Annotated in this window: 51 protein-coding genes (1 of these 51 running past the window's edge); 32 read left to right on the top strand and 19 right to left on the bottom strand. The window is 72.6% G+C overall.

Annotation, left to right across the window (positions count from 1 at the left end; translation table 11 throughout):
• Positions 1-1,499, bottom strand: partial view of an L-glutamate gamma-semialdehyde dehydrogenase gene (pruA, locus tag ACWEF6_RS17550; RefSeq protein ID WP_449683890.1) — the 5' portion only. The gene continues 130 nt to the left of window position 1, outside the view; only the first 1,499 of its 1,629 coding nucleotides appear in the window; its start codon is at positions 1,497-1,499; its stop codon lies beyond the left edge, outside the window.
• A gap of 118 nt (positions 1,500-1,617) precedes the next feature.
• Between pruA and ACWEF6_RS17545 the strand changes: the two genes are divergently transcribed.
• Positions 1,618-3,171, top strand: a complete 1,554-nt coding sequence (locus ACWEF6_RS17545) for a PucR family transcriptional regulator (protein WP_449683889.1) — start codon at positions 1,618-1,620, stop codon at positions 3,169-3,171.
• Between the two features lie 19 nt (positions 3,172-3,190).
• Positions 3,191-3,847 carry a maleylpyruvate isomerase N-terminal domain-containing protein gene (locus ACWEF6_RS17540; protein WP_449683888.1) on the top strand — a complete coding sequence of 219 codons (657 nt, stop codon included), beginning with the start codon at positions 3,191-3,193 and terminating at the stop codon, positions 3,845-3,847.
• 30 nt (positions 3,848-3,877) lie between these two features.
• Here ACWEF6_RS17540 and ACWEF6_RS17535 read toward each other — a convergent pair whose 3' ends face one another.
• From ACWEF6_RS17535 to ACWEF6_RS17525, 3 genes are all read right to left on the bottom strand, one after another.
• Positions 3,878-4,096, bottom strand: a complete 219-nt coding sequence (locus tag ACWEF6_RS17535) for a S1 RNA-binding domain-containing protein (RefSeq protein WP_449683887.1) — start codon at positions 4,094-4,096, stop codon at positions 3,878-3,880.
• A 189-nt stretch (positions 4,097-4,285) separates the two neighbouring features.
• A complete protein-coding gene (locus ACWEF6_RS17530; RefSeq protein ID WP_449683886.1) occupies positions 4,286-5,263 on the bottom strand; it encodes an MsnO8 family LLM class oxidoreductase in 978 nt (325 codons plus the stop codon).
• A gap of 48 nt (positions 5,264-5,311) precedes the next feature.
• On the bottom strand, positions 5,312-5,704 hold the full coding sequence (locus ACWEF6_RS17525; RefSeq protein WP_003068867.1) for a DUF6221 family protein: 393 nt from the start codon (positions 5,702-5,704) through the stop codon (positions 5,312-5,314).
• A gap of 340 nt (positions 5,705-6,044) precedes the next feature.
• Here ACWEF6_RS17525 and ACWEF6_RS17520 point away from each other — a divergent pair, with 340 nt between their 5' ends.
• Entirely contained in the window at positions 6,045-6,668 is a 624-nt protein-coding gene (locus tag ACWEF6_RS17520; RefSeq protein WP_449683885.1) for a hypothetical protein, read from the top strand.
• 3 nt (positions 6,669-6,671) lie between these two features.
• On the opposite strand, the gene ACWEF6_RS17515 is transcribed toward ACWEF6_RS17520, so the two are convergent.
• Complete coding sequence (locus tag ACWEF6_RS17515) at positions 6,672-7,688, bottom strand: DNA polymerase domain-containing protein (RefSeq protein WP_449683884.1); 1,017 nt, start codon at positions 7,686-7,688, stop codon at positions 6,672-6,674.
• A 45-nt stretch (positions 7,689-7,733) separates the two neighbouring features.
• Between ACWEF6_RS17515 and ACWEF6_RS17510 the strand changes: the two genes are divergently transcribed.
• From ACWEF6_RS17510 to ACWEF6_RS17475, 8 genes are all read left to right on the top strand, one after another.
• Positions 7,734-8,396, top strand: a complete 663-nt coding sequence (locus ACWEF6_RS17510; protein WP_449683883.1) for a TVP38/TMEM64 family protein — start codon at positions 7,734-7,736, stop codon at positions 8,394-8,396.
• 118 nt (positions 8,397-8,514) lie between these two features.
• Positions 8,515-10,173 (top strand): protein kinase domain-containing protein, encoded by a 1,659-nt coding sequence (locus tag ACWEF6_RS17505; RefSeq protein ID WP_449683932.1) that lies wholly within the window; start codon positions 8,515-8,517, stop codon positions 10,171-10,173.
• Between the two features lie 53 nt (positions 10,174-10,226).
• Complete coding sequence (locus ACWEF6_RS17500) at positions 10,227-10,532, top strand: hypothetical protein (RefSeq protein ID WP_205661049.1); 306 nt, start codon at positions 10,227-10,229, stop codon at positions 10,530-10,532.
• Between the two features lie 19 nt (positions 10,533-10,551).
• A complete protein-coding gene (msrB, locus tag ACWEF6_RS17495) occupies positions 10,552-10,974 on the top strand; it encodes a peptide-methionine (R)-S-oxide reductase MsrB (RefSeq protein WP_086849491.1) in 423 nt (140 codons plus the stop codon).
• 74 nt (positions 10,975-11,048) lie between these two features.
• Complete coding sequence (locus tag ACWEF6_RS17490) at positions 11,049-11,954, top strand: TIGR04222 domain-containing membrane protein (RefSeq protein WP_449683882.1); 906 nt, start codon at positions 11,049-11,051, stop codon at positions 11,952-11,954.
• 66 nt (positions 11,955-12,020) lie between these two features.
• A complete protein-coding gene (locus tag ACWEF6_RS17485) occupies positions 12,021-12,935 on the top strand; it encodes a TIGR04222 domain-containing membrane protein (protein ID WP_449683881.1) in 915 nt (304 codons plus the stop codon).
• Complete coding sequence (locus tag ACWEF6_RS17480; RefSeq protein WP_449683880.1) at positions 12,928-13,728, top strand: DUF692 domain-containing protein; 801 nt, start codon at positions 12,928-12,930, stop codon at positions 13,726-13,728. Before ACWEF6_RS17485 ends, ACWEF6_RS17480 begins: the two co-directional genes overlap by 8 nt.
• Positions 13,725-14,063, top strand: coding sequence for a hypothetical protein (locus tag ACWEF6_RS17475; protein ID WP_449683879.1), 339 nt, complete (start codon positions 13,725-13,727; stop codon positions 14,061-14,063). The genes ACWEF6_RS17480 and ACWEF6_RS17475 overlap by 4 nt, the downstream gene beginning before the upstream one ends.
• A 298-nt stretch (positions 14,064-14,361) precedes the next feature.
• Here ACWEF6_RS17475 and ACWEF6_RS17470 read toward each other — a convergent pair whose 3' ends face one another.
• The 4 genes from ACWEF6_RS17470 to hemE are packed head-to-tail and all read right to left on the bottom strand — an operon-like array spanning position 14,362 to position 18,927.
• Entirely contained in the window at positions 14,362-15,711 is a 1,350-nt protein-coding gene (locus ACWEF6_RS17470) for a CoA transferase (RefSeq protein ID WP_449683878.1), read from the bottom strand.
• Complete coding sequence (hemQ, locus tag ACWEF6_RS17465; RefSeq protein WP_449683877.1) at positions 15,711-16,403, bottom strand: hydrogen peroxide-dependent heme synthase; 693 nt, start codon at positions 16,401-16,403, stop codon at positions 15,711-15,713. Before hemQ ends, ACWEF6_RS17470 begins: the two co-directional genes overlap by 1 nt.
• A gap of 56 nt (positions 16,404-16,459) precedes the next feature.
• Positions 16,460-17,860, bottom strand: coding sequence for a protoporphyrinogen oxidase (gene hemG, locus ACWEF6_RS17460; RefSeq protein ID WP_449683876.1), 1,401 nt, complete (start codon positions 17,858-17,860; stop codon positions 16,460-16,462).
• Positions 17,857-18,927: a uroporphyrinogen decarboxylase gene (hemE, locus tag ACWEF6_RS17455; RefSeq protein ID WP_449683875.1), complete on the bottom strand. Its 1,071-nt coding sequence runs from the start codon at positions 18,925-18,927 to the stop codon at positions 17,857-17,859. Before hemE ends, hemG begins: the two co-directional genes overlap by 4 nt.
• Before the next feature lie 88 nt (positions 18,928-19,015).
• Between hemE and ACWEF6_RS17450 the strand changes: the two genes are divergently transcribed.
• The 4 genes from ACWEF6_RS17450 (at position 19,016) to ACWEF6_RS17435 (ending at position 23,593) form a co-directional block, all read left to right on the top strand.
• Positions 19,016-19,579 (top strand): DUF3000 domain-containing protein, encoded by a 564-nt coding sequence (locus tag ACWEF6_RS17450; RefSeq protein ID WP_449683874.1) that lies wholly within the window; start codon positions 19,016-19,018, stop codon positions 19,577-19,579.
• A gap of 743 nt (positions 19,580-20,322) precedes the next feature.
• Complete coding sequence (locus tag ACWEF6_RS17445; RefSeq protein WP_033261886.1) at positions 20,323-21,039, top strand: response regulator; 717 nt, start codon at positions 20,323-20,325, stop codon at positions 21,037-21,039.
• A 98-nt stretch (positions 21,040-21,137) separates the two neighbouring features.
• Positions 21,138-22,361, top strand: coding sequence for an HRDC domain-containing protein (locus ACWEF6_RS17440; protein WP_449683931.1), 1,224 nt, complete (start codon positions 21,138-21,140; stop codon positions 22,359-22,361).
• Positions 22,362-22,456: 95 nt separating this feature from the next.
• On the top strand, positions 22,457-23,593 hold the full coding sequence (locus ACWEF6_RS17435) for a toll/interleukin-1 receptor domain-containing protein (RefSeq protein WP_449683873.1): 1,137 nt from the start codon (positions 22,457-22,459) through the stop codon (positions 23,591-23,593).
• On the opposite strand, the gene ACWEF6_RS17430 is transcribed toward ACWEF6_RS17435, so the two are convergent.
• Both ACWEF6_RS17430 and ACWEF6_RS17425 read right to left on the bottom strand, forming a co-directional pair.
• Positions 23,590-24,630, bottom strand: a complete 1,041-nt coding sequence (locus ACWEF6_RS17430) for a tetratricopeptide repeat protein (RefSeq protein WP_449683872.1) — start codon at positions 24,628-24,630, stop codon at positions 23,590-23,592. The genes ACWEF6_RS17435 and ACWEF6_RS17430 overlap by 4 nt on opposite strands.
• Positions 24,627-25,292 carry a TetR/AcrR family transcriptional regulator gene (locus ACWEF6_RS17425; RefSeq protein ID WP_449683871.1) on the bottom strand — a complete coding sequence of 222 codons (666 nt, stop codon included), beginning with the start codon at positions 25,290-25,292 and terminating at the stop codon, positions 24,627-24,629. Before ACWEF6_RS17425 ends, ACWEF6_RS17430 begins: the two co-directional genes overlap by 4 nt.
• A 175-nt stretch (positions 25,293-25,467) precedes the next feature.
• Between ACWEF6_RS17425 and ACWEF6_RS17420 the strand changes: the two genes are divergently transcribed.
• From ACWEF6_RS17420 to ACWEF6_RS17380, 9 genes are all read left to right on the top strand, one after another.
• Complete coding sequence (locus ACWEF6_RS17420) at positions 25,468-26,937, top strand: amino acid permease (RefSeq protein WP_449683870.1); 1,470 nt, start codon at positions 25,468-25,470, stop codon at positions 26,935-26,937.
• A 12-nt stretch (positions 26,938-26,949) separates the two neighbouring features.
• Complete coding sequence (locus ACWEF6_RS17415; protein ID WP_449683869.1) at positions 26,950-27,783, top strand: urea amidolyase associated protein UAAP1; 834 nt, start codon at positions 26,950-26,952, stop codon at positions 27,781-27,783.
• On the top strand, positions 27,780-28,415 hold the full coding sequence (locus tag ACWEF6_RS17410; RefSeq protein WP_310974915.1) for an urea amidolyase associated protein UAAP2: 636 nt from the start codon (positions 27,780-27,782) through the stop codon (positions 28,413-28,415). Before ACWEF6_RS17415 ends, ACWEF6_RS17410 begins: the two co-directional genes overlap by 4 nt.
• Positions 28,412-31,945 carry an urea carboxylase gene (uca, locus tag ACWEF6_RS17405; protein WP_449683868.1) on the top strand — a complete coding sequence of 1,178 codons (3,534 nt, stop codon included), beginning with the start codon at positions 28,412-28,414 and terminating at the stop codon, positions 31,943-31,945. Before ACWEF6_RS17410 ends, uca begins: the two co-directional genes overlap by 4 nt.
• Positions 31,942-33,546 (top strand): allophanate hydrolase, encoded by a 1,605-nt coding sequence (locus ACWEF6_RS17400; protein WP_449683867.1) that lies wholly within the window; start codon positions 31,942-31,944, stop codon positions 33,544-33,546. The genes uca and ACWEF6_RS17400 overlap by 4 nt, the downstream gene beginning before the upstream one ends.
• 31 nt (positions 33,547-33,577) lie before the next feature.
• Positions 33,578-34,828: a hypothetical protein gene (locus ACWEF6_RS17395; RefSeq protein WP_449683866.1), complete on the top strand. Its 1,251-nt coding sequence runs from the start codon at positions 33,578-33,580 to the stop codon at positions 34,826-34,828.
• A 59-nt stretch (positions 34,829-34,887) separates the two neighbouring features.
• Positions 34,888-35,517 (top strand): DUF998 domain-containing protein, encoded by a 630-nt coding sequence (locus ACWEF6_RS17390; RefSeq protein WP_449683865.1) that lies wholly within the window; start codon positions 34,888-34,890, stop codon positions 35,515-35,517.
• 131 nt (positions 35,518-35,648) lie between these two features.
• Positions 35,649-36,839: a thiolase family protein gene (locus tag ACWEF6_RS17385; protein WP_449683930.1), complete on the top strand. Its 1,191-nt coding sequence runs from the start codon at positions 35,649-35,651 to the stop codon at positions 36,837-36,839.
• Positions 36,839-38,950, top strand: coding sequence for a 3-hydroxyacyl-CoA dehydrogenase NAD-binding domain-containing protein (locus ACWEF6_RS17380; protein WP_449683864.1), 2,112 nt, complete (start codon positions 36,839-36,841; stop codon positions 38,948-38,950). Before ACWEF6_RS17385 ends, ACWEF6_RS17380 begins: the two co-directional genes overlap by 1 nt.
• Here the strand turns inward: ACWEF6_RS17380 and ACWEF6_RS17375 are convergent.
• On the bottom strand, positions 38,947-39,375 hold the full coding sequence (locus ACWEF6_RS17375; protein WP_449683863.1) for a hypothetical protein: 429 nt from the start codon (positions 39,373-39,375) through the stop codon (positions 38,947-38,949). The genes ACWEF6_RS17380 and ACWEF6_RS17375 overlap by 4 nt on opposite strands.
• A 69-nt stretch (positions 39,376-39,444) precedes the next feature.
• On the opposite strand from ACWEF6_RS17375, the gene ACWEF6_RS17370 reads away from it, so the two are divergent.
• Together ACWEF6_RS17370 and ACWEF6_RS17365 are read left to right on the top strand one after the other, a co-directional pair.
• A complete protein-coding gene (locus ACWEF6_RS17370) occupies positions 39,445-40,998 on the top strand; it encodes a PHP domain-containing protein (protein WP_449683862.1) in 1,554 nt (517 codons plus the stop codon).
• Positions 40,992-42,071: an alpha/beta hydrolase gene (locus tag ACWEF6_RS17365; RefSeq protein WP_449683861.1), complete on the top strand. Its 1,080-nt coding sequence runs from the start codon at positions 40,992-40,994 to the stop codon at positions 42,069-42,071. The genes ACWEF6_RS17370 and ACWEF6_RS17365 overlap by 7 nt, the downstream gene beginning before the upstream one ends.
• Before the next feature lie 162 nt (positions 42,072-42,233).
• Here the strand turns inward: ACWEF6_RS17365 and ACWEF6_RS17360 are convergent, their stop codons facing one another.
• Genes ACWEF6_RS17360 through ACWEF6_RS17350 form a run of 3 tightly spaced genes read right to left on the bottom strand, consistent with a single transcriptional unit; the run spans position 42,234 to position 45,567 of the window.
• Positions 42,234-43,358 carry a sensor histidine kinase gene (locus ACWEF6_RS17360; protein ID WP_449683860.1) on the bottom strand — a complete coding sequence of 375 codons (1,125 nt, stop codon included), beginning with the start codon at positions 43,356-43,358 and terminating at the stop codon, positions 42,234-42,236.
• Entirely contained in the window at positions 43,355-44,035 is a 681-nt protein-coding gene (locus ACWEF6_RS17355) for a response regulator transcription factor (protein WP_043781112.1), read from the bottom strand. Before ACWEF6_RS17355 ends, ACWEF6_RS17360 begins: the two co-directional genes overlap by 4 nt.
• Before the next feature lie 35 nt (positions 44,036-44,070).
• A complete protein-coding gene (locus ACWEF6_RS17350) occupies positions 44,071-45,567 on the bottom strand; it encodes a PucR family transcriptional regulator (RefSeq protein WP_449683859.1) in 1,497 nt (498 codons plus the stop codon).
• A gap of 97 nt (positions 45,568-45,664) precedes the next feature.
• Between ACWEF6_RS17350 and ACWEF6_RS17345 the strand changes: the two genes are divergently transcribed.
• From ACWEF6_RS17345 to ACWEF6_RS17330, 4 genes are read left to right on the top strand one after another with little or no spacing between them, the layout of a single operon-like run.
• Positions 45,665-47,110 carry a sodium:solute symporter gene (locus ACWEF6_RS17345; RefSeq protein ID WP_449683858.1) on the top strand — a complete coding sequence of 482 codons (1,446 nt, stop codon included), beginning with the start codon at positions 45,665-45,667 and terminating at the stop codon, positions 47,108-47,110.
• A complete protein-coding gene (speB, locus tag ACWEF6_RS17340; protein ID WP_449683857.1) occupies positions 47,103-48,047 on the top strand; it encodes an agmatinase in 945 nt (314 codons plus the stop codon). Before ACWEF6_RS17345 ends, speB begins: the two co-directional genes overlap by 8 nt.
• On the top strand, positions 48,044-49,687 hold the full coding sequence (locus ACWEF6_RS17335) for a thiamine pyrophosphate-binding protein (protein ID WP_449683856.1): 1,644 nt from the start codon (positions 48,044-48,046) through the stop codon (positions 49,685-49,687). Before speB ends, ACWEF6_RS17335 begins: the two co-directional genes overlap by 4 nt.
• Positions 49,684-51,042 carry an aminobutyraldehyde dehydrogenase gene (locus ACWEF6_RS17330; RefSeq protein ID WP_449683855.1) on the top strand — a complete coding sequence of 453 codons (1,359 nt, stop codon included), beginning with the start codon at positions 49,684-49,686 and terminating at the stop codon, positions 51,040-51,042. Before ACWEF6_RS17335 ends, ACWEF6_RS17330 begins: the two co-directional genes overlap by 4 nt.
• A 73-nt stretch (positions 51,043-51,115) precedes the next feature.
• On the opposite strand, the gene dxs is transcribed toward ACWEF6_RS17330, so the two are convergent.
• Positions 51,116-53,023 (bottom strand): 1-deoxy-D-xylulose-5-phosphate synthase, encoded by a 1,908-nt coding sequence (gene dxs, locus ACWEF6_RS17325; protein WP_449683854.1) that lies wholly within the window; start codon positions 53,021-53,023, stop codon positions 51,116-51,118.
• Between the two features lie 175 nt (positions 53,024-53,198).
• On the opposite strand from dxs, the gene ACWEF6_RS17320 reads away from it, so the two are divergent.
• Positions 53,199-54,668 (top strand): aldehyde dehydrogenase family protein, encoded by a 1,470-nt coding sequence (locus ACWEF6_RS17320; RefSeq protein ID WP_449683853.1) that lies wholly within the window; start codon positions 53,199-53,201, stop codon positions 54,666-54,668.
• A gap of 44 nt (positions 54,669-54,712) precedes the next feature.
• The gene (locus ACWEF6_RS17315; RefSeq protein ID WP_449683852.1) at positions 54,713-55,144 is read left to right on the top strand and encodes a hypothetical protein; all 432 of its coding nucleotides are present in this window, start codon (positions 54,713-54,715) and stop codon (positions 55,142-55,144) included.
• 384 nt (positions 55,145-55,528) lie between these two features.
• On the opposite strand, the gene ACWEF6_RS17310 is transcribed toward ACWEF6_RS17315, so the two are convergent.
• From ACWEF6_RS17310 to ACWEF6_RS17300, 3 genes are all read right to left on the bottom strand, one after another.
• Positions 55,529-55,768: a hypothetical protein gene (locus tag ACWEF6_RS17310; RefSeq protein ID WP_449683851.1), complete on the bottom strand. Its 240-nt coding sequence runs from the start codon at positions 55,766-55,768 to the stop codon at positions 55,529-55,531.
• The gene (locus tag ACWEF6_RS17305; protein WP_449683850.1) at positions 55,759-56,097 is read right to left on the bottom strand and encodes a maleylpyruvate isomerase N-terminal domain-containing protein; all 339 of its coding nucleotides are present in this window, start codon (positions 56,095-56,097) and stop codon (positions 55,759-55,761) included. Before ACWEF6_RS17305 ends, ACWEF6_RS17310 begins: the two co-directional genes overlap by 10 nt.
• A gap of 33 nt (positions 56,098-56,130) precedes the next feature.
• The coding region (locus ACWEF6_RS17300) for a class I SAM-dependent RNA methyltransferase (protein ID WP_449683849.1) at positions 56,131-57,113 on the bottom strand (983 nt) is incomplete at its 5' end.

Raw genomic sequence — 57,113 nt, 5'->3', positions numbered from 1 at the left:
CCGAACGGCTGCTGGCCGACGACGGCGCCGGTCGGCTTGTCGTTGACGTAGAAGTTGCCCGCCGAGAACTTCAGCGCCTCGGACGCCTTGGCGACGGCGGTGCGGTCGTTGGCGATCACCGCGCCGGTCAGCGCGTACGCGGCGGAGGAGTCGATCAGCTTCAGGACGTCGTCGAAGCCGCCGTCCTCGTAGACGTGCACCGACAGGATCGGGCCGAAGTACTCGGTCGAGAAGATCTCGTGCTTCGGGTTGTCCGACACGAGGATCGTCGGCTTCACGAAGTAGCCGACGCTGTCGTCGGCCGTGCCGCCGGTGAGGACCTCGACGGAGGCGTCATCCTTCACGCGGTCGAAGAGGTCGGCGTGCTTGGTGAACGCCCGCCGGTCGATGACCGCGCCGCCGAAGTGCGACAGGTCGGTGACGTCGCCGTAGGACAGCGCCTCGGTCTCGGCGACCAGGCCGTCCTTCAGCTCGTTCCAGACGCTGCGCGGGATGTACGCGCGCGAAGCGGCGGAGCACTTCTGGCCCTGGTACTCGAACGCGCCGCGGACCAGGGCGGTGCGCAGGACGTCGACGTCGGCGGAGGCGTGCGCGAGCACGAAGTCCTTGCCGCCGGTCTCGCCGACCAGCCGCGGGTAGCCGCGGTAGCCCGCGATGTTCGCGCCGACCGTGCCCCACAGGTGCTGGAAGGTCGCGGTCGAGCCGGTGAAGTGGATGCCGGCCAGGTCGCGGTGGGTCAGGGCGACCTCGGAGACGGCCTTGCCGTCGCCCGGCAGCAGGTTGATCACGCCCGGCGGCATCCCGGCCTCTTCGAGCAGCCGCATGGTCAGGTGCGCCGCGAACGACTGCGTCGGCGACGGCTTCCACAGCACGGTGTTGCCCATCAGCGCGGGCGCGGTCGGCAGGTTGCCGGCGATCGCGGTGAAGTTGAACGGCGTGATCGCGTAGACGAACCCTTCCAGGGGCCGGTGCTCCATCCGGTTCCACACGCCCGGCGAGCTGATCGGCTGCTCGGCGAGGATGCGGCGGCCGAACTCGACGTTGAAGCGCCAGAAGTCGGCGAGCTCGCAGGCGGAGTCGATCTCGGCCTGGGTCGCGGTCTTGGACTGGCCGAGCATGGTGGCCGCGTTGAGCGTGGCGCGCCACTTGCCGGTGAGCAGGTCGGCGGCGCGCAGCAGGATCGCGGCGCGGTCGTCGTAGGACAGCGCGCGCCACTCCGGCGCGGCCTTCGCCGCGGCGGCGATGGCGTCGGTGGTGTCCTGCTGGGTGGCGCTGTGGATGGTGCCGAGGACGTGCTTGTGGTGGTGCGGCTGGACGACGTCGATCTTCTCGCCGCCACCGGGGCGCTGCTCGCCGCCGATGGTGACGGTCAGGTCGACCGGTTCCGCCTGGCCCAGCCGCTTGAGCGCACCCTCGAGTTCCGCGCGCTCAGCGCTGCCCGGCGCGTAGGTCAGCACCGGCTCGTTCGTCGGGGCGGGGGTCTGGGTCACGGCGTCCACGGCGGCTCCTCTGCTCTGTAGTCCAGATGCCCCGAACGGTAACTCCGGACACGCTCCGGAGGCTTGTTCGATCGGCTAAAATCGCTCGTATGATCTTGGCCGATCGGATAACGCCGCCGTGACATCGCTGCGCCACGTCCTGGCGACGCTCGGCGAGCCGCTCGTCGAGGTCGTCGTGGCGCCGCACGGCCTCGGCGTCGCCGTCACCGACGTCGTGATCCTCGACCCGGAGGACCCGTTGGAGGCCTCCCCCGGCGACCTGGTGCTGGTGATCGGCGCGCGCGGCCGGGCGGCGGCGCCGGCCATCCGCGCGGCCGGGCGCGGCGGCGCGGCCGCGGTGGCGGTCAAGGGCGCGACGGGTGCCGAGGTGGCCGCCGACGCGGGCGTCGCGCTGCTGACGGTCGGGTCGGAAGCACGCTGGGAGCAGGTGGAATCGCTGGCCCGCGGCGTCGTCGAGGCGGCCCGGGCGGGCGGTGAGGCGGCCAGCGGCGAGGTCCTCGGCGACCTGTTCGCCCTGGCCCAGACGATCGCGACGCTCACCGGCGGCCTGGTCAGCATCGAGGACACGGCGAACCGCGTGCTCGCGTATTCGCGGGCGGGCGACGAGGTCGACGAACTGCGGCGGCTGTCGATCCTCGGCCGCGAGGGGCCGGAGCGCTACCTCGCGATGCTCCGCGAATGGGGCGTCTACCAGCGGCTTCGTGCCGGGGAAGGGATCGTCCGGATCGACGAGCGGCCCGAGCTGGGCATCCGCCGCCGCATCGCGGCCGGCATCCACGCGGGCCAGCAGCCGCTGGGCACGATCTGGGTCCAGGAGGGCGCGCAGCCGCTCACCGAGCGGGCCGAGACGGCGCTGCTCGGCGCGAGCCGCACCCTGGCGCCGCAGTTGATCCGGGCGCGCACGCTGCCGAGCCCGGAACTGCGGCTGCGCGAGGACCTCCTGGCGAGCCTGCTGGAAGGCCGGCTGGACGCGGAGTCCGTCGCCGACGACATCGGCGCGGACCCGGCGCGGCCGGCGCAGGTGCTGGCATTTTCCCTGGACCGGTCGGACAACCGGCAGCTGCGGCGGGCCGAGCTGGTCCACCTGATCGCCGTGCACACGGCGGCCTACCGGCGCAGCGCGCTGGTGAGCGTGATCGGCGGCCGCGTCTACGCGCTGCTGCCGGACCTGCCCGAGCACTCGGACGCGGCGGTGCTGGCGCTGGCCCGCGAAATCGCGGCGACGGCCCGCCGTCACCTGGACGTCCCGGTCCGCGCGGCCCTCGGCGGCGTGGTCCCCCGGCTGTCGGAGGCGGCGGCCTCCCGCGGCGACGCCGACCGCGTCCTGGCGGCGATGACACGCGGGCACTGGGCGGCGGACGTGGCGTCGCTGGCCGACGTCCGCGCCGAGGTGCTGCTCTCGGAGGTGCTGGCCTACCTGGGGTCGCAGCCGCGGATCCGCGACCCGCGGCTGACCGCGCTGGTGGAGCACGACACCGAGCACGGCGGCATCCTGGTCCCGGCCGTCCTGGCCTGGCTGAACGCGTTCGGCGACGTCCGCGCGGCGGCCCGGGTGCTCAACATCCACCCGAACACGGTCCGGTACCGCGTCCGGCGCGCGGCGGAGGTGTCCGGAGTGGACTTCGACGACCCGGCCCAGCGCCTGTTAACTCAGCTGCAGCTTCGGTTGTGAAGCTGCTAGCTTCGCGCGCGTGGATCTCTTCTCGCGCACGTGGGCGGCGTTGCGCGCCGCGGTCGCTTCCCTCCCCGCTTCGGCGTTTTCCCAGCCCTCGGGCTGCCGCGGGTGGCTGGTCCGGGACCTGGTCTGCCACCTGGTGATCGACGCGCAGGACGTGCTGATCACCCTCGCCACCCCGGCGTCCTCGGCGTTGACGCACGACGCGATCACGTACTGGGCGGTGTCGTCGTCGCTGCCTTCGGGTGAGGACCCGCTGTCGGCGCTGATCGTCCGCCTGGCGGCGGCGTACGAGGACCCGGAACTGCTGAAGTTCCACCTGGACGACGTGGGCGCGGCGGCGGGCCGCGCGGCGGACCTGGTGGACCCGGGAGAGCGGGTGTCGACCCAGGAGATGGTCCTGACGGCGGGCGATTACCTGTCGGCGTACGTGCTGGAGTGGACGTTGCACCACCTGGACCTGGTGGCGCACGTGCCGTCGGTGCCGGGCCCGCCGGCGGAGGGGCTGGCGCGGACCCGGGTGATGCTGGAGAAGATCGCGGGAGCGGAGTTCCCGGCGTCGTTCTCGGACGAGGACGTCCTGCTGGTCGGGACCGGCCGGCGTGCCGCCACGGACGAAGAGACGGCTTCGCTGGGCGAACTGGCCGCGCGGCTGCCGCTGGTGCTCGGGTGAGGCAGGGCGCCCTGCCTCACCCGGCTCACCTCACGCCCGCACCAGGCTGAACCGGCGCCGCTCGACGTCGATCTGCTCGATGCGGACCGACAGCCGCGTTCCGGCCTGCGGGGCTTCGTTCGTCACCAGCAAGCCGTGGATGCCGTCGGCGACTTCGACGAACGCGCCGAACGGCACCACCCGGGTCACGACGCCGTCGAGGACGCCGCCCTCGGCGTGGGCCGCCACGAACTCCTGCCATGGGGTCATGCGATTTCACCTCCTTCCCGCGCACGTCCCGATCAGGACAGTCGCGCGGAGGCGGCGGGCCGCGGGCCCGCCCGGAGGTCACGGATCAGCCGGGTACCCCGTCTGCTCACGGCTCGAGGCCGACCCGGCAGTCACCCCGGAACCATACCGGAATTCGCCGTCGAAATTCCCTGACCCGATATCCGCGGATCAGGAAATAGGCTCACGCTGCCCCGCCAGTTCGGCGAGCGCGGCGAAAGAATCGAGCCGGGCGGATTGGTCGTGGGCGGCGGTCGTGGCGAGGATTTCGTCGGCGTCGGCGAGCGCGACCAGCCTTCCCAGCCGCTCCTCGACCTCGGCCGGCGTCCCCCAGAGCTGACCGTCCACAGTCTCCTCGAGCCGCTTGCGTTCGCGATCGGTCATCGGCGCCGCGAGGACCTCGCCCGGCGGGTCCAGCGGCGGGAAGACGCCGTGGGAGCGCGAATACACCGTCGCCCAGGCTTCCGAGACGAGCAGCCGGCGCGCGGCCGCCGCCGAGTCCGCCACCGCGATCGCCGTCGACACCACCACGTACGGCTCGCGCGCCCACTCGGACGGCTGAAACCCGTCCCGGTACCGCGTCACGGCTTCGGCGAGGGCCGGTTCGCCGCGCACCGGGGCGATCACCAGCGGCAGCCCGAGCTCCGCGGCGAGGTCCGCGCCCGACCCGGTGGCCAGCAGGAACGGCGGCACGCGCAACCCCTCGGCCGGGTAGGCGTGCACCCCGCGGTGCTCGCCCGCGAAGAACCCGAGCAGCGCACGGACCTGCGCCCCGAAGCCGTCGGCCGCTTCCTTGCCGTGGCCCAGCGCTTCGCGAACGCCGGCGGTGAACCCGACGGACCGGCCGAGTCCCATGTCGATCCGGCCCGGGTGCAGCGCTTCCAGGACGCCGAACTGCTCGGCCACGACCAGCGGCCGGTGGTTCGGCAGCATCACACCCCCGGTCCCGACGCGGATGCGGCTCGTCGCCCCCGCGACGGCGGCGGCCAGCACGGTCGGCGCGGACCCGGCGACGCCCGGCACGCCGTGGTGCTCGGACACCCAGAACCGGTGGTACCCCAGCCGTTCGATGTCGGCGGCGAAGGCGACGGTGTCCCGCAGCGCCTGCGCGGGCCCGCGGTGCCGCCGCACGGGCGAACGGTCGAGCACGGAGATCCTCACGCCGGGTGCAACGCCCGGCGTCCGGCGGGATTCCCGTCAGGGACGCCAGCGCTCGCTGTACTCCGGGTGGTCGGCGTAGGGCAGGGCCAGCAGGCGCAGCGTCAGGCACCAGTTGGAGCCGGCCTCGTCGGCGGGCACGTGGCAGGTCTCACACCAGTATTCGCTGCCGTAGAGCGGAAAACCGGGCACCTTCTCCGACACCGTGGTGCGGTGGGCGAGCAGGATCCGCCGGGTCGCCTCGATCTCGTTGATCATCTGGTTGACCACGTCGAGTTCGAGATCGGTCAGCCCGCGGATCTTCTGCTCCACGGCGACCTTCGTCTCGCCGCGGTTCATCGCCTCGCCGGCCTTGGCCTTGTTGACGGCCTGCATGATCAACGCCTGCCGCGCGCCCACCCGCGCCGCGAGGAAAGCGATCAGGTCGTCCACGAACGGCCTCCTTCCTCGAACCCGCTCCCCGATGGCCCCGGGGAGTCGTCGATTCGGGACCGCACGTTACGCCGTCGGAGACCAAGATCGTGACATCGAGATCGGCCGTGCAACATTTGTGACCCGAAAGGCGACAGCGGGCGCTTGGGTGATCACTGCGCGTTCGGATTCGTTCTTTCGGCGGAACGTAATTGCCCCGCGTGATGCCGTATTCAGTGAGGACTGCCACGGCTGTGGTCGTGGTTACAGCTCGTGCCGGAAAACGGTCTCGTCCGTGTCACTCCGTAACGCCGGGCGCCGCCGCCGCGTCTGTCCCCGCAGCACAGTCACGGAGGTGGTCATGTCCGTTCCGGCTTCACCCGGCCCGCAGGTGCCGTACTTCCCGCCGGTCGCCCCGCGGCCCCCGCGCCGGAAGTGGCCGTGGGTGGTGGGGGTGCTGACCGTGCTGACCGCCCTGGCCGCAGGCATCGTGCTGGCGCTCGCCTACAGCAAGAGCTCCGTCAGCCCGTGCCTGGACCGGTCGCAGCACGCCCCGTGCGCCGGCCCCGGCGGCACGTGGATTTCCGCCGATGGTGCCGCCCGGCCGCGTGATGCCGCCGCGCCCGCCACCACGAGCCCGTCGATCCCCGCGTTCGCCGTTCCGGCGACGACGGAACCCGCTCTGCCCGAACCCACGGCGAAGGACTACTCGGTCGACCTCGCCATCCAGTCCAAGCAGTGTTTCGGCTCGGCGGGGTGCAACGTGGTCGTCGAGCCGAAGCTCAACTTCCTCGGCGCGAGCACCTTGCTTTGGGAGTGCGACCTCACCTACAGCATCTCGGGCGACACGTCCGGCGAACTCATCGAGACCGCCTACGCCGAGGGCGGCAGCTCCTACCGCGTCTCCCGCACCAGCCTGACCACCAAGAACGGCAAGGTCGTCCCGCAGGCGACCGTGACGGCGGTCAGCTGCCGCAAGCCGTAAGAATCAGTCGGGACGGGCCTTGCTCGGCTGGACCCGCTTCGGCTCGCCCGGCATCTTCGGGTAGTCCGGCGGGTACGGCAGGTCGCCCAGCCCGTGGTCACGCAGGTCGCGCTCGTACCACTCCAGCGCCGTCTCCAGCCCGAACGGCGTCTTGTCCATCGCCGCGTGCAGGTCGCCGTGCTCGTCCAGGAACGCCGGGATCGTCAGGACGTCGAAGTCGTCCGCGTCCACCTCGCCCAGCAGGTCCCACGTCACCGGCGTCGACACCGTGGCCCTCGGTGTCCCCCGGACCGACCACGCCGAAGCCACCGTCCGGTCCCTCGCCGCCTGGTTGTAGTCCAGGAACACGCGGCCGCCGCGCTCCTCCTTCCACCAGGAGGTCGTCGCCTTGGCCGGGATCCGGCGCGCCACCTCGCGGCCCAGCGCGATCACCGCGTGGCGGACCGCCACGAAGTCCCACTCCGGCCGGATCCGGACCAGCACGTGCACCCCGCGGCCGCCCGAGGTCTTCGGCCAGCCCGTCAGGCCCGCGTCCGCCAGGACCTCGCGGACCACCATGGCCACCTCGACCGCGTCCGCGAAGCCGGCCCGGTCCGGCGGGTCGACGTCGATGCGGAGCTCGTCCGGGTGGTCGGCGTCGGACCGGCGGACCGGCCACGGGTGGAAGTCGAACGTGCCCAGGTTGGCCGCCCACGCGAAGACCGCCGGCTCGGTCGGGCACACCTCCGCGGCCTTGCGGCCCGACGGGAACGTGATCTCGGCCGTCTCCACCCACGACGGCGCGCCCTTGGGCACGCGCTTGGCGTAGAACCAGTCGCCCTCGACGCCGTCGACGTAGCGCTTCAGCGTCGTCGGGCGCTCGCCGATCGCGCGCAGCAGCGGGGCGCCGACCGTGATGTAGTGCTCGACGACCTGCCGCTTCGTGATGCCGCGCTGGGGGAAGTACACCTTGTCGGGGCTCGAGACGCGGACCGTGCGCCCGCCCACCTCGTACTCGACCGGGTCACCGTTCTTGGGCATGCGGCCACGCTAGCGCCCGCGACCCCGCCCGGTAGGCTCGAACAGGTGTCCGGCCGCACCAAGCTGATCGTCGCGCTCGCCGTGCTCGGCGGGTTCGCGGCGGCCGCGGTGCTGCTGCCGATCCCCGGTCCGGCCGAGCTGCGGGCCTGGGCCGCCACCACCGGCCCCGCCACCCCGCTCGTGCTGCTCGTCGCCTACTCGCTGCTCACCGTGGCGCCCATCCCGCGGACGGTGTTCAACCTCGCCGCCGGCCTGCTCGTCGGCACCGCGGCCGGGATCGCGATCGGCCTGGTCGCCACCACCATCGCGGCCGGCCTCTCCTTCGGGCTGGCCCGGCTGCTCGGCCGCGACCTGGTCACCCGCCACCTGCACCGATCCGCCGTCCGCACGGTCAACGACCGCCTCTCCGGCGGCGGCGTCCTCGCCGTCACGTCGCTGCGGCTGATCCCGGTGGTGCCGTTCGCGCCCTTCAGCTACCTCTGCGGGGTGTCCTCGGTGCGGCTGGTCCCGTACCTGACCGGTACGCTGCTCGGGAGCGTGCCCGGCACGGTCGCCGTGGTGGTCCTCGGCGACGCGCTGACCGGCGACACGCCGCCCGCGCTGCTCGCCTGTTACGGCGTGTTCGCGCTGGCCGGAGCGATCGGCCTGGTCAAGGTGTTCAAGAAGCGGGCACCGGCCGAACCGCAGCCCGCCGGACAGGCTGGCTGACGCGAAGAGCACGCGGCCGACCGCTACACTCGATCGGGTGCGCGAAGCGGTAACGCGCTGAGCAGGGCCACCACCACCGGGAATTTCGTCAGGAGCAGTCGCCATCGACACCGGTCAGCTGATCGCGGGGCACTACCGCCTCGTCGAGCACATTGGTAGCGGTGCCATGGGTGTCGTGTGGCGCGCGACCGACGTGCGCCTCGAACGCACCGTCGCGATCAAGCAGATCCTCCCGCAGCCGGGCGTCTCCGAGACCGAACGCGACAACATGCGTCAGCGCGCGATGCGCGAGGCCAAGAACGCGGCCCGGTTCCAGCACCCGAACGCCATCGTGGTGTTCGACATCGCCGAGCACAACGGCGACCCCTGCCTGGTGATGGAGTACCTCGACGGGCCCAGTCTCTCCACGATCCTGGCCGAGGAGGGCACGCTGCCGCTCGGCCGGGTGGCCCGGATCGGCGAGCAGGTCGCGTCCGCGCTGGTGGCCGCCCACCGCGCCGGGATCGTGCACCGCGACGTCAAGCCGGGCAACATCCTCATCGACCAGACCGGCACCGCGAAGATCACCGACTTCGGCATCTCCCGCGCGGCCGGCGACATGACGCTGACGGCGACCGGCCTGATCGGCGGCACCCCGGCGTACCTGGCGCCCGAGCTGGCCCGCGGCGCCGACCCGGTGCCCAGCTCCGACGTCTTCGCCCTCGGCGCCACCCTCTACCAGGCGATCGAAGGCACCACGCCGTACGGCAACACGACCAACCAGCTCGCGCTGCTCTACGCGGCGGCGAACGGCCAGATCAACCCGCCGGTGCAGGCGGGCGGGGCCACCGCGCTGCTGATGAGCCTGCTGCGCAGCGAGCCGGGCGAGCGGCCGAGCATGGCCGAGGCCCGCGAGCGGCTGGCCGCACTGGCCCGCACCGAGCCCGGCGGCATGACGGCGTCCCCGCCGCTGCTCTCCGGCGGCGCGGGCCGCAAGCCCGCCGCGTCCACCGAAGACGGCGAGCGGCCGCCGTGGCAGCGGACGGCGAACAAGGCGCCCTCGTCCCCGCCGGTCGGCACGCCCGTGCCCGCGAACAAGGCAGCTTCGAACCCGCCGCGCCCGACGGCGGCGTTCATGCCGATGCGCTCCCCGGCCGCCCCGCCGAACACCCCGCCCAGACCGGTGCCCGCGGCCGCGCCGACGGCCAGGGCGCCCCAGTACTCGTCGAACACCCCGAAGCCGGACAACAAGCGCAAGTACGCGCTGTTCGCCGGCGCCGGCGCGGCGGTCGTCGTGATCGCGGTGATCGTGTTCCTGGTCCTGAACTCGGGCAACGGCGGGGGCACGGGCAACAACCAGGCCGGCCAGACGCCGGGCAACCAGCCGACCACGGGCCACAGCTCGTCCAAGACCAACAGCCCGAGCAACTCGAACGCTTCCGCCGAGCTGGGCAAGACCAAGTCCGAAGGCCGGATCACCGCGATCGGGAGCACCGGCCAGCAGCTGGTCAACTTCTTCAACGCCCCGGCCGACAACTGGAACATGCTGACCCCGGCCGCCCAGGAGGTCTACGGCGACCAGCAGCAGTTCCAGCAGTACTGGGCGGAGAACAAGAAGAACGTCGGCTCGTTCAACACCGCCCGCACGGACGAGGGCGTGGCCGACGACGGCTCCGTGCAGATGTACCTCAACATCCTGAACGGCCGGCACAAGTTCCGGATGGTGATCGTCGGCGGGCAGACCCTCATCGACGCGAACACCAAGCTCGACGCGATTTCCGCCAGCCAGAGCTACTGAGACTTAACGCGCGTCCGGTGGGCTGACGAGCCCCGATGGCCTACCGTGGTGGCATGGCCGACGACGGAGCTTCGCTGCCGGGCCAGAATCCTCGCTTCCACGAGGACCTGGTCGGCCTGGACCCGTACGACCCGGAGGCGCGCGCGTTCGCCGAGCACCTCGACCGCATCGAGCGGTGCGGCCCGAACTACACCATCGAAGCCGCTCTCGACGGGGTGGCCGACTTCGCCGACTCCAGCAACCGGCTCGGCGGGCTGCGCTACTGGGTGTCCGCTCTGATCGTGGTGCTCATCGTGCTGGGCGTGATCGTGGCCGCATGGGACATCGTCGTGCACGCCCTCGCCTGGCTCGCGGCGTAACGTGGATCGGGTGAAAGGTATGAAACCCGTTGTCGGCGCGACCCCGCGCGTCGTGAAGTCCGAGCAGGAATGGCGGGCGCAGCTCAGCCCCGACGAGTACGCCGTGCTCCGCCAGGCGGGGACCGAACGGCCGTTCACCGGTGAGTACACCGACACCAAGACCACCGGCGTCTACGAGTGCCGCGCGTGCGGTGCCGAGCTGTTCCGCAGCGACACCAAGTTCGAGAGCCACTGCGGCTGGCCGTCGTTCTTCGACCCGGCGGATTCCGACGCCGTGCTGCTGCGCGAGGACCGCACCATGGGCATGAAGCGGATCGAGGTGCTCTGCGGCTCCTGCCACAGCCACCTCGGGCACGTCTTCGAGGGCGAGGGGTACCCGACCCCCACCGACCAGCGCTACTGCATCAACTCGATTTCGCTGAAGCTGGTCCCCGAGTCCTAAATCTCCCTTAAGCGAGCAACCCGCCGCCCTTCCTCGAACGTAGTCTCCGCACACGGACGAGGGAGGGCGGACTCATGACCGACACCTGGGGTATTCCCGGACCGGTGTTCGCGGGGCTCTACCTGGGCCTGCTGCTGGCGGTGGCGCTGTACGGCGCGGTTCGCGGCAGGCGGATTTCGCAAGGGGACGCCGGCAACGCGCCGGAGCGTCCCGAAGAGTTCGCCCTGCTGGCCGGCGGGCGGGACCGGCTCGGCGAGTTCGTCGTCGCGACGCTGCTGGAGGGGCAGTTCGTCCGCCTCGAAGGCACCGGCAAGCTGCACCGCATCCGCGGCACGGCCTCCGACGACCTCGGCCGCGCCGCCCTGGCGCGGATCGGCAAGACCGGGAACTGGTACGGCCGGGTCCGCGACGAAGTGGCACAGCACGCGTCGGTGGCCGAACTGGAGGAGAAGCTGGCCGCCCGCGGCCTGCTCACCGACGTCCGCGCGGTGCGGGCGGTCTGGGTGATCATGGCGGTGGCCTACGGCGCGCTGGCCGCCCTCGGCGTGCTCCGGCTGATCGCCGGGTCGGCGAGCGGGCACCCCGTCGGCTACCTGGTCCTGCTGCTGGTGCTGAACACCGTCGCGCTCATCGTCACCGCGATCTGCGCCGTCAACCGGCCGCGCGTCAAGATCACCGCCGCCGGCCGCGCCGCCCTGGAGAAGGCGCGCCGCGACGGCACGTTCACCACCGGGGCCGCGGGCACCGTCGCGTCCCAGGGCCTGAGCGCGCACCCCGACAAGGACGTCCGGCTGGCCGTCGGGCGGGCCGTGTCGCAGGCGGCCGCGCAGGTGTACCGCCGTCCGCGCCGGGCCGGCTGGGCGGCGGCCGGCGGGGCGGGCGCCGGCTACTACGGCGGCGGCTCGTGCAGCAGCGGCAGCTCGTGCGGCGGCGGGGGTGGCGGCTGCGGCGGAGGCGGCGGCGGGGGTTGCGGCGGTTGAAACGCCGACGCGAGCGCGTGCGTCTCACAGCTACGGTAACCGCGACGAACTGAGGGGAGACGGGCGATGACCGACCCGTGGGGCATCTCCGGACCGGATTTCGTGGTCCTCTACATCGCACTGCTCGGCGTGGTCCTGCTGATCAGGGTCATCGTGTCCGGCGTCGTGAGCAGCCGGGCGCTGCGGGCGGACGCCGTCGCACCCGGCCCGCCGCCGACCGTCTACCAGCTCGCCTTCCTCGCCGGCGGCCCCGACCGGGCCGTCGACGCGGCGATCGCGGCCCTGGTCGAGCGCGGGCAGCTGCGCGTCAACAGCTACAAGCAGGTCAGCCAGGCCGGGAGGCGGCCGGCCGAGCCGCTGGAGCAGGCGGTCTTCGACGCGGCGCAGCTGAAGACGACGGCGACGCTGCGGGCGTACGGCCGCCAGTCGGCGGCGATGCGGGCCCTGGAAGAGGGCCTCGACCAGCGCGGGCTGCTGGCGTCGGCGGCCGCCAAGCGGCAGGCGCGGACGTTCGGGCTGCTCCTGCAGCTGGCCGTGCTGGCGTTCGGCGTGGCGCGGCTGGTCAACGGCATCGCGCTGGACCGTCCGGTCGGGATCCTGGTGTTCCTGGTGATCGTCGCGGCGGTGCTGGCCGTCGTGGCGGCGGTCCGCCGGTCGAAGACGGGCGCCCGGCAGCCGTCGGCGGCAGGCCACCGTTTGCTCGGCCAGGCCCGGGCCGCGGCGAGCGGACCGGTCCCGGCCGGCATGCTGGCCGGCGGCGTCCTGCTCGGCGGGGCGGCGGCCGCGGTCGCCCTCGGCGGCTGGGCGATGTACCCGGACGAGGAGCTCAGCGCGGCGCTGGCCCCGCCGGTGACGTCCTACGGGGGCGGTGGCTCGTCGGGTTCGTCGTGCAGCAGCGGGTCGTCGTGCTCGAGCTCGTCGTGCAGCAGCGGTTCTTCGTGTGGTTCGTCGTGCGGCGGCGGAGGGGGTTGCGGTGGGTGAGCTGGGCATCGGGATCGGCTGGCGGCACGAGCTCGACCTGTCCATCGCGCGGCTGCCGGGCGTGGACTGGGTCGAGGTCGTCGCCGAGAACCTGCACGCCGACCACCTCCCGGAGACGCTGGTGGCGCTGCGCGAGCGAGGCTTGCCGGTGCTGCCGCACGCGGTCTCGCTGTCCCTCGGCGGGGCCGAGCCCCTGGACACCGGGCGCGTCCAGCACCTCGCCGAGATCGCGCGGGCGCTGGATGCGCCGCTGGTCAGCGACCACGTGTGTTTCGTGCGCGCGGGCGGGCTCGACTCGGGGCACCTGATGCCGCTCCCCCGCACCCGCGAGGCCCTGGAGGTGCTGGTGGCGAACGTGCGGCTGGCCCAGTCCATCGTGGACGTCCCGCTGGCGCTGGAGAACATCGCCGCGGTGCTCGACTGGCCGGACGCCGAGCTGACCGAAGAGCAGTTCCTCACCGAGCTGACCGAGCGCACGGACTGCCGGCTGATCATCGACGTCGCGAACCTGTACGCGAACGCCCGCAACATCGGCACGGACCCGGTGGCATTCCTGGACGGCATCCCCTGGGAGAGGCTGGCGTACGTCCACATGGCGGGCGGCATCGAGCGCGACGGCGTCTACCACGACACGCACGCGCACCCGGTGCTGCCGGAGGTGCTGGCTTTGCTGACGGAACTCCGCCGCCGGACCGACCCGCCGGGCGTGCTTTTGGAGCGCGACGACGACTACCCGACCGACGACGAGCTGGCGGCGGAGCTGGTGGCGTTGCGCACGGCGGTGGCGCGGTGACCCGCGCGGACCTGGCCCGGCGCCAGGCGGAGCTGCTGCAGGCACTGTTGGCCGACGGCCCGCCACCGCCGGGTTTCGACCCGGCCCGGCTGCGGGTGGAGGCCGGGGTGCTGCGGAGGAAACACGGTCGAGTGCTGGCCTACCAGCGGCCCGAGCTGGCGGAGGCCCTCGGCGAGCGGTTCGGCCCGCTGTTCGCGCAGTTCAACACGGCCCGGCCGAAGAAGGCGACCGAGCGCTCAGGGGCGTACGCGGACGAGTTCGTGACGTGGCTGATCGAGGGCGGCCATTTGCCAAAACCGAAGCGGCGCCTGGTGGACCGCCTCCGGCGCCGCTGATCCACAATTCCGCCAGGCCTGCCCCGCCACCCCGAACGGCGCGCGGCCCGCAAAACCCGCACCCCACCCAGACCCGCCCCGCCACCCCGATCCGAAGCCCGAACACGGCCGGTGGTGCCGGGTCAAGGCACGCTTTCCCGCCTTGACGCGGTACCACCGGCCGTAGTCACAATCCGGCTTCGGGGTGGTGGGCACCGCACCAAGACAACGTAAGCCGCACCTTCCGGTCGAAGCCCGGCAGACCGCTTCCACCGCGCAGCAGCAGCCAACACTGCCGGCCCCCAGAGTGGGTGCTGCCTCAGGGCGTCCAGGTCGGTTTGTCGACTCCCGGCAGCCGCGTCCCGAACCCCCAGTGCGGCTGCGCGCCCGGCAGCCCGCCGACCATTCGCACCCGCGTCATCCGCCCGTACCCGCTGTCCACTTCCTCGAGCAGATCGCCGTAATCGACGTCGGCCGAAGCCGAAGCCGGAGCCGAATCCTTGCGGCCCAGGGAATCCAGCCACCGGCCCGTTCCCGCCAACGAGAGCCGGGCCCGCCAGGTCCCGCCCTCGTCGACCTGCCGGCGCAACGCCGTCATCACCGCCGCCGCCGTGAGCCAGCCGGTGGCGTGGTCCAAGGCCTGGACCGGCAGCGGCGACGGAGGATCACCGAACGCCATGCCGCTCGACATCTGGACCAGGCTGTCGAACCCGCGCCGCCGGGCCCACGGGCCTTCCCAGCCGTACGCGCTCAGGTCCGCGATCACCAAGCCCGGCCGCAGCTCGGCCAGCTCCGCAGGCCCGAAGCCGATGCGCTCCAGCGCTCCCGGGCGGAACGACTGCACCAGCACGTCCGCCCGGCTGATCAGCTTCTTCAGCCGCGCGCGGCCGCCCTCGGTGTCCAGGGCGACGAACGCCGAGCGCTTGCCCTGGTTCGTGTCCCGCACCAGCGCCTCGACCCGCGGCAGGTGCGCCGCCCCGACGTGCAGGACGTCGGCGCCGTGCGCGGCCAGCACCCGGCCGGCCACCGGGCCCGCGAGGACGTGGGTCAGCTCCAGCACCCGGATGCCGCCCAGCGGCCGGTCCGAGTAGAACAACGTCCGCTTCGGCGCGTCGGCGACCGGGGACGCTGAAACCAGCGGCAGCGAAGCCACTGCCTGCCCTTGGGGATGCGCGGCCCAGTCCGCCGGCGACCGCAGCTCGGCGGCCGCTCCCCCGGCGGTGACGACGGCGTGCTCCACCTCGCGCGCCGGACGTCCGGCGACCGCCTTCTCGACGGCCGCGCGGGCCCCGGGCACGCCCAGGCCCCAGCACACCGCCGCTTCGTGACGCGGGTAGTTGCAGTGCAGGCGCACCCAGCCGTCGGCCGCGCGGTAGTCGCCCGACAGTGGTGCCCAGACGGGCTCGGCGCCGACGCCGTCCACCCGCAGCAGCTGCTCGCTCCGGAACGCCGCCGCCGCGTGGCGCGTGTCCGCCGTGACCACGCCGGGTTCGATGTCACGCACCCGGAGCATCTCGCCGGCCGCCAGGGTCGCCGCGGCCACCGAGGCCGTGGCGGCCGCCGCGACCCGGTACGGCCCGGGCAGCACGTCCTCGGTCCCGGTCAGCTCGAACGGCCCCGGCGAAGACCCGGTCAGGGTGTCCCAGACACCCTCGACTACGTCGCGCACTACGGGAGAGCCGCGACGAGCTCGGCGGGCGGCACGCGGGTGCCGGTGTAGAACGGGATCTCCTCGCGCACGTGCAGCCGCGCCTCGGTGCCGCGCAGGTGGCGCATCAGGTCGACGATCCGGTGCAGTTCGTCGGCCTCGAAGGCGAGGATCCACTCGTAGTCGCCCAGCGCGAACGACGCAACTGTGTTCGCGCGGACGTCCGGGTAGTCGCGGGCTTCCTTGCCGTGGTCGGCGAGCATCTTGCGGCGGTCGGCGTCCGGCAGCAGGTACCACTCGTAGGACCGCACGAACGGGTAGACGCAGATGTACTTGCGGGCCTCTTCGCCGGCCAGGAACGCCGGGATGTGGCTCTTGTTGAACTCGGCGGGCCGGTGCAGCGCGGTCTGGCTCCAGACCGGCGTCGACGCGCGGCCCAGCGGCGTCCGGCGGAACCCGGCGTAGGCGGCCTGGACCTGCTCGACCTCCTCGGCGTGCCACCAGATCATGAAGTCGGCGTCGGCGCGCAGCGCGGAGAGGTCGTAGACACCCCGCACGGTGACGCCCTTGGCCTCCAGGCCGTCGAGGTACTCGGCGGTCTCCCGGCCGGCGGTCCCGCGGTCCTCGCCCAGCCGCCCGGGCTCGATCCGGAAGACCGACCAGGTGGTGTAGCGGATGGTGTCGTTGAGCTCGTTGTAGTTGACCCGCGCCATGGCTCCATCCTGTCACCGCGGCGACGCGGCCGCCGCCACGGGTCAGGTGAGCGCACTCACGCGGACAGGTGCGCCGCGATCCGCTGTGCCGCCGCTTCCGCCGTGGCCACGCAGGCCGGCAGGCCGACGCCGTGCAGGGTCGCCCCGGCGATCGCCAGGCCCGGCACCTCCGCGACCGCCTTCTCGATCCGCTCGACGCGGTCGAGGTGCCCGGTGCCGTACTGCGGCAGCCCGCCGCCCCACCGCGTCACCAGCGTCTCGATCGGGGCCGCCGTGATGCCGGTCAGGCGGGCGAGGTCGTCGCGGACCACGCGCACGAGCTCGACGTCGTCGAACTGCAGCGCGCCCGGCTCGCCGAACCGGCCGACCGAGCCCCGGACCAGGACCGGGCCGGTGCCGAAGTGCGCCCACTTCCGCGAGGAGAAGGTGAAGGCCTTCGATGCGTACGGGTGGCCCGAAGCGTCGCTTTCGCCGGCGCCGATCAGGATCCCCGACGCCTCCGGCAGCGCCGTGCCAGGTGGCAGGGCCAGCGCCACGACCGCCATCGACGCCAGTTCGACCTCGCCGAACGCCGCCGACGCTGCCGGGACGAGGTCGGCCAGCAGCCGGCGGGCCGAGGGTGCCGGCACCGCGAGGACCACCGCGTCGGCTTCGAAGGTGTTGTCCGCCGGCGCGTGCGCGGTCGGTGCCGCGCCGATGCGCAGCCGCCAGCCGTCGCCGTGCCGCTCGATCTCGCACACCGGCAGGCCGGTGCGCAGCTCGGCGCCGGATTCCGCGGTGAGCCGGTCGATCACCGCGCCCAGGCCGCCCGGGACGGTGCCGAACACCGGCGCCGTCGACGGGTTCGCGGGCAGCTGGGCGGCGGCCGCCGCGGTCAGCGAGCCCGCGCCCGCCGCCAGCGCGGAAGCCAGGCCGGGCATGGTCGCGCGCAGGCCGAGACCGTCGGCGCCGCCCGCGTAGACCCCGCCGAGCAGCGGGTCGACCAGCCGGTCCACCAGTTCGTCGCCGAAGCGCTCGCGCAGCAGCGGCCCGAGCGGCACGTCCCCGCCCGGCAGCCGCAGTTCGGGCAGCGACGCCTCGGCCTCGACCGCCCGCCGTCCGGCCTCGGACAGCACACCGGCCACCGACTCGGCGGACGCCGGCACGCCCATGACCGTGCCCGGGGGCAGCCCGGTGACCGCGCCGCCCGCGTGGATCTTCGCGCGTGCCTTCGTCGGGTTCACCACGTCGAGCCCGAGCTCGCGGACCAGGCCGAGCATCTCGGGACGACGGACGAGGAAGGCCTCGGCGCCGACGTCGTAGGGCACGCCGGCGAGCTCGGCGGTGCGCAGCTTGCCGCCCGGCGCCGTCGTCTTCTCGAAGACGGTGATCCCGGCGTCCGCGCCGAGCAGGCGCCGCAGCCGGTACGCCGCGGTCAGCCCGGAGACGCCGCAGCCGACGACCGCGACGCGCTTCACAGCTCGTGCACCAGCCCGACCACGCGGGTCAGCACGTCCGGGTCGACGCCCGGCAGCACGCCGTGGCCGAGGTTGAAGATGTGGCCGTCGGCCCCCTTGCCCTCGGCGACGATCCGCCGGACCTCGGCTTCCAGCACCGGCCAGGAGGCGTGCAGCAGCGCCGGGTCGAGGTTGCCCTGCACGACCGCGCGGCCGCCCAGGCGCCGCACGGCTTCGTCCAGGGGGATCCGCCAGTCGACGCCGACGACGTCCGCGCCCGCGTCCCGCATCGCGGAGAGGAGCTCGCCGGTGCCGACGCCGAAGTGGATCCGCGGCACGCCGTACTCCGCGACACCCGCGAGGACCTTCGCCGAGTGCGGCAGGACGAACTCGCGGTAGTCCCGCTCGGACAGCGCCCCGGCCCAGGAGTCGAACAGCTGGACCGCGTCGACGCCGGCGTCGAGCTGCGCGCGCAGGAAGGTCAGGGCGACGTCGGCCAGCCGGCCGGCCAGCTCGTGCCAGAGCGCCGGGTCCGAGTGCATCAGCGCCTTGGTGTGCTCGTGGTTGCGGCTGGGGCCGCCCTCGATGAGGTAGCTGGCCAGCGTGAACGGCGCCCCCGCGAAGCCGATCAGCGGGGTGTCGCCGAGCCGCTCGACGAGCAGCCGGACGCCGTCGGCGACCTTCGAAACCTGCTCGGGCTGGAGTTCGGGCAGGGCCTTCACGGCGTCGAGGTCGCGCACCGGCGCCGCGGCCACCGGGCCGGTGCCGGGCACGATGTCGATGTCGACCCCGGCGGCCTTGAGCGGGACCACGATGTCGCTGAAGAGGATCGCCGCGTCGACGCCGTGGCGGCGGACCGGCTGCAGCGTGATCTCGGCGAGCATTTCCGGGTCGAAGCACGCGTCGAGCATCGGCACGCCTTCGCGCAGCGCGCGGTACTCGGGCAGCGAGCGACCGGCCTGGCGCATGAACCAGACGGGCGTGCGCGCCGGGCGTTCGCCGCGCGCGGCGGCCAGGAACGGGGCTTCGGGCAGCTCGCGGCGGGCGGCCGGGGCGGCCGGGCGCGGCAGGGGCGTGGTCTGAGACATCGCCGTCAATCGTGCCACGAGCCGAGGCGGGCCCGTTCCTCGGCGCGCCTGCGCCCGCAACAGGCCGTGCCCGCCCTAAAGTCGAAGCGTGACCGCGATGACGCCAGTGCCCGAACTCTTCCGCGAAGCAGTCGCGGCGCTGCAGTCCGTCCGGCCCCGCCGGGAGGTGCTGCTGGAGCCGATGCGCGCCCCGCAGCGGCTCGCCCCGTGGTCGTACGCGGTCAGCTGTGAAGTGGCGGGGCCGGCCGACGTGCTGGCCTCGGGCCGGCTGGTCCTGTTGCACGACCCGGACGGCCAGGACGGCTGGGACGGCGTGCTGCGCCTCGTCATGTACGTGCGCGCGGAGCTGGACCGGGAGCTGGCGACCGACCCGTTCCTGCCGGCCGTCGGCTGGTCGTGGCTCACCGACGCCCTGGAGGTGTCCGGGGCGAACTGGAAGGCGCTGGGCGGCACGGTGACGGAGACGTCGTCGGCCCGCTTCGGCGACATCTCCGGCCCGGCTCGCACCGACGACCTGGAGCTGCGGGCGTCGTGGACGCCGACGGACGCCGGGCTGCTGCCCCACGGGCAGGCCTTCTGCCAGGTGATGGCGAGCGTCGTCGGCCTGCCTCCGGTCGGGGTGGCCCTCTTCGAGCAGCGTCAGGGCTCCTGAACCCGCGACACGCGGCTGTCCGGGCGATCTTCGGCAACGAATCGGCAACGGCCGGTCGCCGAGCGTCGTCCCGGGACCACGACTTGTACGGATGTGAGCAAAATTCACGTCCGCTGAACGCCGTTCATTTCGTTATCGGGGCCTCAGGCGCCGCCTGACGCCCAGAACGGCCCGGATGACCTCGGAGTACCCCGGACGGCCCGCGGCGGTCCGTGAGGCCGTTTCACGTCTCCTCGTTCGTGACTCCCCGCGGTCACGCACCGCTACAAGATCAAATCGGGGATCCGGGGCCGTCATCACCCCGCGACAGACACGGACAGTCACAGATCCCGGCCCCGACAAGCGGCCGCGAAGACCCGCGGACACCTCGGAGCCGAGTTGATCAAGCCCCGGCCGGAGCCACTTTCCGAGGGTTGGGGGAGCCCATCCGGCCCCTCGTCACTAGGCGCACCGGAAGCTGCACGCCTCATCTGCACGGCCATTTGGGCGCCGGTAACTCCTTTGCATCGCGTTCACTGGGCTATCCGTTAGCAACCGGCCGTGTACTAGCCCGATCGTGTTACTACGAACCCACTGAGTGACTGTTCGTTTGAGATAGATACCCATTCGATCCCCCCGCAACGGCCTCAGGACGGCTACAGTGCCTTCGACGACACCACTTTCGGTCTAAAGCTGGCGCGGCTGAACGGCCGAAGGTCCCGGTGCCGGTCGGGGGGCACGACCGACTCCAGGGAGGTAGTGACGTGGCTACCGTCGGCATTTCTCAGGCCGTCCGATCCACGCCAGCCGGCGCGTTGCCGGCGAGCATGGTTCCGCACCCGCGGGAAGAGCTCTTTTCGGTACTGGTGGTCGATGACCACCCGCTGTTGAGGGAGGCAATCGCAGCAAGACTCGCACAGATGGGTGCGGGGACCGTCCACGAAGCCGCCACGGTGGCCGAGGCGAGGGCGCGAGCACAGGCCACCGGGCCTTGTGACCTGGCGATCCTCGATCTCGGACTGCCGGACGGCAGCGGCATCGAGCTGGTTACGGAACTCCGTAGCCACGGCTGGCCGCGCGTGGTCGTTCTCGCATCCTCGGACGACCCGTACGCGGTCCGCTCGGCCTTCCAGGCCGGGGCCCAGGCGTACCTGCTGAAGTCCGCGTCGCCGGTCGTGGTGACCGACGGCGTGCGGCGCGTGCTCGAGGGCGGCGTCTACGCCGACCCGAGCGTGGCTCCGGTGCTGGCCACCGGGACCCGCGTCGCGGGCACCGACAACACCCCGCGCGAGCTGTCCGCTCGTGAGGTGGAGGTGCTCCAGCTGGTCGCCGACGGGCAGTCCAACAAGGAGATCGGCGAGGAGCTTTCGCTCTCCGCCCTCACCGTCAAGTCCCACCTGTCCCGGATCGGGCGCAAGCTCGGCACGGGCGACCGGGCCCAGATGGTGGCGCTGGCCATGCGAGCCGGCGTGATCCGCTGACGCAAGCGAACAGCCCTGCGGGGCGGGCAGACCAGGCGCGGTATGCCCGTCCCGTAGGGTCGTCAACCATGGGAAGCACAGAGGCCGAGGACACCGGGATGGAGATCGAGTCCACGGGCGGCCCCGTGCTGCTACGCGAACCCGCCGAGGGCACGCCCCCGGTGATCACCGACGCTGCCGCGCTGGCCAACGCCTGCGCGAAGCTCGCCGCGGGCACCGGCGCGGTCGCCGTCGACACCGAACGCGCGTCCGGCTACCGGTACTGGCCCAAGGCCTACCTCGTGCAGCTGCGCCGCGAGGGTTCCGGCACGGTGCTGATCGACCCGATCGTGCTGGCCGACGACCTCCAGCCGCTGCGCGACGTCCTCAACGACCTGGAGTGGGTGCTGCACGCGGCCTCCCAGGACCTCCCCTGCCTCGCCGAGCTGGGCCTGCACCCGGCGGCGCTGTTCGACACCGAGCTGGCCGGCCGGCTGGCGGGCTACGAACGCGTCGCGCTGGGCACGCTGGTGGAGCTGCTGCTGGGGTACACCCTCGAAAAGGGCCACAGCGCGGCCGACTGGTCGAAGCGGCCACTGCCGGTCGACTGGCTGAACTACGCCGCCCTCGACGTCGAGCTGCTCGTCCAGCTGCGGGAAAAGCTGGAAGCGGAGCTGGGCGCCCAGGGCAAGCTGGAGTGGGCGCGCCAGGAGTTCGAGAACGTGCGGACGGCCCCGCCGCCGCCCCCGCGCGCCGAGCCGTGGCGCCGGACGTCCGGGGTCCACAAGATCCGCAGCCCGCGCGGGCTCGCGGCGGTCCGCGAGCTGTGGCAGGCCCGCGACGAGCTCGCCCGCAAGCGCGACCGCGCCCCGAGCCGCATCCTGCCGGACAGCGCGATCATCAACGCGGTCACGGCGGAGCCCAAGACGGTCGAAGAGCTGCAGGCGCTGCCGGTGTTCAGCGGCCGCGTCCAGCGGAAGTACACGGCGAGCTGGCTCCGGCACCTCCAGGCGGCCCGGGCGCTGCCGGCGTCCGAGCTGCCTTCGCCCTCGCAGCCGACCGACGGGCCACCGCCGGTGAACCGCTGGGCGGACAAGGACCCGGACGCGGCGGCCCGGTTGTCCGCCGCGCGGGCGGCGCTGACGGCGATCGCGGAGGACCGGCGGCTGCCGGTGGAGAACCTGCTGCTGCCGGATCTGGTGCGCCGGACGTGCTGGCGGCCGCCGGCGGAGACGGACGAGGACTCGGTGGCGGAGGTCCTGCGCGCGGGTGGCGCGCGGCCGTGGCAGGTCGAGCTGACCGTGGCGGCGTTGAGCAAGGCATTGCAGACCACCGCGGCCTGAACGGACAGATCCGGGACAGTTCCCGGAATCGTGCTGTGCCGGACACCGGCTGCCCTAGGCTGCGCCGGAAACGCCGCACCGCCCGAAGGTCACCGATGCCCGATTTCATGTCCGATCAGCCTGCCGTGCAATGCTTTCTCAGCTTCACGCACGAAGATGACAGCTTTCTGAACTTCGTCACACCGCTCAAGTATTCGCTGGAGAAGTTCTGCGCTTCGGCGCACGGACGCAAGATCGAAGTGTTCGTGGACCGCGAAAGCATCGGCTGGGGCGAGGACTGGCGGACGAAGATCCAGGACGGCCTCAACGCCGCCATGGTGTTCATCCCGGCCATCTCGATGAACTACTTCTACGAAAGCAGTGCCTGCCGGGAAGAGCTGACCGCGTTCTACGCCAAGGCGAACGAGCTCGGCCTCACCCAGCTGATCCTGCCGCTGATCGTGCTCGGGCACGAGCTCGTCACCGGCCAGAGCGACGACGCCAATATCCGGATCATCGAAAAGCTGCAGTACGTCGACATCAAGGAGGCGGTGCTGGCCGGCGCGGGCACCGCGGAATGGCGGCGTGCCATGGATCTGGTGGCCGACCGGCTGATCAAGGCGATCCGTTCCGCGGAGGCCGCGCTGGAAAAGCTCAAGAAGTGCGACCGGCTGCTGCTCGAAGGGCACACCCCCGAGAAAGACGGCCCCGGACTGCAGGAATACAAGGAAAACCTCACGAAGATCGGCGAGCTGCTCGAGCGGCAGTTCGATGCGATCAGCCACTCGCTCGACGACCTCGCCGAGGAAATGCGCCAGGTGACCGGCGAAGTCGCCGGGTTGGCACCGGAGGCGATCAAAGCCCGGGTGGTCCGCGCGGCCGACACGATCAAGCCGATGGCCGTCAACATCCAGCAGGTCGGCACGGCGTTCGAAGCGACCGTCGCGGAAACCGACGCGACGATCCGCTCGTACATGCGCCTGATGGATTCGCACATGACCCCGGAACTGCTGGACCGCGCCCGCCGCGAATACGACGAATTCGTCGAAATGCTGACCGGGCTGATGGAACTGGAAGCGCGGATCACGGAATTCCTGACGCAGATCCGGCCACTCGAGGCGATCAACGCGCCGTTGCGCGCGGCGATCCGGCCGTTGCGGGTGGGGGCTCAGTCCATGCAGCTCGGGATGCGGACGATGCGGGAGCTTTCCCGGATCATCAGCAATCTGCTCGGTAGTTGCGGGTCTCGTTAGTTCGCTTGGCTTCTGGCTTTCGCCAGTGCCTCGGCCGTCTTTGCCGTCTGCGGGTGCCCTGGCCCCAGCACAGCCTCGAAGCCCTCCACCGCGAATTCGTACGACTCCACCGCTTCCGGCCACTCCCCTCGTCGGGCGTGCACCCGGGCCACCGTGGTCAAGGCGTGCAGCAGGTCCGGGTGTCCCGGGGGCAACGGGGCCGAGGCCAGGGCCGCTCGTGCGTAGTGCTCCGCGTCCTCCAGGCGGTCCGTCTCCGCCAGCGCTCGGCTCAAGAGCACTCTCGCCTCCCACGTCTGACGGTCCTCCGGGCCCGGGTGCGCCACCCTCGCCGCCACCACGGACGCTGCCAGCTCCGCCGCTTCCTCCGGCTCTCCCGCCAGCAGCAGTCCGTACGACAGCCACATGCGGGCCGCCTCCCCGTCGCCCGTTCCCTCGGCCAGCTGGGCTCGCATTCCTTCGACCAGCGGGCCCGGGGCGCCCAGTTCCGCCTGGATCGTCGTGCGCAGGAACCCGATCACCGACGCCCACTCGGGCGGGGCCGCGCGCAACGTCTGCTCGGCTTCGTCGAACCTCGCCAGCTCGATCTGGGCCCGGGCGATGTCGGACGTGCAGTCCGTGCCGCCCAGGGACCGGAAGACTTCGATCGCCGGCGCGTACCGGCCCGCGTCGGCCAGTGCGGTCCCGATCGCGTACGTGCAATGCACCACCGAATCGTGGTCCGGTCCGCGGACGTACGCATACGCCGAACGGACCGACGCGAACAGCTCCAGTGCCTCGTCCACCCGGCCGGTCTGCGAGCAGCGTGCGGCGATCAGGAACCAGGACGCCAGCGTCGCGTGGTGGCGTGCGCCGAACACGCGGGTCTGGTCCGCCACCAGCGCGCGCAGCCACGGCTCCGTCTCCGGGTCGCGCAGCTCCGCGAGCCGGTCCGCGATCTCGCCGCGCAGCTCGAGCGCTGTCTGGTCGTCCTGGCGACGGCGGCGCTGCAGCTTCGCGTGCAGCCAGGCGATCTCGCCCCGGAGCCGGTCGACGCTCATTCCGCCAGGGCCGCCAGCAGCGCGTGCGCCTCCGCCCGCAGCTCGTCCGTCGGCTCGCCCACGCCCACCAGGCGGACCACCCCGTCGGCCCCCTCGCGCACATGGGCTTCGACGTCCAGCGCCGGGTCGTCCCGCCGGATCACCGCGATGCTCTCCACCAACCCGAACACCAGGTCCGTCCGGATTCCGACCGCCGCCGGCGCGACACCGGAAGCCGCCACGAGCCGGCCGTACGCCGCCTTCAGCTCCGCGCGCTCGGTGCGGAAACGGGCCAGGTTCGGGGATCCGACCTCCGGCAGCAGGTACAACGCGCCCAGGTTGTGCCGCGCACCGCCCAGCAGGCCGATGTCCGCGTACGCCAGCGCCCACAGCCGGACCGCCGCCGGGGCCTCTCCGGCCACGAGGCGCGCCGCCAGCGCGAGGGACGGGCGGACCGTCTCCGCCAGCAACGCCGCGAGGATGTCTTCCTTCGCCGGGAAGTGGTAGTAGAGCGACGCCTGGCGCAAGCCCGCGCGTTCGGCGATCGCCCTCGTCGTCGTGGCCGCGTACCCGGCTCCGGTGAACAACTCGCCCGCCGCGTCGAGCACGGCCTGGCGCGCGTCGGGACGGTTCGCCGCCGCTCCGCTCGCCCTCGGCCTGCCGACTCCCGACCCTTTGACCACGGACGTGATCTTGCCAGGTCTCCGGCGGCGACACGCGCACGGCGGTGCGGTTACGCCCGGATGTCGTCATTGACGCCGGGTCGATCCGGCCGTTAACCGCGCCCTAACACGGCGGAGATCATCGCGTCGCGGCGAAGACCTAATTTCTGTCGAGCGATCGAAACAAGGAGCCCGCATGACGCCACCCGACGAACTCGCCGCCTTCGGTTACCGCCAGGAGCTCCGCCGGTCGCTGGGCGGGTTCTCCGCCTTCGCCGCCGGGTTCTCCTTCGTCTCCATCCTCACCACCGTCTTCCAGCTCTTCGGGTTCGGCTACACCTTCGGCGGCCCGCTCTTCTTCTGGACGTGGCCGGTCGTCCTGGCCGGCCAGCTGCTGGTCGCGCTCAACTTCGCCGAACTCGCCGCCCGCTACCCGCTCGCCGGATCCGTGTACCAGTGGGCGAAACAGCTCAGCAAAGGCTTCCTGGGCTGGCTCGCCGGCTGGATGATGCTGATCGGCTGCATCGTCGCCCTCGCCGCGGCCGCGATCGCGCTGCAGGTCGTCCTGCCGTCGGTGTGGGACGGCTTCCAGTTCGTCGGCGGCGACAGTTCGGTGACGTCGCCGACCGGCGCGGCCAACGCCGTGCTGCTCGGCACCGTGCTGCTCGTCTTCACCACCGCCGTCAACGCCGGCGGGGTCCGCCTGATGGCGCGGATCAACGACGTCGGCGTCGCGGCCGAACTGCTCGGCGTCGTCGTCCTCATCACCGGGCTGCTCCTGTTCGCCGTCCGCGGCCCGCAGGTGGTGCTGCACGACGCACCCGGTACGAGCGCCGGGATCGGTGGCGTGCTCGCTTCGGCGCTCATGGCGGCGTACGTCCTCTACGGCTTCGACACCGCCGCGTCGGTCGCGGAGGAGACGAAGGACGCGCGCCGGACGGCACCGCGGGCGGTGCTGCGGGCCGTGCTCGTCTCCGGGATCGGCGGCCTCGCCGTGGTCGTCACCGCGCTGATGGCCGCGCCGAGCCTCACCGACGGGCAGCTCGCCGGCAAGGGCCTGCCGTACGTGATCACCGCCGTCTTCGGCGACACCCTCGGCCGGGTCTTCCTCGCCGACGTCGCGATCGCCGTCGTCGTCTGCACCCTCACCATCCAGACCGGCACCGTCCGGCTGATCTACGCGATGGCCCGCGACGGCGCGCTCCCCGCCTCCACCCGCCTCGCCGGGGTCAGCCCGCGCACCGGGACGCCGGTCGCCCCCGCGCTGCTGTCCGGCGCGCTCGCCATCGGGCTGCTGCTGCTCAACGTCGGCAACCCGACGCTGTTCAGCACGATCACCGGGACGTCGGTGGTCGTCGTCTACCTGGCCTACCTGCTGGTGACCGGGCCGCTGCTGGTGCAACGGCTGCGCGGGCGGGTCCCGGCCGAGCCGGGCCGGTTCTCGCTCGGGCGCTGGGGCGTACCGCTGAACGGAGCAGCCGTTCTGTACGGAATCGGCATGATCGTGAACATCGCCTGGCCGCGTGCGGAGATCTACGATCTCGCCGGTTCGGGCTCCCCCTGGATGCTCCTGTTCCCGATAGAGTTCGTCGGCGGCGCACTGGTGATCGGCTGGCTCTGCTGGCTGCGGCTGCGTCCCGCTCCCGCCCTCGAACCCGCGACCTGAGAGAGGACGACCATGAGCACCACCGCGACGCCCCACGGAGCGCGCGACCACGCCCGCGCCCAGGCCGGCACCGTGGTCGACACGATGCCGTCGATCCCGGCGAGCACCTGGCCCGCGCCGCCGGCCGAGGTCGCCCCCGAGACGCTGACCTGGGCCGAAACCGTGGCCGGCGGCGGGTACACGCACAAGGTGCTGGCCCGCGGCACGCGGCTGCGGCTGACCGACGTCGACGGCGACGCCTGCGCGCACCTGCTGCTGTTCAACGCCGACGGGCCGTGGGAGCGGCTGAACGTCGCGGACACCGTCAAGGTGCAGTGGAACGCCTACCTCGGCGAGTCGGTGGCGCTGCTGTCGGACCAGGCGCGGGTGCTCGCCACCATCGTCGCGGATTCGAGCGGGCAGCACGACGCGCTCTGCGGGACGTCCACTGTGGACGCCAACATTGAGCGCTACGGCGACGGGGCCCCGGAAAGCCCCTCCCCCGCCGGGCTGCCGCTGCTCACCCTGGCGGCGGCCAAGAACGGCCTCGGGCCGCGTGATCTGCCGCCGAGCCTGTCCTTCTTCCAGGGGGTGCGGGTCCAGCCGGAGGGCGGCCTGGAGTTCACCGGTTCCGCGGGCGCCGGCCGGTCGGTCGACCTACGGATCGAGATCCCGTCGATCGTGCTGATCGCGAACGTCGCCCACCCGGTCGACCCGCGGCCGGACTACACCGTGACCAAGCTCGAAGTCCTCGCCTGGCGCGACCGGCCGACCACCCCGGACAGTCCGGAATGGACCCACACGCCGGAAGCGCAGCGCGCGTTCGAGAACACCGCCGACTACCTGACCGCACGGGGGATCGCATGAGCACGGCCTACGAATCCCAGCTGGAAGTCAGCGTCGACGTTCCCGCGCGGGCGCCGTACTCGACGGTGCTGCAGCAGGGCCAGGAGCTGGCGATCATCGACCTCGGCGGCAACCAGGCCGTCGACTTCCTCTGCTACGACGCGAACGACACCGCCAAGCGCTACAGCGCGGCCGCGACGATCGCCGCGCAGGGCAACATCTTCCTGACCACCGGCAGCGTCCTGCGCACTCAGGAAGGCGCGCCGCTGCTCACCGTCGTCGCCGACACCTGCGGCCGCCACGACACGCTCGGCGGCGCGTGCAGCAAGGAGTCCAACAGCCTCCGCTACGGCCAGCACACCCGCTACCAGCACGCCTGCGTCGAGAACTTCCTCATCGAGGGCGCCAAGTGGGGCCTCGGCAAGCGCGACCTGGTCAGCAACGTCAACTGGTACATGAACGTGCCGGTCGAGGAAGACGGCACGCTCGGCATCGTCGACGGCATTTCCGCGCCGGGCCTGGAAGTCCGGCTGCGCGCCGAGACCGACGTGCTGGTGCTCGTTTCGAACTGCCCGCAGATCAACAACCCGTGCAACGGGTTCGACCCGACGCCGGTGCGGATGGTCGTCATCTCCCCGGGAGTCGGCGCGTGAGGCTGCTCGTCGCCAACCGCGGCGAAATCGCGGTCCGGATCCTGCGCAGCGCGAAGGAACTGGGTCTCGAGACCGTCGCGGTGCACTCCGACGCCGACCGCCTCGCCCCGCACGTCCGGCTGGCCGACCGGGCCGTCCGGCTCGGCCCGGCGCCCGCGGCGGAGAGCTACCTGCGGGCCGACGCCATCATCCGGGCCGCGCTCGACACCAGCTGCGACGCGATCCACCCCGGCTACGGGTTCCTTTCGGAGGACGCGGCGTTCGCGCGGGCCTGCGAAGACGCCGGGATCGCCTTCGCCGGGCCGTCGCCGGAACACCTGGAAGTGTTCGGCAGCAAGCACACCGCGCGCGAAGCGGCGATCGCGGCCGGCGTCCCCCTGCTCGCCGGCACCGGCCTGCTGTCCGATGTGGACGAAGCGCTGGCCCGTGCGGAGGACATCGGCTACCCGGTGATGCTCAAGGCGACCGGCGGCGGGGGCGGGATCGGGATGCGCGCTTGCGCGTCGCCGGACGAGCTGCGCGCCGCCTGGGACACCGTGCGCAGCGTCGCCGCCAAGAGCTTCGCCAGTTCGGGGGTCTTCCTGGAACGCCTGGTGACCCGCGCGCGGCACGTCGAGGTCCAGGTGTTCGGCGACGGCTTCGGCGAGGTCCTGGCCCTGGGCACGCGCGACTGCTCGCTGCAGCGGCGCAACCAGAAGGTCGTCGAGGAGTGCCCGGCGCCGGACCTGCCCGAGGACGTCCGGAAGCACCTGGTGGAGTCCGCCGTCGCACTGTGCTCGTCGGTGCGGTACCGCTCGGCGGGCACGGTCGAGTACGTCTACGACGCCGAGCGCGGCGAGGCCGCGTTCCTCGAGGTCAACACCCGGCTGCAGGTCGAGCACCCGGTCACCGAGGCGGTCTACGGCGTCGACCTGGTCGCCTGGATGCTCCGCCTCGCCCAGGGCGACCGCGCGATGTTCCGCGCGACCCCGGTCCCGCGCGGGCACGCCGTCGAAGCGCGCGTGTACGCCGAAGACCCGGGCGCCGGGCACCGGCCGAGCGCGGGTCTCGTCACCCGGGTCACCCTGCCCGCGGACACCCGCGTGGACACCTGGGTCGAGCCGGGCACGACCGTCACCACGCACTACGACCCGTTGCTGGCCAAGGTGGTCTGCACCGGCGCCGACCGCACCGAAGCGCTGGCGAACCTCCGGGAAGCGCTCGCCGCGACCCGGTTCGACGGCGTCCAGACCAACCTCGGGCAGCTCCGGTCGGCGGCCGCCGACCGGGCATTCGACGCCGCCGCGCACGACACGTCCACTTTGGACAACGTCCAGGACGCGGAGCCGCGGATCGACGTCCTGCGCGGCGGGACGATGACGACCGTGCAGGACTGGCCGGGCCGCACCGGGTACTGGGCCGTCGGGGTGCCGCCGAGCGGGCCGATGGACGACCTCTCGCTGCGCCTGGGCAACCTCGCGCTCGGCAACCCCGAGGGCGCGCCCGGCCTGGAGTGCACTGTGGACGGTGTCGCGCTCCAGTTTTCGCACGCCACCGAGGTGTGCGTCACCGGCGCCCCGACGACCGTGCTCGTCGACGGCGCCGAGGTTCCGCTGTGGACCCCCGTCGAGGTCCCGGCGGGCGCGACCCTCGACGTCCGGGCCTGCACGGCCGGGCTGCGCAGCTACGTCCTGGTGCGCGGCGCTGTCGACGTGCCGGAGTTCCTCGGCAGCGCGGCGACGTTCACGCTGGGCAAGTTCGGCGGGCACGGCGGCCGCGCGCTCGCCGCCGGGGACGTTCTGCGGCCCGGGCCGGCGCCCGCGGACCCGGTCGTGGGGCCGGTGCCGGCCGCCGAACGCCCGGACTTCGCTCCCCAGTGGACGATCGGCGCGCTCGAAGGCCCGCACGCGGCCCCGGAGTTCTTCACCCCGGACGACGTCGACACGTTCTACGCCACGGACTGGCAGGTGCACTTCAACTCGGCGCGCACCGGCGTCCGGCTCGTCGGGCCGCGGCCGGAGTGGGCGCGGCCGGACGGCGGCGAGGCGGGCCTGCACCCGTCGAACATCCACGACACGCCGTACGCGATCGGCGCCGTCGACTACACCGGCGACCTGCCGATCCTGCTCGGCCCGGACGGCCCCAGCCTGGGCGGGTTCGTCTGCCCGGCGACGGTCGCCACCGGCGAGCGCTGGAAGCTCGGGCAGCTGCGCCCGGGTGACACCGTGCGGTTCGTGCCCATCGGCACCGACCACGCGGCGGCGCTGCGGACGCGGCCGGCCTCGGCGGTCGAACCGAGCCGGCCCGCGCGCGACGACGGCGGTGTCCTCGCGCGGATGCCCGCGTCCGGCGAGGAGCCGTCGGTCACCTACCGCCGCAGCGGCGACGACAACCTGCTCGTCGAGTACGGCGAGATGACGCTCGACCTCGCGCTGCGGATGCGGGTGCACGCGCTCGCCGAGCGCCTGACGACCGAAGGCGTGCCGGGAATCGTGGACCTGACGCCGGGCATCCGGTCGCTGCAGGTGCACGTCGACCCGGACGCGCTGCCGGTCGGCAAGGCCCTCGGGCTGGTCCGCGAGCTGGAGCGGGACCTGCCGCCGACGCACGACCTGGTCGTGCCGAGCCGCAGCGTGCGGCTGCCGCTGTCGTGGGACGACCCGGCCACCCGCGAGGCGATCGAGCGGTACATGACCGGCGTCCGCGACGACGCGCCCTGGTGCCCGTGGAACATCGAGTTCATCCGGCGCGTGAACGGGCTGTCCAGTGTGGATGACGTGTTCCGGACGGTGTTCGACGCGGAGTACCTGGTGCTCGGCCTCGGCGACGTCTACCTCGGCGCGCCGGTGGCGACACCGCTGGACCCGCGCCACCGCCTGGTGACGACGAAGTACAACCCGGCCCGGACCTGGACCGCGGAGAACTCCGTCGGCATCGGCGGCGCGTACCTCTGCATCTACGGCATGGAGGGCCCGGGCGGTTACCAGTTCGTCGGGCGCACGATCCAGGTGTGGAATAGCTGGCGCGGCGGGGACCAGCCGTGGAACCTGCGGTTCTTCGACCGGATCTCCTGGTACCCGGTCTCGGCCGAGGAGCTCCTGGACCTGCGGGCGCAGAGCGCGTCCGGGACGCTGCAACTCGACACCACCGAGGGCTCCTTCGCCCTGGCGGACTACCAGCAGTTCCTCGCGGACAACGCCGGGAGCATCGCCGAGTTCCGGGCGACGCAGGCGGCGGCGTTCGAGGCGGAGCGGCAGGCGTGGGCGGCGGCGGGCGAGTTCGACCCGAAGCCCGAGCCGGTCACCCGGCCCCCGGCGCGGGTCGAGGCACCGCCGGGCGGGCACGTCGTGGAGGCGCCCTTCGCGGCGACGGTGTGGCGGGTCGACGTCACCGCGGGCGAGCGCGTCGAGAACGCGCAGTCGCTGGTGACGCTGGAAGCGATGAAGACCGAGGCGCGGATCCCCGCGCCGGCGAGCGGTGAGGTGGTCGAGGTGCTCGTGTCCCCCGGTGACCAGGTGGCCCCCGGCACGCCGCTGGTGGTGCTGGGATGAGCGCCCTCGAAGAGCGGGTACGAGCGGCTTACCGGCGGATCGAGCAGGTGGACCGGCCGGAGATCTGGATCGACCTCCGGCCGGAAGCCGACGTCCTGGCCGAGGCGGCGGCCCTGCCGGAGCACGGGTTGCCGTTGTACGGGAAGCTCGTGGCGGTCAAGGGCAACATCGACGTCGCCGGGCTGCCGACGACGGCGGGCTGCCCGGACTACGCGTACAAGCCGGAGGCCGACGCGCCGGTGGTGGCGCGGCTGCGCGCAGCCGGGGCACTGGTGCTCGGCACGACGAACCTGGACCAGTTCGCGACCGGGCTGGTCGGGACGCGCAGCCCCTACGGCGCGGTGCGCAACGCCGTGGATCCCGCCTACGTTTCCGGCGGGTCGAGTTCGGGGTCCGCGGTGGCTGTCGCGTTGGGGATCGTGGATCTCGCCTTGGGGACGGACACCGCGGGGTCCGGCCGGGTGCCCGCGGCGTTCAACGGGATCGTCGGCCTCAAGCCCACCCCGGGGCTGCTGCCCACGGACGGAGTCGTCCCGGCGTGCGCGAGCATCGACTGCGTGTCGCTGTTCGCGCGGACGGTCGAGGAGGCGTCGTTCGCGCTGACCTGCCTGGCCGAACCCGCGCAGGTCCACACGGGACGGTTCCGCCTCGGCGTCCCGGCCCCGGACCAGCTGGGGCCCCTGGCGCCCGGCTGGGCGGAGGCGTTCGACGCGGCGGTGGCGGACTACGCCGCGGCCGGCGCCGAAGTGACCACTGTGGACATCTCGGCGTTCCTGGAGGCGGCGCAGCTGTTGTACGGCGGCGCGTTCGTCGCCGAGCGGTACACGGCGGTCGGCGAGTTCATCGACGCGCACCCGGACGCGGTCGACCCGGTCGTGCGCTCGATCATCGGCCCGGCCCGGGACATCTCCGCGCACCGGCTGTTCGCCGACCAGGCCACCCTGGCCGGCCTGCGGGCGGAGGCGCTGGTGGCGCTGGCGGGCGTCGACGCACTCCTGCTCCCGACGACGACCGAGCACCCGACGATCGCGGAGGTCGCGGCGGACCCGGTGGCGGTGAACGCCCGCCTGGGCCGGTTCACCAACGCCACCAACCTGTTCGGGCTGTCGGCGCTGGCCGTCCCGGCGGGAACGGTGGCCGGCCGCCCGTTCGGCGTGATGTTCCTCGGCGCGCCGCACGACGACCTGAAACTGGCGGCGCTGGCGGGACTGCGCTCGTCGCGCATCCCGATCGTGGTGGTCGGAGCGCACCTGAGGGGCCAGCCGCTGAACCACGAGCTGACCTCCCGCGGCGGCCGGTTCGTGTCGGCGGTCTCGACGGCGGCCGCGTACCGGCTGTACGCGCTGGACACGGTGCCGCCGAAGCCGGGCCTGGTGCGGGTGGCGTCCGGCGGCGTGTCGGTGGCCGCCGAGGTCTGGGACCTGCCGGCGCGCGGCTTCGGCGAGTTCGTGGCCGGCATCCCGGCGCCCCTGGCCATCGGCAAGCTGGAACTGGCCGACGGCAGGCGGGTCTCCGGCTTCCTGTGCGAGCCGTCGGCCACGGAAGCCGCGGAGGACATTTCGGCGAAGGGCGGGTGGCTGGCACACCTGGGCATCGGGTAAACGGGTTGCGCGGCAGGGTGACACTGAAGTCATGAACACCCTGCCTTGCGGCCACCCGGGCCGCATCGGCTCCCTGCGCACCTGTTTGCATCTGGCTGTCGAAGAACCTCCCCCGTCCACCCGCCACCTGACCGGCGTGGGCACGCGTTACGACCTCGTCTGCGGCAAGTGCACGCCGGCCGCGCTGGTCGGCGTCTGCGAAAACTGCGCCGACCGGGCCGACCAGAAGAGCTTTCCCGCGGGCTGGCACGGCGAGCCCGAAATCCTGGTGCGGGACCGGCAACCCGGCGGTACCTGGTCCGCCCGCCCCTGCCCGGTGCAGCCGCTGAACGACGGCTGTCTGGCGCCGATGCCCGGACACTGGCTCGCGCTCACCGCGGAGGGCTTCGTGCGGATCACCGACGACGACCAGTGGCTCGTCGGGCCGGTCGAGCTGCCCGAAGAAACCTGCGAAGACATCCGCGACTTCCCCGACCGGCCCCGCCGCGGCCTGCACACCTCCCGCGACGGGCGGTTCGCCTCGGTGGTCTCCGACTACGGCCGGTTCGCCACCGTCGTCGACCTCGACGAGTGGCTGACCGTGCTCGACCTCGACCGGGACCGGAACGACAACGAACACACCCGCTACCCGTTCGCCTTCCTCGGCGAAGGCGAATCGGCCAAGGTCGTCGCGGGCACCGACTGGAACCGCCTGGACGTGTTCACCCTGCCCGGCGGAGAGCTGCTGACCGACCGGGAAACCGCGGCACCGCAGAAGGGCGAGCCGGAACCCGAGCACTACCTCGACTACACCCAGGGCGCGCTCCACGTGAGCCCGTCCGAGCGGTCACTGGTCGTGGACGGCTGGGTCTGGATGCCCGTGGGTGCCCCGCTGGTCGTGGCCGTCGCGGCGTGGCTCGCCGGCGATGTCCACGCGGCCGAGACGGGCCGGCACCTCACTCCCGGTCGCAGCAGCGAGTGGGACCAGCCGATCGCCTGGCTGGACGACACCACGGTCGCCATCCAGCGCATGGGCGCCTCCTGGCAGGAGATGCTCGACGGCGTCGAGCTCTACGACGCCGGGACCGGGCGCCGCACCGGGATGTTCGCGGGTCCGGCCGGACGGATGTGGGCCCACGGCGGGCTGCTCTACGTCGCCGCCGAAGCCGGGCTCGAAGTCTGGGATCCGGCCGAAGGGGCGCGGATCGGGTTCCTCGAAGGGTTCACGCCGATCGCCCACAACGACGGCACCTTTGCCGAACTCCGTAACGATCAGCTGAGAACTTGGACAACTCCGCGGTAACAAACCTCACCCGTGGGCACCTCGACGCCGATTCTCCTGAGTGACCCCCGGAGGCGGCCATGACCACGGCGACCACATCCCCGCAGAACACCCTCGTCCACTCGTACCTGTTCCTCCGGCGCGCCATCGGGCTGATCGGCCTGGCCCTGCCGCTCGTCCTCATCCTCGGCAAGCAGCTCCTCCAAGGCGGCCCGCTCATCGGCTCCCTGAGCGGCTACTACTACACCGATCTCCGGGACGTCCTGGTCGGCGCGATGTGCGCGGTCGGCGTGTTCCTGCTCGCCTACTACGGACACGACTACGTCGACAACATCGCCAGCACGGTCGCCGGCCTGGGCGCGATCGGGCTGGCGCTGTTCCCCACCACGCCGGACCACGACGTCACCGCCTGGGACCGCACCGCCGGCGTCCTGCACCTCGCCTTCGCGGCGGTGTTCTTCCTCTCCCTCGCCTACTTCTGCTTGAGGTTGTTCCCGCACGACGGCGAGCAGCCGGAGAAGTCCGGCGCGCTCTACCGGGTCTGCGGTGGCGTGATCCTCGCCTGCCTGGCGCTCATCGCCCTGGCCAAGTACCTCGGCCTCACCCCGGACCTGCACCCGGCGCTGTGGCTGGAGGCGGTCGCGGTGGAGGCGTTCGGCGTCGCGTGGCTCGTGAAAGGACGGACGCTGGAGCCCAAGAGTGTGCTGTAGCCCACTCGACCGGGCCACACCACTGGTTACCGGTGGGTAACAAGGGCTATCGTGCGGTCAAGAAACCTGTCTACATCTCTGGAGCATTCGTGGCCGCACCAGCAACGCCGCTCGCGCCGAACGCGCGGGGCGTGCGCAACGTCGCCTTCGTCGAGGGGGTCCGCACCCCCTTCGGCAAGGCCGGCGACAAGGGCATCTACGCCGGGACCCGGGCCGACGACCTCGTCGTCAACGCCATCCGCGAGCTGCTGCGGCGGCACCCCGAACTGCCGCCCGAGCGCGTCGACGAGGTGGCCATCGCCGCCACCACCCAGACCGGTGATCAGGGCCTGACCATCGGCCGCACCGCCGCGCTGCTGGCCGGGCTGCCCAAGTCCGTGCCCGGCTTCGCCATCGACCGCATGTGCGCCGGCGCCATGACCGCCGTCACCACCGCCGCGTCCGGCATCGGCTTCGGCGCCTACGACATCGCCATCGCCGGTGGCGTCGAGCACATGGGCCGCCACCCGATGGGCGAGGGCGTCGACCCGAACCCGCGGATCATCGCCGACAAGCTCGTCGACCCGACCGCCCTGGTCATGGGCCAGACCGCCGAGAACCTGCACGACCGGTTCCCCGCGATCACCAAGCAGCGCACCGACGCCTACGCCGCGCGCAGCCAGGAGCGCTACGCCGAAGCCGTGAAGACCGGCAAGATCGGCCCCGAGCTGGTGCCCGTCGCCACCCGGTCCGCCGAGCTCGGCTGGGGCCTGGCCACCGAGGACGAGCCGCCGCGGCCGGGCACCACGGTCGAGCAGCTGGCGAACCTCAAGACGCCGTTCCGCCCGTTCGGCCGGGTCACCGCGGGCAACGCCGCGGGCCTCAACGACGGCGCCACCGCGTCGCTCCTCGCCGACGAGGACACCGCCCGCGAGCTGGGCCTGCCGGTCGCCATGCGGCTGGTCGGCTACTCCTTCGCCGGCGTCGAGCCGGAGGTAATGGGCATCGGCCCGGTGCCGGCCACCGAGAAGCTGTTCAAGCGCACCGGCCTGTCCATCGACGACATCGGCCTGTTCGAGATCAACGAGGCCTTCGCCGTGCAGGTGCTGGCCTTCCTCGACCACTTCGGCATCGACGACGAAGACCCGCGCGTCAACCAGTGGGGCGGCGCCATCGCCTGCGGCCACCCGCTGGCCTCGTCCGGCGTCCGGCTGATGACGCAGCTGGCCCGCCAGTTCGCCGAGCGGCCCGACGTGCGGTACGGCATGACGACGATGTGCATCGGCATCGGCATGGGCGGCACCGTGATCTGGGAGAACCCGGCGTTCGAGGGGACCAAGTAATGACTTTCACCGCAGAAGAGGCGAAGGCCGCGTTCCCGGACGAGGTCGTCACCCACGCGAAGACCCGCCTGATCAAGGTGCCCGGCCTGACCAAGCAGGTCGCGCTGATCACGCTCGACAACGGCCACGACCACACCCGGCCGAACACCTTCGGCCCGCAGGGCCTCGTGTCGTTGAACGCCGCGCTCGACGAGGCCTTCGCCGCCGAGCCGGCCGCGATCGCCGTCACCGGCAAGCCGTTCATCTTCGCCGTCGGCGCCGACCTGTCCGGCGTCGAAGCCGTCAGCGACCCGAAGCTGGCGCGCGAGATCGCCCAGACCGGGCACGACGTGTTCCGCCGCCTCACCGAGTCGACGATCCCGACGTTCGGCTTCGTCAACGGCGCGGTCATGGGCGGCGGCCTGGAGCTGGCGCTGTCCTGCCACTACCGGACGCTGTCGGAGAACACCGCCGCCATCGCCTTCCCCGAGGTCTTCCTCGGCCTGTTCCCGGGCTGGGGCGGCACGCAGCTGCTGCCGAACCTGATCGGCGCGGACGCCGCCGTCACGGTGATCATCGAGAACGCCCTGGCGCAGAACAAGATGCTCAACGTCAAGCAGACGGCCGAGCTCGGCATCGTCGACGCGGTCTTCGGCTCGGCCGACTACCTCGAGCAGTCGCTGCTGTGGCTGGCGAAGGTGGTCAACGGCGAGATCGAGCCGGAGCGCCGCGAGATCGACCGCGGTTCGGCCTGGGACGCCGCCATCGCCCGCGCCAAGTCCATTGTGGACGGCCGCACGCACGGCGCGTCGCCGGGCGCCACCAAGGCCGTCGAGCTGCTCGAACTGGCCCGCGAGAACGACCTCGACCGCGGCTACGCGGCCGAGACCGACGGCCTCGCCGAGCTGCTCATGTCCGACGTCCTGCGCGCCGGGCTGTACTCGTTCAACCTGGTCAACAAGCGTGCCAAGCGCCCGGCCGGCGCGCCGGACAAGTCCCTGGCGCGCAAGGTGAACAAGGTCGGCATCGTCGGCGCCGGCCTGATGGCCAGCCAGCTCGCGCTGCTGTTCGTCCGCCGCCTGAAGGTGCCGGTCGTGCTCACCGACGTCGACCAGGAGCGCGTCGACAAGGGCGTGGGTTACGTCCACGCCGAGATCGACAAGCTGCTGAGCAAGAAGCGCGTCTCCCCGGACGGCGCGAACCGGCTCAAGGCGCTGGTCACCGGCTCGCTCGACAAGGCCGCCTTCGCCGACGCCGACTTCGTCATCGAGGCCGTCTTCGAGGAGCTGGGCGTCAAGCAGCAGGTGTTCGCCGAGCTGGAGCAGCACGTCAAGCCCGAGGCGATCCTGGCGACGAACACCTCGTCGCTGTCGATCACCGCAATGGCGTCGAAGCTGCAGCACCCCGAGCGGGTCGTCGGCTTCCACTTCTTCAACCCGGTCGCCGTGCTGCCGCTGCTGGAGATCGTCCGCGGCGAGCAGACCGACGACGCATCCCTGGCGACGGCGTTCTCGGTCGGCAAGCAGCTGAAGAAGTCCAGCGTGCTGGTGAAGGACGCTTCGGCGTTCGTCGTCAACCGGCTGCTGCTGCGCTTCCTCGGCGAGGTGCTGGTCACCGTCGACGAGGGCACGCCGTTCGACGTGGCCGACAAGGCCCTCGAGCCGCTCGGCCTGCCGATGACGCCGCTGACACTGATGCAGCTGGTCGGCCCGGCCATCGCGCTGCACGTCGGCGAGACGCTGCACGAGGCCTTCCCGGACCGGTTCACCGTGTCCGAGAACCTCGCCAAGTTCGTCAAGGCCGGCAAGAAGGGCGTCTGGATCTGGGACGCGCAGGGCAACCAGTCGGCCGACCCCGAGGTCGTCGAGCTGTGGACCCAGGGCGACAAGCCGTCCACCTCGGAGGAGGTGCGCGACCGGGCGCTGTCGGCCATCGCCGAGGAGATCCGGATCATGCTCGACGAGGGCGTGGTCGCCGAGGCGCAGGACATCGACCTGTGCCTGATCCTCGGTGCGGGCTGGCCGTTCTGGAACGGCGGCATCACGCCGTACCTGGACCGCTCCGGCGTCTCCGAGCGGGTGAACGGCAAGCCGTTCCTCGCCCCGGGCGTGGCGTCGGTCCCGACGGCCTAGTACTCGCCCTCGCGAGGGCACTTCGGCGGCGGCGCAGTGAGTTTCAGCTGCGCCGCCGTCGTGTCGGAGTCGATCACCGTGACCCGCTCGGCAGTCCGGTAGCGGGCGTGCAGCTCCTGCGCCCAGGCCTTCAGGTCGGTGCCCGGGACGGCGAGCAGCGAGACCGACGGCGGGTCGAGGAACACCCGCCGCGCCTTCGGGTCGTCGCGCAGCACCGGCACCGCGGCCCGCATGTCCTCTTCGGACACATAGGTCACGACGACCGCCGCGCACAGCGTGTGCCCGGCCAGGGGCGCCGGGTTCGTGTCCACCGGCAGCTCGGGTGGCCGGACGAGCGCGGCGATGAAGAAGGCCAGCCCGACGCCGGCCGCCAAAGCGAGCGCGCCGGCCGCCACCAGCACCTGGGCCAGGGGTTTCTCCGCCACACCGAAGATCACAGCACACGTTGGCCGCCGGGACACCGCCCGTTCACCCCGGCGGCTTAGCGTCCCGCCGTGACCACCGACAGACGCCGCTTCCTCAAGGGTGCCGGACTCGCGGCCGCCGCCGCGGGCGTGCCCCTCGCGGCTCCCGCCGCCGCTTCCGCTTCCGCTCCCGCCGAGTTCGATCTGGGCCGGGTGTGCGGCCGCTACCAGTGGCTGGTCGGCGACCACCACACGCACAGCCAGTACTCCTACGACGCGATGTACCGGATCGACGACATCGCGCGCGGCGGGCGGGCGCACGGCGCGGACTGGATCGTCTTCACCGACCACGGCCACGCCGAGCACGAGAAGGTGTCGGTCGAGCCCACCGAGGCGGACTTCCTCGCCGCCCGGCGGAAGTACCCGGACCTGTTGCTGTGGCACGGCATGGAGTGGAACGTCCCGGGCGCCGAGCACGCGACCGTGTTCTTCCAGGCCGGTTCGGCGCAGGCGGCCAAGCTGCGCGAGTTCGAGCGGGCCTTCGACTGGCGGCTGACGAACTCGGAGGCGTCGAGCCCGGCGAACGAGGCCCTCGCGCTGCGGGCGTTGCGCTGGCTCTCCGACGAGGAACGCGCGCGGCGGATCCACGCGCCGGTCGTGCTGATCAACCACCCGCTGCGCAACGGCCGCGTCGCCCCGCACGAGCTGCGGGCCTACCGCGACGCCGCGCCGAGCATCGTCATCGGCATGGAGGGTGCGCCCGGCGCCCAGGCGGACGGCTTCCCCAAGCCGCTCGGCAACGGCGGCGCGCGCGGCGGGTACGTCAACAACCCCGGCGCGAACTCGTGGCCCGGCTTCCCGGCCGAGGCGTACCGGACGCACGGCGGCTGGGACTGGGCGACGGCGAAGGTCGGCGGGCTGTGGGACTCGCTGCTGGCCGAGGGGAAGCCGTGGTGGGTCACCACGAACTCCGACTCGCACTACAACCGCGGCGACACGCTGGTCCGCCCGGACGTGCCGGGCGACTGGTACGACACGCACGGCAAGTTCCCCGACCCGGTCGACTCCGGCAAGCCGCAGCTGCTCGCGCCGTACGCGGACTTCTACCCGGGCGAGTTCAGCCGCACGTACGTCGGCGTCACGCGGGGGAGTCTCGAAGGCATCCTCGAAGGCCTGCGGGCCGGGCGGATCTGGGGCTCGCACGGCGGCCTGGTCGCCGAGCTCGAGGTCGAGGCGCACAGCGGTGGCTCCGCGGTGACGCTGGGCGGGCGCCTGCGGGTGCGGCGGGGTTCGGACGTCACGGTCGTCGTGCGGGCGCGGCTGGCGTCCCGGCCGAACGGCGGCGGCTCGGTGCCGCGGCTGGCGCACCTGGACGTCATCGCGGGCCCCGTCACCGGCCCGGCCGCCGATCGCGACACGATGACCGCGCCGGGCACGCGGGTCGTGGAGTCGTTCGAGCCGCGCTGGGCGCCGGGACGGCAGGTCGTCTTCCGGCACACCTTCCGGAACGTCCGGGAACCGTTCTACCTGCGGGTGCGGGGCTCGAACGGCGACGCCGAGCCCACGCCGGACGTCATCGGGCAGGCGAATCCGTTCGAGGACTTGTGGTTGTACGCGAATCCGGTTTTTGTGGACCTGTGCTGAGTGGACTGTCCCGTCGGCTGCTCGTGTGGTCGATCATGACCGGGTTGCGGTTCCTGTTGCGGTTGCCTTCCCCGGTGCTGAGGGTGATCGCGGGCCGTCCGGTGGTGGTGGACGGCCGGCGGCCGGTCCTCACCGCCCAGGTGCTCATGCGGGTGTCGCGGCTGGCGCCGTTCGACTCGCCGCACCAGAACGGCGACCTGGCGCGGGCCCGGACCGAGCTGAACCTGGCGGGGGCGCTGGCCGGCGCCGGGATCTGCCCCGGCGTCCGGACCCGCGATACGACGTGGCCCGGGCCGGGCGGGCCGCTGCCCTTGCGGTGGTACGAAGCGGAGGGCGTCCCGGCGCCCGCCCCGGCGATCGTGTACTTCCACGGCGGCGGGTTCGTGCTCGGCAGCATCGACACGCACGAAGGCGCGTGCCGGCTGCTCGCCGAGGAAGCCGGCGTGCGGGTGGTGTCGATCGGCTACCGGCTCGCGCCGGAACACCCGTTCCCCGCGGCGGCGTCGGACGCGGTGGCGGCGTTCGCCTTCGTCCACGAGCACGCGGCGGAGTTCGGCGTCGACCCGGCCCGGCTGGCGGTGGGCGGCGACAGCAGTGGCGGCAACCTGGCGGCGGTGGTCGCCCACGCGGCGGCCCGCGGCGAGCTGCCCCGCCCGGCGTTCAGCCTCCTGCTCACCCCGGCGACGGACGCCCTCGGCGGGTCGGAGTCGCACCGGCAGTTCGGCTCGGGCTTCCGCCTCGACCGCGACGAGTGGGCCTGGTACCGCGACCAGTACGTCCGCGACCCGGAGTCCTACACCGACCCGCGAGCCTCGGTGATCTACGACGACACCCTCGACGGCCTCCCCCCGACGTACGTGGCCACGTGCGGTTTCGACCTCCTCCGCGACGAAGGCGACGCCTACGCAACCCGCCTCGCCGCCGCGGGGGTCCCGTTGGTACACCGACGTCACGAAGGCCAGCTCCACGGCTTCGCCAACCGAGTCGGCGTCGACCCGGACGCCCGCGCAGCCATGCTCCACGCCGCCGGAGTCCTCCGAGCCGCCCTCGCCCTCACCCGCCCCCGTGATTGAGCACGGAACCCGCGTGATCGAGCACGGATCTCGCGTGACTGAGCACGGAACTCGCGTGATTGAGGGCGGAACTCGCGAGTTCCGTCTCTAATCACGCGAGTTCCGCCTCAAATCACGCGGGATCCGGCTCCAAGCACGCGAGATCCGGTTCCGATCACGGGGTCAGTGGACCGGGAGGTGGACTGTCACGCCCAGGCCGCCGCCCACGATGGGCTCGGCCGTGACCGTTCCGCCGTGGGCGGCCACTGCCGCGCGGACGATCGACAGGCCCAGGCCCGCGCCGTGGCGGGCGGTGCGGGCCACGCCGGCGCGGCGGAACGGCTCGAACAGCTCCGGCACCGCCGCCGGGTCGACCAGGCCACCCGAGGAGCGGACCCGCAGCATCGACCACCGCGGCCCCGGCTGCGTCGTCACCTCCAGCCAGCCTCCCTCGACGTTGTGGCGGACGGCGTTCTCCAGCAGGTTGCCCGCGATCCGCTCCAGCAGCGCCGGGTCGCCGAACGCGGACGCCGACACCACGGAAAACGTCGCCCGGATACCCCGCTGCGAGGCTTCACGCTGCACCGCGCGCCACGCCCGGTCGACGAGCACCGCGAGGTCCACCGGCTCGCGCACGCCGAGCCCGGCGCCGTCGGTGCGGGCCAGCAGCAGCAGGGAGTTGACCAGCTGCCCGGCGCGCTCGGTCGCGTCCCGGACCACGCCGGCCATCCGGCGCAGCTCGGCTTCGTCGGCCGCGTCGTCGGCCAGGGTGACGTCGAGTTCCGTGCGGATCACCGACAACGGCGTCCGCAGCTCGTGACTCGCGTTGGCGACGAAGTGGCGTTGCGCGTCGAACGCCGCCTGGAGCCGGTCGAGCATGTCGTCGAACGTGCTCGCCAGCTCGGCCAGCTCGTCGCGGGAGCGGATCTCGCCGATCCGCTCCCCCAGCGACTCGACCGACAGCCGCCGCGCGGTGCCGGTGATCTCGCGCAGCGGCAGCAGCACGCGCGAGGTGAACGTCCAGGCGAGGATCGCCGCGGCCGCCACCACCAGCAGGAACGCGATCGAGCCGAACAGCAGCATCCGGTCGCGGGCGTGCACGCGCAGGTGCTCGGCGAGCGTGGAGGCGTCGACCGTGACGCCGTCGACGACCACCGTGCTGCCCGGCGGCATCTGCGGAACGGTGTCGAGCGAGTCCCGCACCAGCGTCCAGGCCAGCCAGAGCAGCAGCAGGCTGACGGCGGCGACCAGGACGGTCGCCAGCAGCGTGATCCGGGCGCGGAGGGTGCGGGTGCCCGGCAGGTTCACGCGCGTTGCGGGGTGCCGGGTTCCGGCACGCGGTACCCGGAGCCGACGACGGTCTCGATGATCCCCGGCTCGCCGAGCTTCTTGCGCAGCGTCATGACGGTGACCCGGACGGTCGTGGTGAACGGGTCGGCGTTCTCGTCCCACACCCGCTCGAGCAGTTCCTCGCTGCTGACGACGGACCCGGCCGCCTGCAGCAGGACTTCGAGGACGCCGAACTCCTTGCGCGTCAGCTCCACCGGCCCACTGGCGCGCCGCACGGTCCGCTTGGCCGGGTCGAGTTCGACGTCCCCGGCGGTGAGCAGCGGCGGCGCGGCCGGCGTGGCCCGGCGGCCCAGCGCCCGCACCCGCGCGACCAGCTCGGGGAAGGCGAACGGCTTGGCGAGGTAGTCGTCGGCGCCCAGCGACAGCCCGTCGACCCGGTCGGACACCGAGCTGCTCGCGGTGAGCATCAGCACCCGGGTCAGTTCCCCGGACGCGACGATCTCCCGGCACAGCTCGTCCCCGGACATCCCGGGCAGGTCCCGGTCCAGCAGCACGACGTCGTACCGCGTGACGGCGGCCTTTTCGTGCCCGTCGTCCCCGGTGAGCGCGACGTCCACCGCCATCCCCTCGCGGCGCAGCCCGCGGGCGATCGCGTCGGCCAGGGGTTCTTCGTCCTCGACTACCAAAACTCGCACCAGCCCACAATCCCATATTTTCCTGAGAGTGCCCTTTAAGGACCGGGGGTGACCCACCGGAGGGCGAACCACAGCCGCATCCGGGTCTCCGGGTCCGCCAGATCCACCCCCAGCGCCTTCTCCACCTGGGCGATCCGGTGCCGGACGCTGTTGCGATGGACGCCCAGTTCGGCCGCCGTCGGTTCCCAGGCGCCGTGGTGGGCCAGCCAGGTCCGCAGCGTCCGCACCAACGCCCGGTCCCCCGCCTGATCGAGCGCCACCAACGGTTCCAACGCCCTCGACGCGAATCCGCGGGAGGCGTCCGGGTCCAGCAGCGCGTCGAAGTCGAGCGGCTCGCTCCCGGCCACGACCGGGCGGCCGAGCGCGAGCGCCCGCGAAAGCAGCAGCTCCGCCTCCGCCGAGGCCGCGGCCACCCGGGACGCCGGCACCGGCGAACCCACGGCCGCGAGCCAGCCGGCCGCGCGCAGGTCCTCCAACCGCGGGACCGAGCCGGCCACTGCCACGAACGACGGCCCGGGCAGCACCGACACCAGGGGCGTGTCCAGCCGGGCCCGCAGCCAGTCCGGGCGCCGGGCCACCTCGCCGGGACCCCGCCGAAACGCCGCCCCGGCGACCAGCCGGACGACGTCGGACCCCAGCAGCGACCGGGCCGCCTCGCCGGGGGACACCCGGCCAAGCAAGAGCCCGGTCGCCGCCGCGCCCAGCTCGGCCGCGTCCGAGCCCGCACGGCCGACCAGGCCGAGCAGGGCCGCCCCGACCGCGAGGATGGCCCGCTCGGCGCCGTCGAGCCGCCCGGGCCGGCCGACGACCACCAGGTGCGACGCCGTGGCCTGCGGGTAGACCGGCTGGACGACGACGAACCCGCCGTCGAGCTCGGTGGTCGCGCTCCGGATCCCGCTGCCCGCCCGCACGGTCGCCATCAGCTCCCGCACCGGAAGGGGCAGCGGCGCGGGCGCGTCGTGCGCGGCGGCCAGCACGTCCTCGGCGCCGACCAGGGCGACCCAGGACCCCAGCACCGCCGCCAGCGCCGACGTCAGCTCGCCGAGCCCGCCGCCCGCGGCGCGCGTGAGCGTCTCCCGCGCCGCCGTGATCCGCCGCTGCTCCCGCTGGCCGGCCTCGGCCAGCGCCACCGAGACCGCCCGGTTGACCGCCAGGAACGGCGTCCGCGACGGCACGACCAGCAGCGGCAGCCCGCGCCGCGCGCACGCCCGGCGCAGCGGCTCCGGCAGGGTCTCGTGCACCGTCGGGGTGAGCCCGAACCCCAGCGCCGTCACGCCGGCGTCGCGCAGCCCGCGCACGTACCGGTCGATCCGCTCCGGCAGGTTGACCCCGGCGGTGAGGATCAGTTCGCCGCCCAGCAGGTAGGGCGCGGGGTCCTCCAGCTCGCTGACGTGCGCCCAGCGCACCGGGGCGTCCAGCGCACCCGGCCGCAGCGTCTCGGGGACGACGTCGAGCGCGAGCTCCCGGTTGCCGACCACGTCCCGTAACGGGACATTCACCTCCGTGGACAGCGCATCCGTGCTCGGGGTCATTTCGTCCCTACCGATGTCGACATGGGGATGAATCATCCCATGCCGGGGAGGGTGCGGGCGAACCTACGGTGACCCGAAACGACGTGAGGAGGACACCGTGACCGGCGACTACGCAGTGATCGCGCTGTACATCGCGGGCATGCTCGGGGTCGGCTGGTACGGCCTCCGGCTCGCGAAGACGAAGTCCGACTACCTGGTCGCCGGACGGCGGCTGGGCTGGTTCATGTACTCCGGCACGATGTCGGCCGTCGTGCTCGGCGGCGCGTCGACCGTCGGCGGGGTGAAGCTCGGCTACACCTACGGCATCTCCGGCATGTGGCTGGTGGTCAGCATCGGCGTCGGCATCCTGGTGCTGCACGCGCTGTTCGCGCGGCGGCTGGTGCGGCTGAAGGTCTACACCGTCGGCGAGATGCTCGACCTGCGCTACGGCGGCCGCACCAGCGCGGTGTCCGGCGTCGTCATGTGGGGCTACACCCTGATGCTCACGGTGACCTCGACACTGGCCTTCGCGACCATCTTCAAGGTGCTGTTCGACCTGCCGAACTGGGCCGGGATCGCGATCGGCGGCTCGATCGTCGTGCTCTACTCGGTGCTCGGCGGCATGTGGTCGATCACGCTCACCGACATCGCCCAGTTCGTCATCAAGACGATCGGCATCCTGGCCATCCTGCTGCCGGTGGCGATCACGTCCGCGGGCGGCTTCGACGGGATGAGCGCCAAGCTCGACGCGAGCTTCTTCAGCTTCACCTCGATCGGCACCGACACGATCATCACCTACTTCGTCATCTACACCTTCGGCTTGCTGATCGGCCAGGACATCTGGCAGCGCGTGTTCACCGCCCGCACGCCGGCGATCGCGACGTCCGGTGGCATCACCTCCGGCGTCTACTGCCTGGTCTACGGCCTCGCCGGGGCCCTGATCGGCACCGCCGCGCACGCGCTGTACCCGGACATCGCCAGCGCCCAGGACGCCTTCGCGACGATCGTCGAACGCCTGCTGCCCACCGGCGTCCGCGGCCTGGTGCTGGCCGCTGCGCTCTCGGCGATGATGTCGACGGCGAGCGGCGCGCTGATCGCGTGTTCGACCACGACGACGTCGGACCTGCTCACCAAGCTGGGCCTCAAGAAGGGCGGCGAAGTCAGCCGCAACCGGCTCGCCACCCTCCTGCTCGGCCTCCTCGCGATCGGCATCGCGATGATCGTCGACGACGTCGTCAACGCGCTCACCATCGCCTACGACATCCTGGTCGGCGGCCTGCTCGTCGCGATCGTCGGCGCGCTGTTCTGGAAACGCGGCACGCGGCAAGGCGCGTACGCGTCGATGGTGGCCGGCACGATCTCGGTCATCGCCTTCATGATCGTCGACGGCGTCGACGCCAACACCCCGATCTACTGGGGCCTCGGCGCGAGCCTGGTCGTCTACCTGGCGGTCAGCTTCGCCACGCCCCGCACTTCCGAGACCATCCTCTCCGTCTGGACCCACCGCCTGAGCGGCCGGGAAACCCCCATCGAGAACCGGGAACAGGAGCCCACCAGTGCCTAACATCGGACCCCTCGACTCGTCGCGCATCCCCCGGTTCGCCGGCTTCGCGACCTTCGCGCGGCTGCCGCGGATCGACCAGGTCGAACGCGCCGACGTCGCCGTCGTCGGGGTGCCCTTCGACTCCGGCGTGTCCTACCGGCCCGGCGCCCGGTTCGGCCCGGCGGCCGTCCGCGAGGCGAGCCGGCTGCTGCGGCCGTACCACCCGGAGCTGGACGTCTCGCCGTTCGAGGAGAAGCAGGTCGTCGACGCCGGTGACATCGCGGTCAACCCGTTCAACATCGGCGAAGCGATCGAGACGCTGCAGCAGGAAGCCGAAGCGCTGCAGGCGGACGGGACGCGGCTGGTGACGGTCGGCGGCGACCACACGATCGCCCTGCCGCTGCTGCGCGCGGCGGCCAAGAAGCACGGACCCGTTGCGCTGCTGCACTTCGACGCCCACCTCGACACCTGGGACACCTACTTCGGCGAGCCCTACACCCACGGCACGCCGTTCCGGAGGGCGTCCGAGGAAGGCATCCTCGACACGAGCGCGCTGTCGCACGTCGGTACCCGCGGGCCGCTCTACGGCAAGCGCGACCTCGAAGAAGACCGCCGGCTGGGCTTCGGCATCGTCACCTCCGGCGACGTCCTGCGCCGGGGCGTCGCCGAGACGGTCGATGCGCTGCGCCAGCGCATCGGCGACCGCCCGCTCTACGTCTCGGTCGACATCGACGTCCTCGACCCGGCCCACGCGCCCGGCACCGGCACCCCCGAGGCGGGCGGCATGACGAGCCGGGAGCTGCTGGAGATCCTGCGCGGGCTGCGCGACCTCAACCTGGTCGGCGCGGACGTCGTCGAGCTGGCCCCGGCCTACGACCACGCGGAGATCACCGCCATCGCGGCCTCCCACGTCGCCTACGACCTGGTGAGCCTGCTGGCCCTGGGGAAGGGCGAATGACCCGCATCGGCGGCGACGTCGTCGTCGAAACGCTGCGGGCCCTGGGCGCCGACACGGTGTTCGGGCTGCCGGGTCAGCACGCGCTGGGCCTGTTCGAGGCGCTGCGGCGGGCCGACGACCTGCGCGTGATCAGCGGGCGCGTCGAGAACAACCTCGCCTTCGCCGCCGACGGTCACGCCCGCGCCCGGCTCGCGGCGGACCCGGACGGCCCGGTGCCGGTGACGCCGCTGATCGTCTCGACCGGCCCGGGTGCGTTGCTGACGCTGGCTTCGCTGCAGGAGTCGCGCGCGGCGTCGGTGCCGGTGCTCGGCATCTCGAGCCAGGTCCCGGTCGCCGGCCTCGGCGGCGGACGGCACGGCTACCTGCACGAACTGCCCGACCAGCAGGCGAGTTTCCGGGACGTCGTGAAGTCGGTGCACGTCGTGCGGCGGGCGGGCCAGCTCCCGTCGGCGCTGCGGGAGGCGTGGACGTCGGCGGCGACCGCGCCCTACGGCCCGGTGTGGGTCGAGATCCCGCAGGACGTGCTGCTCGGCCCGGCCGGGCTGCCGCCGATCACGTCGGTGTCGGCCGCGCCCGTTCCCCTGGCACCCCTGCCCGAGCTGGTCACCGAGGCGGCCGGCCTGCTCGCGGCGGCCACGAACCCGGTGATCCTGGCCGGCGGCGGGGCACTGCGGTCGGGGGCGCACGCCGAGCTGCTGGCCCTGGCCGAAGCCCTCCGCGCGCCGGTGATCTCGACGTTCGGCGGCAAGGGCGTGTTCGGCTGGGACCACGAACTGTCCGGGCGGTCGTGGCTGGAGGACTGGCACACCACGGAGTTCCTCGAGAACGCCGACGTCCTGCTCGTGCTCGGCTCGGGTCTCGGCGAGCTGTCCAGCAACTACCGCGAGTTCGCCCCGCGCGGCCGGGTGATCCAGGTCGAGGCCGACCTCGGGAAGCTGGAGTCGAACTACCCGGGCCTGGGCCTGCACGCCGACGTCCGGCTGACGCTGCAGGCGCTGCTGGAGTGGGTGCCGATGCGGGCGTCCGACGGCCGGGCCGAGAAAGCGGTCTCCGGGCTGCTCGCCCGCGTCGAGTCCCGGTTGGACGGTCAGGACCTGGCCGTCGAGCGGAAGCTGATCGACGACGTCCGCGCCGCGCTGCCCGAGGGCACGCAGACGTTCTGGGACATGACGATCGCGGCGTACTGGGCCTGGTCGGCGTGGAACCCCGAAGGCGCGCCGATCCACACGGCCCAGGGCGCGGGCGGCCTGGGCTACGGCCTGCCGGGCGCGCTCGGCGGCGCGGCGGCCGGCCGTCCCACGCTCGCCGTCTCGGGTGACGGCGGCGCGATGTACGGCGTCGCCGAGCTGGCCACGGCGGTGCAGCACGGCCTCGACGTGACGTGGCTGATCATCGACGACGGCGGCTACGGCGTCCTGCGCGAGTACCTCACCGACGCCTTCGGCCAGACGACGGCGACCGAGCTGACCCGGCCCGACTTCGTCGCCTTGGCCGCTTCGTTCGGCGTCCCGGCCCGGCTGTCGTCGTTGGACACGGTGGGCGCGGACCTCGCCGACGCACTGCGCACGCCCGGGCCGTCCGTCGTCGTCCTCCCCGCGTTGCTGAAGCTGTTCGCGCCGACCCACCTGGAGAAGGCATGACCCGCACCCTGGAGCTGACCGACCCGGCGACCGGCGAGGTGTCCGGCACCAGCCCCGTCGCCTCGCAGTCCGATGTGGACAACGCACTGACGGCCGCCGCGCAAGCGTTTGCGACCTGGCGGCGCAGCACCCCGGCGCAGCGTCAGCTGGCGTTGCTGAAGATCGCCGACGCCCTGGAGGCCCGGGCGGCCGAGTTCGCGGACCTCGAGGTGCGCGAGACCGGCAAGATCCGCTCGGTCGTCCTCGACGAGGAGATCCCGGAGTGCGTGAGCGCGCTGCGGTTCTTCGCCGGAGCCGCCCGCCACCTGGAGGGCACCGCGGCCGGCGAGTACACGCCGGGCCACACGTCGGTGATCCGCCGCGAGCCGGTCGGCGTCTGCGCCCAGATCGCCCCGTGGAACTACCCGCTGATGATGGCGGTCTGGAAGATCGCCCCGGCTCTGGCGGCGGGCAACACGGTGGTGCTCAAGCCGGCCGAGACGACCCCGTCGACGGCCGTCCGGCTGGCCGAGATCGCGGCGGAGTTCCTGCCTCCGGGGGCATTCACCGTGCTGACCGGCGACCGCGACACCGGCCGGGCGCTGGTCAAGCACCCGCTCACCGCACTCGTCTCGATCACCGGCTCGACGCGGGCGGGCATCGACGTGGCCACGGTGGCGGCCGCCGACCTCAAGCGCACCCACCTGGAGCTGGGCGGCAACGCACCGCTGCTGGTGTTCCCGGACGTCGACCTCGCGGAGACGGCGGAGGGCATCGTGGGCGCGGCGTTCTACAACGCGGGCCAGGACTGCACGGCGGGCAGCCGGGTCCTGGTCCACGAGTCGATCCACGACGACTTCGTCGCGGCGCTGGCCAAGGCCGCCGCGGCGCAGACGCCGGGCGTCGACTACGGGCCGCTGAACAGCGCGGCGCAGTTCTCCCGCGTCGAAGGCCTGATCGCGCGCTTGCCCTCGCACGCCCGCATCGAGACCGGCGGCACCCGCTTCGGTTCCCGGGGGTTCTTCTTCGCCCCCACGGTGATCTCGGGCCTGCGGCAGGACGACGAGATCGTCCAGGAGGAGATCTTCGGCCCGGTGATCACGGTCCAGTCCTTCGCGGACGAGGCCAAGGGCGTCGAACTGGCCAACGGCGTCCCCTACGGCCTGGCGTCCTCGGTGTGGACCCGCGACCTCGGCGTCGCGGCCAGGGTGTCGGCCGACCTGGACTTCGGTTGTGTGTGGGTCAACACGCACGGGCCACTGGTCGCCGAGATGCCCCACGGCGGCTTCGGGCATTCCGGCCACGGCAAAGATCTCTCGGCGTACGCGTTCACCGAGTACACCCGCGTCAAGCACGTGATGACGAGGTTCGCGTGAGCGACAGGATCACGGACGTCGAACAGCACGGCACATGGTGTCGAGCATCAACGCGTTCGCAACGTCTTTCTCCTCACCGATGAGCATCCTTGGCCGACTCTTCCGACGAAGACCCAAGCCGGGAAGCCCACTCGGTAACCCGCCGCGCAACATCCTGAGCGGTCAGCCCAACCCTAGCCAGAACCTCGTCCCGGCTCCCGTGGTCATGGAACGACTGAGGAACAGCCAGATCCCGCAGGGGAACATCACACTCGGCATCCCGGAACATCGCGGCAAGAGCCGACCCGAACCCACCATGCCGACCACTGTCCTCGACAGTGACGACAAGCTTGTGCTGCGAAGCCAGGGCAACCAACTCAGCGGGAACCGGAAGCACCCACCGAGGATCGACAACGGTAACCCCGATCCCCTGATCAGCCAGCCGATCGGCAGCCGCAAGCCCCAAAGTCGCAAAGGCACCGACCGTCACAAGAAGAACGTCAGCACCCTCGGCCGGCCGGCGCAGCACGTCGACACCGCCAACCCGCTCGACGGCGGCGACATCGGTACCGACCTTGCCCTTCGAGAACCGAAGAGCGGTAGGCCCGTCGGAAACAGCAATGGCCTCCCGCAGCTCCTCCCGCAGAGTGGCCGGGTCACGCGGAGCGGCAACCCGCATCCCGGGAACCATCCCGAGCAACGACAGATCCCACATACCGTGGTGAGAAGGCCCATCGGGCCCGGTGATCCCGGCCCGGTCCAGCACCAGCGTCACGGGCAGCCGATGCAGGGCGACATCCATCAGCACCTGGTCGAACGCCCGGTTCAGGAACGTCGAGTAGATCGCCACAACCGGGTGCAACCCACCCATGGCCAACCCGGCGGCCGAGGTGACCGCGTGCTGCTCGGCGATCCCGACGTCGTACCACCGGTCTGGGAACGCCTCGGCGAACTTGTCCAGCCCGGTCGAGCGCAGCATCGCCGCGGTGATCGCCACGACGTCCTCGCGCTCGGCACCGATCGCCGCCAGCTCGGAGCCGAACACCCCGGTCCAGCTGGGCCCCTTGACCGGCGGGAGCCCGGTCTCCGGGTCGATCGGATCGGTCTGGTGCATCTGGTCGTGCTGGTTGTTGACCGCGGGCGCGTACCCGTGCCCCTTTTCGGTGACCACGTGCACGATCACCGCCCCGCCGAACGACCGCGCACTGTGGAACGCCTTCTCCAGCGCGACGAGGTCGTGCCCGTCGACCGGCCCGAGGTACTTCAGGCCGAGGTCGGAGAACATCGCCTGCGGGCTCAGCGCATCCTTCAGGCCGGCCTTCGCGGCGTGCAGCGCGGCGTAGATCGGCTTCCCGACCACCGGCGTGTGCTTGAGGATTTCGCGGCCGCCGTCGAGGAGCCGCTCGTAGCCGGGCTGCAGGCGCAGCGCCGCGAGGTGGTCGGCCAGCCCGCCGATGGTCGGCGAGTAGGACCGGCCGTTGTCGTTGATCACGATGACGACCGGGCGGTCCTTGTGCGCGGCGATGTTGTTGAGCGCCTCCCAGCACATGCCGCCGGTGAGCGCGCCGTCGCCGACGACGGCGATCGCGTGCCGCCCGCCGCCGGCCAGCTCGAACGCCTTCGCCAGGCCGTCTACATAGGACAGTCCGGACGAGGCGTGGCTGCTCTCCACCCAGTCGTGCTCACTCTCCGCACGCGAGGGGTAACCGGTGACGCCGCCGGTCTGGCGCAGCAGGTCGAACCCGGCCGCCCGGCCGGTGACGAGCTTGTGGACGTACGCCTGGTGACCGACGTCCCACACGATCGCGTCACGCGGCGAGTCGAACACGCGGTGCAGCGCCAGGGTCAGCTCGACGACACCCAGGTTCGGCCCCAGGTGACCGCCCGCCCGCCGGACCTTGTCGACGAGGAAGTCCCGGATCTCGGCGGACAGTTCGCCGAGGTCCTCGACACTCATGCGCTTCAGGTCCGCCGGTCCGCTCACGGACTCCAGCATCGTCACTCGTCTCCACCTCACTCGCTCGGTTCCGGCCAGTCTACGGAGACCCGCCAGAGCCGGGCCGCAGGCCGCGTCCGGCGTCACAACCGGAGCGCGACCGCAGGTCAGCACGTGGGGTGAACCTCGTCTCGCCGCGTCGCTGTGGCGGTCACGCCGCGTGGCCACGAGAATGGTTCGCATGGCGGATTTCTTCATCGGCGGCGAATGGGTGGACGCGGTGGACGGCGCCCGGCGGGAGATCCGCTGCCCGGCCGACGGCTCCCTGGTCGCGACGGTCGCCGAAGGCACCGCCAAGGACACCGAGGCCGCCATCGCGGCGGCGCGCCGGGCGTTCGACACCGGCCCGTGGCCCGGCACCCCCGCCCACCTGCGCGGCGACCTGCTGCTGCGCACGGCGGACCTGCTCGACCGCGACGCCGAGGCGTTCGCCCGCGCCGAGTCGCTCGACACCGGCAAGCGCCTGGTCGAGAGCCGTTACGACATGGCCGACATCGCGGCCTGCCTGCGCTACTTCGGCAAGCTCGCGGCGCAGGACGCCGGGCGCGTCGTCGACTCCGGCAACCCGGACGCGTTCAGCCGGATCGTGCACGAGCCGGTCGGCGTCTGCGGGCTGATCACGCCGTGGAACTACCCGCTGCTGCAGACCGTGTGGAAGATCGCACCGGCGCTGGCCGCGGGCAACACGTTCGTGCTCAAGCCGAGCGAGCTGACCCCGCACACCGCGATCCGGTTCCTCAAGCTGCTCACCGAGGCCGGCCTGCCGCCGGGCGCCGGCAACCTGGTGCTGGGCGCGGGCGCCGAGGCCGGCGCGCCGCTGGCGTCGCACCCGGACGTCGACCTCGTGTCGTTCACCGGCGGCCTGGCGACCGGCAAGGTGATCGCCGCGGCGGCCGCGGGCACGGTCAAGAAGGTCGCTCTGGAACTGGGCGGGAAGAACCCGAACGTGGTATTCGCCGACGCCGACTTCGAGACGGCGGTCGACTACGCGTTGACGGCGGTGTTCCTCCATTCCGGCCAGGTGTGCTCGGCGGGCGCCCGGCTGATCGTGCAGCGCGAGTGGCACGACGAGTTCGTGGACGAGCTGGTGCGCCGGGCCGAGCGCATCCGCCTGGGCGGCCCGTTCGACGCGCAGGCGGAGACCGGCCCGCTGATCTCGGCGGCCCACCGCGCGAAGGTCGAGGCGTACGTGGCGGCGGCCTTGGCGGAGGGCGCGGTGCTCCGCACGGGCGGCCGCCGCCCGGACGACCCGGCGCTGGCCGACGGCTTCTACTACTTGCCGACCATCCTCGACCAGGTGAAACAGGGTTCGTCGGCGGTCGTCGACGAGTCGTTCGGCCCGGTCCTGACGGTCGAGACGTTCACCGACGAGGACGACGCGGTCCGCATCGCCAACGACACGCACTACGGCCTGGCGGGCGCGGTGTTCACCCAGGACGCCGGCCGCGCCCAGCGGGTCGCGGGCCGCCTGCGCCACGGAACGGTGTGGATCAACGACTTCCACCCGTACCTCCCCCAGGCCGAGTGGGGCGGCTACAAGCAGTCCGGATTCGGCCGCGAGCTGGGCCCGACGGGACTTGCCGAGTACACCGAGGTCAAGCACATCTACCAGAACCTCAGGCCGGAACCGCAACGCTGGTTCTCGGGCTGAAACCGGCCTTATGCTGCGTCGACGGCGACGCAGGGGAGGCCGGAGTGGACGAACAGCGAAAGCGTCTCCGAGGCCCGCGGGCCGTGCTGGTGGGGGCGGCGGGCCTGGGCGTGCTGGCGGGGCTGACCCTCCGGACGGCCGAGTACCCGGGGATGTTGCCGCCCGGAACCCCGGACCCGGAGCTGGACCTGGGCTTGCGCCTGGTCTGCGCGGCGGCGGTGCTGATCGCGGTGACACTGGCGTACTTGACGTTCGCACGGCACCAGGACGAGCCCCTCGCCATGGCGTGCCTGCCGGGGCTGGTGGTGACGGGCGTGGTGTTGAGGCACCTGGTGGTAACGCTGCCCGGAGTGACCCGCATCCAGCCGGCGGCCCGGGTGGTGCCGGGAGCGGGGGCGTGGGTGCTGCTGGTATCGGGGGTGGCGATGACGGCGACCGGGCTCGCGGCGGCGTTTGCGGTGCGCCGGGCGGGCTGAGGTCGTCGCACGGCCGCCTCGGCTGGCTTCCCGCGCGGCGGCTCGCAGGTGCCTGGGCCGCGCGGGCCTGCGGGGCGACCGCCGCGCGCCGAGGCACGCGCGGTTGCAGAGCTCCGGGCCACCCGCGCGCGCTCGCAGGCCGCCGGGCCACGCGCGCTTGGGGAGCGCCGGGCCGCCTGCGCCCGCAGCGCACCGAGCCTGCGCGCCAGCAGCGCACCAGGCCGACCTCCCAGAGGTTCCCGGCAACGCTCGCCGCCCGGCGCACCGCCGCCGCCCACCCGCAGGCGTCAGCGAGACCCGGCACCCGCCGTGCAGACCGCCGCCGGCCCGCGGGGGTCAGCGCGACCCACCAACCGGACCGCCGCCGTCAGCCTCCTCCCAGGCTCAGCTCCAGCCGTTCACCGCCTTCCGCCCGAGGAACGCCGCCAGCCGGTCGGCCGCCGTCGCGTCCGGAGGCGCCTGGACCTCCGGCCCGAACGGCCCGCCCGGCTGCCGAGGTGCCGCTCCGAACCGCGACCGCCACTGCTCCAGCGCCCGCGATGCCAGCTCGGGCGCCAAGTCCGTCGGCCGGCCCGTCGCGTCCGCGATGTCCCAGCCGTGGGCCAGGTACTCGTTCACCCGCATGTGCACCAAAACTCCCCCGACACCTCACCGAGCGGCGTGGTCACCTGCCGGGAAAACAGCCCGGGCTCGGCCAGCACAGCCCGCGCCGAAGCCACCGAATCCGCGAACGCGGAACCCGGCGAAGCACCCAGGTAATCGCCGTCCGGTGCCGGTGGGCCCGTGCCGGCCCAGAACGCCACTTTCGCGTTGCCGTGCGCCAAGTGGTTCACCACCGCGCGCACGTCCCACTCCGCGCACGCCGTCGGGAGCGCCCACTGGTCGGCACGGACCGCGGTGACCAGGGCGGTCACCGTCGAAGCTGCGAGGTCGAACTCGTCGAGAACGGTCATGGCCACAGTGTGCCGACCACCACCGACAAAAACTCAGGACAGCAGCGCCACGCACTCGACGTGGTGGGTCATCGGGAACGCGTCGAACGCCCGCAGGTCCGTCAGCGAGTACCCGTGGCCCGCGAAGGTCGCCACATCGCGCGCCAGCGCCGCCGGGTCGCAGGCCACGTACACGATCCGGTCCGGGGCGCCCGCCACGATCGACTCCACGACCGCCTTGCCCGCTCCCTTGCGCGGCGGGTCCAGCACCACGACGTCGACCGGTTTGGCCGCCGACGCCAGCACGTGCTCCACCCGCCCGGCGCGCCACGAAACCTGCGGCAGGTCCGCGAGGTTGCGTTCGCCGTCGGCCACCGCGCGCCGGCCGGACTCGACCGCCAGCACCCGGCCCGCCGCACCGACCTGCGAGGCCAGCACCGACGCGAACAGCCCGACCCCCGCGTAGAGGTCCCAGGCCGTGCCGCCGGACGGCGCCTCCGCCCACTCCCCCACCACCGCGGCCAGCGTCGACGCCGCCGCCGGGTGGACCTGCCAGAAACCGTGCGCGTCGAGGCGCCAGTCGCGGCCCGCCGCGTGCTGGACCGCGACGCCGCCGGTCAGCTGCCGCGCCCGCACCTTCCCGCGGACCGTCGACAGCTCCCGCACGTGCAGATCGCCGTCGCCGTCGGTCGTGACCTCCAGCTCGCTGCCGGGCCGCCAGCGCCGCGCCAGGACGTCGTCGAGCTCGCCGGGGACCGCGATCGGGCAGTCGTCCAGGGCCACCACCCGGTGGCTGTGGTGGGCGCGCAGCCCGGCCCGCCCGTCGCGGCCGGCGACCAGGCGGACGCGGCTGCGCCAGTCCAGCGGCCCGCCGTCGAGGGCCTCCACGACGACGTCGCGCTCGATCCCGGCCAGCCGCTGCAGCTGTTCCGCCACCACCGAGGCCTTGAGCGAGCGCTGGTGGTCCGGCGCAGCGTGCTGCCAGTCGCACCCGCCGCAGCCGCCCGGCACGGCCAGCGGGCACGGCGGCGGCACCC

The sequence above is a fragment of the Amycolatopsis sp. NPDC004772 genome (assembly GCF_053601215.1).
The sequence above is the reverse complement of the archived record's forward strand: the minus strand, read 5'-3'. Positions and strand labels throughout refer to the sequence as shown.

Coding starts and splice junctions, on each gene's coding strand:
- msrB (WP_086849491.1), top strand. CDS start 10,552: ATGAAACCCGTTGTCGGCGCGACCCCGCGCGTCGTGAAGTCCGAGCAG.
- ACWEF6_RS17515 (WP_449683884.1), bottom strand. CDS start 7,688: ATGCCCAAGAACGGTGACCCGGTCGAGTACGAGGTGGGCGGGCGCACG.
- ACWEF6_RS17310 (WP_449683851.1), bottom strand. CDS start 55,768: ATGCGGGTGAACGAGTACCTGGCCCACGGCTGGGACATCGCGGACGCG.
- ACWEF6_RS17335 (WP_449683856.1), top strand. CDS start 48,044: ATGACCCGCATCGGCGGCGACGTCGTCGTCGAAACGCTGCGGGCCCTG.
- ACWEF6_RS17350 (WP_449683859.1), bottom strand. CDS start 45,567: ATGACCCCGAGCACGGATGCGCTGTCCACGGAGGTGAATGTCCCGTTA.
- ACWEF6_RS17520 (WP_449683885.1), top strand. CDS start 6,045: ATGTCCGTTCCGGCTTCACCCGGCCCGCAGGTGCCGTACTTCCCGCCG.
- ACWEF6_RS17535 (WP_449683887.1), bottom strand. CDS start 4,096: ATGACCCCATGGCAGGAGTTCGTGGCGGCCCACGCCGAGGGCGGCGTC.
- ACWEF6_RS17440 (WP_449683931.1), top strand. CDS start 21,138: ATGGAGATCGAGTCCACGGGCGGCCCCGTGCTGCTACGCGAACCCGCC.
- ACWEF6_RS17490 (WP_449683882.1), top strand. CDS start 11,049: ATGACCGACACCTGGGGTATTCCCGGACCGGTGTTCGCGGGGCTCTAC.
- ACWEF6_RS17390 (WP_449683865.1), top strand. CDS start 34,888: ATGACCACGGCGACCACATCCCCGCAGAACACCCTCGTCCACTCGTAC.
- ACWEF6_RS17330 (WP_449683855.1), top strand. CDS start 49,684: ATGACCCGCACCCTGGAGCTGACCGACCCGGCGACCGGCGAGGTGTCC.
- hemE (WP_449683875.1), bottom strand. CDS start 18,927: ATGTCTCAGACCACGCCCCTGCCGCGCCCGGCCGCCCCGGCCGCCCGC.
- ACWEF6_RS17485 (WP_449683881.1), top strand. CDS start 12,021: ATGACCGACCCGTGGGGCATCTCCGGACCGGATTTCGTGGTCCTCTAC.
- ACWEF6_RS17395 (WP_449683866.1), top strand. CDS start 33,578: ATGAACACCCTGCCTTGCGGCCACCCGGGCCGCATCGGCTCCCTGCGC.
- ACWEF6_RS17435 (WP_449683873.1), top strand. CDS start 22,457: ATGCCCGATTTCATGTCCGATCAGCCTGCCGTGCAATGCTTTCTCAGC.
- ACWEF6_RS17500 (WP_205661049.1), top strand. CDS start 10,227: ATGGCCGACGACGGAGCTTCGCTGCCGGGCCAGAATCCTCGCTTCCAC.
- ACWEF6_RS17420 (WP_449683870.1), top strand. CDS start 25,468: ATGACGCCACCCGACGAACTCGCCGCCTTCGGTTACCGCCAGGAGCTC.
- ACWEF6_RS17320 (WP_449683853.1), top strand. CDS start 53,199: ATGGCGGATTTCTTCATCGGCGGCGAATGGGTGGACGCGGTGGACGGC.
- ACWEF6_RS17380 (WP_449683864.1), top strand. CDS start 36,839: ATGACTTTCACCGCAGAAGAGGCGAAGGCCGCGTTCCCGGACGAGGTC.
- hemQ (WP_449683877.1), bottom strand. CDS start 16,403: ATGGCGCGGGTCAACTACAACGAGCTCAACGACACCATCCGCTACACC.
- ACWEF6_RS17400 (WP_449683867.1), top strand. CDS start 31,942: ATGAGCGCCCTCGAAGAGCGGGTACGAGCGGCTTACCGGCGGATCGAG.
- ACWEF6_RS17415 (WP_449683869.1), top strand. CDS start 26,950: ATGAGCACCACCGCGACGCCCCACGGAGCGCGCGACCACGCCCGCGCC.
- ACWEF6_RS17430 (WP_449683872.1), bottom strand. CDS start 24,630: ATGAGCGTCGACCGGCTCCGGGGCGAGATCGCCTGGCTGCACGCGAAG.
- ACWEF6_RS17410 (WP_310974915.1), top strand. CDS start 27,780: ATGAGCACGGCCTACGAATCCCAGCTGGAAGTCAGCGTCGACGTTCCC.
- ACWEF6_RS17305 (WP_449683850.1), bottom strand. CDS start 56,097: ATGACCGTTCTCGACGAGTTCGACCTCGCAGCTTCGACGGTGACCGCC.